Origin of the sequence: Lactiplantibacillus pingfangensis, assembly GCF_005404945.1 — a bacterium.
GTDB classification, from domain to species: Bacteria; Bacillota; Bacilli; order Lactobacillales; family Lactobacillaceae; genus Lactiplantibacillus; species Lactiplantibacillus pingfangensis.
Genome location: NZ_BJDG01000006.1, coordinates 57,672 through 115,342, shown reverse-complemented (window position 1 = coordinate 115,342; position 57,671 = coordinate 57,672). Strand labels below are relative to the sequence as shown.

Sequence of the window (57,671 nt, the reverse complement as noted above, 5' to 3'; positions counted from 1 at the left end):
GAATTGATAACGTTTTCCACCGGCCGTATGATTAAGCTGTAAATTTTAAGGGAGATGACAAGTATGGCAGAAGAACCATGGGACTTACGTCGTGTGCTTGACGAGCTCAAGGATGATCCGAAGAACTATCATGAAACCGATGTTCCCGTTGATCCTAACGCTGAACTTTCTGGTGTTTATCGTTATATCGGTGCTGGTGGTACCGTTGAGCGACCAACTAAAGAAGGTCCCGCGATGATGTTTAATAATGTGAAAGGTTTTCCTGATACCCGCGTCTTAATCGGCTTAATGGCCAGTCGACGCCGAGTTGGTAAGATGTTTCATCACGATTATCAAACGCTTGGTCAATTTTTAAACGAGTCCGTTTCTAATCCAATCGCACCGGTGACGATAAAAGAAGCCGACGCACCAACACACGAAGTTGTTCACAAGGCAACTGACGCCGATTTTGATATTCGCAAGTTGGTTGCGGCACCGACCAATACACCGCAAGATGCCGGGCCATATATTACCGTTGGGGTAGTCTTCGGCTCTAATATGGATAAATCGAAGAGCGATGTCACGATTCACCGGATGGTCTTGGAAGACAAGGATAGATTAGGCATTTACATCATGCCTGGTGGTCGTCATATTGGCGCGTTTGCGGAAGAATATGAAAAAGCCAACAAGCCAATGCCTATCACAATTAATATTGGGTTAGACCCGGCCGTCACAATTGGCGCAACCTTTGAGCCACCGACCACGCCATTCGGCTATAACGAATTAGGCGTTGCTGGCGCGATTCGGAAACAAGCCGTGCAATTAGTCGATGGCTTGACGGTTGATGAAAAAGCCATTGCGCGTTCTGAATACACCTTGGAAGGCTACATCATGCCTAACGAGCGAATTCAAGAAGACATCAATACGCATACTGGTAAAGCAATGCCCGAATTTCCTGGTTATGATGGTGATGCTAATCCGGCCTTACAAGTGATTAAAGTAACCGCAGTTACGCATCGTAAAAATGCGATCATGCAATCGGTGATTGGACCGTCTGAAGAACACGTCAGCATGGCCGGAATTCCGACTGAAGCAAGTATCTTACAACTGGTTGACCGCGCCATTCCTGGTAAAGTGAAAAACGTCTACAATCCGCCAGCTGGTGGTGGGAAGTTAATGACCATCATGCAAATTCACAAGGAAAATGAAGCCGATGAAGGGATTCAACGCCAAGCTGCGTTATTAGCTTTCTCAGCATTCAAGGAATTGAAGACCGTTATCTTAGTTGATGAAGATGTTGATATCTTTGATATGAATGATGTAATTTGGACGATGAATACGCGTTTCCAAGCCGATCAAGACTTAATGGTCTTATCCGGCATGCGTAATCATCCGTTAGATCCATCAGAACGGCCAGAGTACGATCCCAAATCAATTCGTTTCCGCGGAATGAGCTCGAAGTTAGTCATTGATGGCACCGTGCCATTTGATATGAAGGACCAATTCGAACGTGCCCAATTTATGAAGGTCGATGATTGGGAGAAGTATTTGAAGTAATCAGAGTGTGAACCAGCGCTGGTGAGCACGTTTCGACAATTAAGCTTAATCAGCCCCAATCCGTCAAACGGGACACTGATTCAGCCAAAGTTGTGAAAATAAAAATAAAAACGATTCATAGGATCCGCTAGTCCGACAAGGTCAAAAACTGCGCTGGGATAGCGGATTTTCTATGACTTAATTGAAAGGGGCAGTTTTTGCTCATGAATAAAAAGACGATTGGTTTTTTTAGCGGGATTGTCGTATTTGCACTCATCTATCTCATTCCAATTCCAGGTCTGTCTGCCAAAGGAAAGATGGATTTAGCCTTAAGTCTCATGACCGTCGTTTGGTGGGCCATGCAAATTGCCCAACCAGCTTTCGTCGGTGGGATTTATTTAATGTTACTAATAATTATGAACGTGGCAACACCCGTCCAAGTCTTTTCTTCCGCTTGGACAGGATCAATTATGTGGCTCGTGATTGGGGCCTATTTGATTGCCGGTGCCGTCAACGAATCTGGTTTGGGCCAGCGGATTGCATATGCCTTTATTATTAAATTTGTCCGAAGTTGGAAAGGGATCGTTATTTCGATCTTCGCGTTGACTTTTATCTTGGCGTTACTCATTCCACATCCATGGCCGCGAGCTTTCATGATTATGTCGGTGATTACCGTGGTCGCGGAAACGGCGCATATGCCTAAGCGCGATTTAGCTAAATTAGGTTTAGCGGTCTTTGCCGCATCATGTCCATTATCTGGGGTATTCTATACTGGCGATACGTCGCTAAATCCTTTAGCAGTCGCAGCTTCAGGGCAAACGGTCAACTTCGTGTCATATTTTGTCTATATGGGTGTGCCGATGATTATTGCGGCACTGTTGACGATGTTCTTGTTCTTATTTTTGTTCAAACCAACGCAAGAAGTGCATATTGACGTCGATGCTTTGAAAAAGCAACAAGCACAACTAGGTGGCATTACCGCTAAAGAAATTCGGACCATTATTTGGTTGATCATTGCGATCGGCTTGTGGTTAACGAGTGGGATTACTGGTTTGGATGTTGGTTGGTTGACTTTGATTGTGGCCTTGATGATGAGTTTACCAGTCGTGGGTGGCATTTTAACCGCCAAGTCCTGGGAAGGTGTGCCCGTTAATGTGCTCGTCTTCTTAACTTCCGCTATCGCCATCGGGAATGTTGGTAAAGTGACCGGCATGAACAGTTGGATTGCAAAAACGCTTATTCCAAATAATCTCCCAACAAATATCTACTTGTTGGCGATTGTCATTACGTTGTTTGCCATGATTATTCACATGTTTATGGGTTCAGTGATTGCAGTCATGGGAATTACGATTCCAGCATTTGTGGCCGCAACCGCGCACATGGGAATTAGCCCATTAGCCGTTTCGTTATTAGTTTTCTCAGTGACGAACTTACACTATATTTTGCCGTTCCATAACTTGGCAATTTTAGTTGGGAGTGACCCAGATACCGGTGGTGGCTACACGCAAAAAGATGTCATGCGTTTAGGGATTCCATTGACCGCTGTCGTATTTGTCGTCGCCATTGTTGAAATGTTCTGGTTCCATTTAGTTGGTTTAGCTTAACATGTTGGGGATTTTTTAAATCGCATTCACTAGTGTTTCTACTTGCCAAGCTGTCATGTTGACAACGGACATTTCTAAATCAGTGATTGTGGTGAGCGCTACGTCAGCCAGAATCGTTGTGCTATGTGGGACAGTCCCAGCCAAAGTACGGTCTGTGACTTCGATTCCAAGCCGATAACCCACGTCTTAGAATCGCCCAGTAAGATTAGGCGGCCAAGAACGCCGACCAATCATACTGTCACAGCACAATGATTCTAGCTGTCTTCGCTAAGCCCGATTAGCTGAAGGCTGGGACTGATAGCATCGGTCGTGATGGTGGCGTTAATCGGCTGTTCTTGCCGATTTTACGCCACGGACGGTCCGGGACACTTGTGTATTTTGCAAGGGTTTCGGGCGAAGTCCAAGACGACCTTGGCTTGGACTGGTCCCGCGACCGCATGTTATCAGTCCCAACCGGAAGCGGCAATCTTCAACTAATTTGTATAGCCGATTAGTGATACGGTGGGGTGTTTGCGAATTTTATGTTTTCAAACACTAATCATTAAGTCAAAGTAATTAAAAACAGCAACGCTGTCAGAAATTGGCAGGCATTGCTGTTTTGGCATTGGTCATTAAGTAATCAATTAAATTTGTCATGAGCTGGTTGCCGTCGCGTTGTGGATAAACAAAGTTCAGTTGACTCATAAATGGAATTGCAAACGAACGCATGACAAATTCATCGGTCATAAATGGCGCAACTGATTGTTTAAATAGGAAGGTCACATGATTAGTCCCAGGCAACATGCCCAAGAGGGTTTCGATGTGAGTACTTTCAAAGAAAACATGCGGTTTCAAACTTTGGCGGGCAAATAGGGCCATGATTGGTTCATAAACGCCAGAACCGGGTGGCAACGTCGCAATCTGGACATTCACGAGGTCTTGGACACGAATCACTGTTTGGCGCGTCAGTGGGTGATCGGCCGGTAAAATGATTTTTAGTTCATCTGAAAGTAAGGGCTGCTTTTGAAACTCAGTTGGCTGTAAGCCTTGGGTTTGCGTATCACGAATAATTGCGGCTTGAAATTCGCCAGCCAACAGGCGCTGTAAGACGCGGTTACCTTCGTCTTCAATTAATTGCAACCCAACATCTGATTGATTAGCGTCATAACTGGCGATTTTCTGGGCGATGTTATACTGACCAGAAATCGGAACTGAGCCAATTTTAAATTGATGTCGCGTGGTCGGCCGTTCAGGGGCAAGATCATGCATCATCGCCTCGTAATCACGAATCATCTTTAAAGCGTGATGGTAAAAGGTTTCGCCAGCGGGTGTAATTTGCAAATGCCGTTTATTATAAGTATCAATTAGTTTGATATTTAACTCGTTTTCAACCACCCGAATCCGTTTGGATAGTTCAGATTGTGACATATGGAGTTCGACTGCCGCGTTGGAAATGTGTCGCAATTCATAGACCATGATATAAGCTTGAATATCGTTAATCGTCAATTTTGTCACCGCTTTCTGTTGTTCGAAAGGCTTATCTTAAGTTTAACACGGCCGCTCAGATAAAGCGGTTAATCGTTGTCTTATTAACGAATTACTTAATAAAAAAATACTAAGAACTCGCTGCTTTCAGCCAAAATCACTTGCAAGTCTAAGACCTGAGAACGACAATATAACTGGCCTTTGAGGGAACGCTCACAAGTGCCAAATCAAGCTAATAAGGGGTTGAGTTCAATGATGATGACCGGGATTGTTTTCCTAGTTTTGTTGCTGGTAGGGATTTTATTAAGTGGGATTTTCTTCCGATATATGGATGCGAGTGCGGGCGTCTCGTTTGGCTCAATCAAGTTATCCGACTATCGGCTTGAATTCATTAATATTTTGCTGATGCTAGCAATTTTAGCATGGGCTTTAGTACTAATTCATTAATCTGATTATGAGTGAGCTGTCGTCAATTAACGGACGATGGCTTTTTTTTGCGCCTTTTCACGCGAAATACTTGCGTTAAGCCGGTGATAATCGCTATAGTGTTATTAACTTTGTAAAATAGGCGAATGGAGATGATCGGGGTGACCCAGTCAGCATATTGGAACCGGATTGCCGCGCAGGCCCAGGCGGAAGACCGGCCGTTTTTTAGTTTAGCACCGATGGAAGCTGTGACGGGTTCCGTTTTTCGACGCGTTGTGATGCGTGCAGCTGCACCAGATAATTTTTATACCGAATTCACGAATGCGTTAAGCATCACGCATCCTAAAGCAAAAGTCACAACGCGTGGACGGCTCTATATTGATCCGAGTGAAACGCCCAAGCCAATCGTGCAACTTTGGGGTAATTCTGGCGAAGATTTCGCGAAAGCGGCTAAAGAAGTTCAGCGACAAGGCTATGAAGCAATTGATATTAATATGGGCTGTCCGGACATGGCAGTCATCAAGAATCATAGTGGGAGTGACTTGATCCGCCATTTTGATACGGCAAAAGCGGTCATTGATGGTGCCCGTCAAGCGGACTTACCAGTTAGTGTGAAGACGCGGTTAGGTTTCGATCACTTGGAAGAGTATGAGACGTGGATCCCATTTTTGCTGAAACAACAAGTTCCCGTTTTGACCGTGCATGTGCGAACGCGCGCTGAAATGAGTAAGGTACCGGCGCACTATGACTTGATTGACCAGTTAGTCCAAATGCGTGACACGCTTGCACCTGACACGTTACTGCAAATAAACGGAGATATTCCAGACTATCAGGCTGGCATTAAGTTGGCGACTGAACATCCCGGTGTGGACGGCATCATGATTGGGCGTGGTATTTTTACGAATCCCTATGCGTTCGAAAAAGTGCCACAAGCGCACACGAGCCATGATTTATTGGAATTACTTCGTTATCAACTTGATCTATATGACCAATTTGTGGCAATGGGAATTCAAGGACACTTTGCACCATTACAACGTTTCTTTAAAATTTATGTTCGTGGCATGCGTGGCGCCGCGGAGATTCGCAATGCCTTGATGCAAACACAAACGACGGCCGAAGTGCGCACAATTATCGATCAGTTAGAAGCTGAAAATTAACGACAAAACGATCAGACTAGCAATAGGATGGTCGTTTTTATTTGCAAAAAAATACTGGAACAATAAGAAAAAGCGTTATTTTCGATTTGACTTGTTTTTAAAATTATGAAAGCGAAGCCAAAGGTACAAGCTTTATATATGATTTAGTTATAATCTGGATTGAAGATGCTGGTGCAGTGCGCTTTTTGGGTGCAAAAACGAGTGATAAATAACGTAATTCTTTCTGTTTTAGTTCTTTATTAAGATAAAAAAATATATTTTTTTAGTTCTGCGAAAATCCTGTAACCGCTTAACATCCGTTAGTCAGAAACTTAATGGTGCACAAATAAGACTTGAACAATTTAATTTGCCTAATGTATACTATAGCAGTTGAGTAATAACGATAAGCGAAAACAGGGGGAGTAAAGCGATGCAATTATCAGAAACTAAGCGTCATTATAAAATGTACAAGAGTGGTAAATCTTGGATAATAACGGGGATTACGGCGACGGCGTTACTCATGGGAACGCAGATTGAAGTGTTGGCAGCTAATGGGGATAGCCAAGATCAGATCATTGCGAGTGAAAATGTAACCGCTATTTTACCGATCGGGACGGCCGTGACGGAATCGGCTACTGATAGCTCAGTAGCTAATATTAAAAATGACAGCGCTAACAAGAGTGAGGACGATGAGCCGCAACTTGAGTCGAATGCAACTGAGAATAGTACGGCGCTGACTGTGGCTGAGGACCCGGAAAGCGGTAGCGATGCACCATTAAATGCGGGAAGTGCTGCACAATCAGTGGCAGAGACAAAGGATTCGACGGCGGCTATCGTTGAGAAACCAGCAGATGAGCAGTCCAGCGGTGATCAAGCAACGAACGAAGGTGAGTTACAAGCAAGTTCAACCTCAGCCAGCGAAACTGAGCTTACTGCGGTATCAGCGTCAAGTGAGGCCGATGCTGAAATTGCAGACCAAGTTACGACTAACCTCGCCCCGGCAACGGTGGCAGCGCGATCTTATCCGCAGGCAGATGTCGATATCAACACTTGGATGCCGGATAAGAATTTTCAATTAGTGACATTGTGGGTCATTAATGATGAATTAGGGCTAGGCTTAACGGATGTTAATCAGATTACACAGGCTATGATGGGTCAGCTAAAGAAGTACTTCATTACGACGAAGCATCAAGAAGAAGACCGGGAATTTTATTTTGCCGTCATGAATACGGTGAGTTTAAAAGGCTTTGAATATGCGACTAATGTTGAAAGGCTCTGGTTTACGCCGAACTTGGAAGCAAATGAGAAATGGCAAGATAAGTTCGTGGTTTATGGCAAGCTGAAAGATATTAGTGCGTTGAAGGGGCTCAATAACTTAACTGAACTTAATCTACAATTGAATGATATTGATGATATTACGGCGTTGGCGGGGCTGCATTTAACGATTTTCAGTTTGTCATATAATCATATTTCTGATTTTACGCCGTTGGAAAGTTCATTGACGACACTCGCAAAGTCGGGTACGATGGCCAATCAGAAGATTGTGTTGAAAGATACTGTGACTTTAAATATTGATCCTAACACTGGGAAATTAGTGACGTCCTCCTTTGCATTTGGTAAAGACAAGACGCACAATCTGGCCATTACACCGGTTGACGGTTCAGATGCGGCTGGCAGCAATTTGACTGAAACGACGATTGAATGGACTAATTTTAAACAAAGTGGCTATTTAAAATATCAATGGCATGATGAGTGGCTGGCCGCACACGGCTTTGATTGTAATGGCTTTGTCTGGATACCATTCTGCATCCAAAATGACGATAGTGGCACAATTCAAATTGAATTTGTGGATGAGCAAGGGAATCATCTGAGTTCAGACATTTATCTTAATCATGGGTTAGATACCACGTACGATGTTGGTACGGATGCTAAAGTGATTGAGCGGTTACAAGCGTTGAAGGGGAAACAACTTGGGATTAAAGAAATCAAAGGGTCCCCAAATTGGACGGCCAGTAAGGAGCTGGGGCATTTGACCTACGTCTTAGCACCAATTCGTCCCACGGTTGATTTTCAAGTCGTCGATGAGAATGGTCAGGCGATTCCTAATGTGACGCTGCCAAATCAGCAAGGTGACTTTGATGAGGAATGGCAGGCAACCTTACCGACGATTCCAGGATACGAGTTTGTTCGGGCGACTGAAAACGGGCAAGGTCTAACGGTGACGGACAATCAATTAAGCGGCAAGTTTGTCGGTGATCAAACGATTCAACTGACTTATCGTGTCAAATCACAAAACGCGACGATTCATTTCGAATATGAAGATGGGACTTCGGTCGGTGATGACGTGCAGTTGACCGGTAAGCACGGCGACCCAATCAAATTTCCAACGAAACCTGAGATTCCAGGTTATTTCGCGGATGACTTGCCAACCGCTTACTTTCAAGATGGGGATAACGACTACACGGTCGTTTACCGAAAAGCCGGCAAAGTCACGGTGCAATATGTCGATGAGACTGGCAACCAAGTTAGCCCGATAGAAGATCTCAGTGGCAAAGTGGGCACGGATTATCAGACCCAGCCCAAAGAAATTGCCGGGTATCACTTGGTGAAACAACCACAAAATCAGCATGGTCAGTTTTCTAAACAACCGACGACCGTTGTCTATCAGTATGTGAAGACAGTTGTTGTCGCTGAAGATGGGCGGCCCATCACGGTACAATATGTTGATGAAACTGGTCAGCCAGTCGCGTCCGCAGACCAGTTGACTGGTAAAATCGGCGACAAGTATTTGGTGACGGCCAAGGTCATTTCAGGTTATGACTTTGTTGAAGTTAGCGGTAATCAAGCTGGGACTTTTAGTGATCAGGCCAAGACAATCAAGTTTGTTTATCGGCAAGTTGCCGTCAAGCAAGGAACGGTGACCGTCCACTACGTTGATACGCATGGCCGCGAAATCGTGAAGGAAACTGTGTTGACTGGTGAAGTTGGTCATGGCTATCAAATTGAGGCGCTGTTGATTGACGGGTATCGGCTCAAACGGACTGTCGGACAGGCAAGTGGTCAATTTAATGAAGATGCGGTGGACTTGCACTTTATTTATGAGCCAATCGACTTGGGCACTGATTCAGGTCAAGGCCCGGACGTGGGTCAACAAGGCACTAGCAAGCCCGTCCTTACTATGCCCGGTTTGGACCAACCAGCAACCGATAAAACAGATGATGAAAATGAGGCCCAAGCTAAAGTGACCGGAGATCATGCTGGACAGTCTGTGAAACCGGTGACTCATCCAACGGTTGCGCCGGTTAGCACCGCCGAAACCACTAAGCTAGCATCGCTTAGTCACAAAAGCGATGCTACCGAATTACCACAAACTGGTGAGCAACGGTTGAGTTGGCCAGCCGTTCTTGGGACTTGTTTGTTGGGATTAGTGGCCTATGTTGCTGGTCGAAAACGCGTTTAATGCGCACAACTAAAAGCAGATCAATGCCATTTTGCACGGCATTGATCTGTTTTTAGGTTCAGAATTGGGTTATAAGCACTGTTAAAAGTTTTTAGTCAATCGTATAGTCGTTATCTAACAAAGTCACTGACTCGCGAGGCAGCCCAACAATCTGAAGGTGTTTTTCTTTGGTCACAAAGATGGCGCCATAGAGGTCAGCACGATCAATGCCCCAGCCCGCTTCTGGTTCACCGGCAAAAAATAATCGTGTCGTTTCAATCTCCCCATCAATGGAAGCTTTTGAAAAAATCGTGACACTCAATAGGTCATTTTGTCGCGGGTAGCCAGTCTTGGCATCCAAAATATGATGGTATGATTTGCCGTTAACTTCTAAGTGTCGTTCGTAAATACCACTAGTGACCGCAGAACAAGGGCCAATTTTGACACTGGCGATGGCATTGCCACGTGGTGAAAGTGGGTTTTGCACGCCAACGCGCCATTGATGGTCGTCATGTAACGGCGAGTCCCCGACCATCAGCAGATTACCACCAAGATTAATCATCCCGGCGCGCTGTCCGAACGCTTCCCAGTAATCTTGAATGCGATCAGCGATGTAGCCCTTCGCAATGCCACCAAGATCCAGTTCCATGCCAGGACGCTTCAAATAAACGCTCAAATTTTGGTCATCGCAAGCCACTTGTTCAGGGTCGACTAATAATAGGCGCTCATCAATTTCCGCTTGGGTTGGGACTTGGGCATCGCTAAAGCCAATGCGCCATAGTTTTACTAATGGGCCAATTAGCGCGTTGAAGCCGAAGTGTTGCTGGCTCAGGACGATGGCCTGTTTAACGAGGGTATAAGTTGCGGCACTGACTTGAATGGGAGCGATTCCCGCAGCATGGTTGATAGCCATGACCTCAGAATTGGTTCGATTGACCGTCAGCCGGTCTTCATACTGGTCAATTAAGTCGCAAGCTTGGTTTAAATAAGCGTCACTGTCACTGCCAAATAAGGTCAGATCAATGTCGGTCCCTAAGCCATAATGTGACGCATGTCGCCGTTGGGTTGCCAAGTCAGCCGTCGCTGCTTGACCGTTGAAATTTAGTGTTGTCATTAATATCAGTCCTAAGTTAAATTAAAATGCCGGCGAGATGGTCGACTTCGTGCTGGATAATTTGGGCAATAAAGCCGTCAAACGATTGTCGTTGTGGTTTGAAGTTGCGATCTAAATAGGTCACGGTAATCCGCTGATAACGTTGGGTTGGTCGTTCACCAGTTAAAGAGAGACAACCTTCATTAGTTTGGTAGGGATTTTGATGAGCGACAATTTTAGGATTAAGCATCGGGACGGCAATCGGGCCCATTTGAACGACGATAATTTGTTGGTTAACCCCAATCATATTGGCGGCTATGCCAACACAATTGTCGGCATTGGCTTGTAACGTGTCGAGCAAGTCGGTCACCGTGCCGGCGTCTCGATTAGTTGCGGGAAGCGCCACTTGACTCAGAATTGCAGGATCGTGGACCACAGGTTTAATCATGAAAATTCCTCCAGTAGGATTGCTTGATAGGCTTATTATAGCGACCGTTAGTTGCTAGACGCAAGTGTCTTGGTGGTCAGTTTTGGGTTCCGACGATTTAAATGTTAGTTAACCGTCCATTCAAGAATGTCCCTGTTGGTCGCGAATCTGCGGTCATTCGATAAAATAGGGTCAGGTAGCGGTTTAACCATGGTTAATTTAGGTTTATCATAAGTGTGAATTTTTATTTTAATAAAATAAATTTGTTTTTGCTTTCTTTTCGTCGCGTGGGCAGTTAAAATATGGTTGTAGAAATAAGTTCGAATAAATTTTGATTGTTTGTTCGTTCTAATAATTGTAAGCGCCAACATAAGCAATGGGGAGGGTGTAAAAAAATGGCAGCAAAGTTAGTTCAAACAACTGTGACCGCGCCGGTTGCTGGGGAGTTATTGCCGCTTAGTGCAATTCATGATCCAGTTTTTTCAAAAGGATTAATGGGTAAAGGCTTCGGCATTGAACCAAGCGACGGTAAAATCGTTGCCCCGGTGAGTGGTGAAGTGACGATGATTGCGACGACTAAGCACGCAATTGGCTTGAAGACCATCAACGGGATGGAAGTCCTCTTACATTTGGGGATTGATACTGTCGAGTTGGGTGGCAAGCCGTATCAATTACGCGTTAAGATGGGAACCAAGGTCATCGCAGGTCAGGATTTGGCCAGCATGGATTTGGCCGAAATCAAAAAGGCCGGTAAACCGGCCACCGTCATGACGGTGATTACGAATAGTGCCGCTAACAACTATCAACTTTTTTTAAATGAGCTTGATCAATTGGTTGCGGCAGGCGACTCGGTTGCGATGGTGACCGGGGATGGTGTCGCCGCTACCGTGTCTTCGGCTAAGCCAAGTGTAAAAGTTGGTGACGGCAAGTATGATCAACTTGCCAATGACATCATTGAAAATGTGGGTGGGCCAGAAAACGTCAATAGTTTAATTCATTGTATTACCCGTTTACGTTTTTATTTGAAGGACGAAAGTATTGCGAAGACGTCAGTCATCAGTGACTTAGATGGCGTGATTGATGTCACCAAAGGGAGCGGCCAGTATCAAGTCGTGATTGGTCCCGCCGTTAACGATGTCTATGATGCGGTGATTGCGCAACTTGGCCCCCAGTTCAGTGATGATGCGGCGACTAAAAAAGCGGTTGCTGAAACTAGTGCCGCAGCTAATAAGCAACATTACGGCGTTTGGGGCACGATTCAACATGGGTTTAGCGGGATTATCGGCGTCATGACCGCTTCCATGATCCCAGTCATCGGAATTTTAGCTGGTTCTGGGATTCTAAAAGGGATTCTGGCGGCTTTAACTGGTTTTAAGGTATTAAGTGCGACTAGCGGCACTTATATGGTACTCAATGCCATCGGAGATGCCACGTTCTACTTCTTACCAGTGATACTAGGGTTCACCGCCGCCAAAAAACTTGGTTCTGATCCGATTGTAATGGCGATTGTCGGTGGGATACTCATTTATCCGCAAATTATTACGGCGGCTGGCAAAGCGGCAACAGCGCAAATTTCCTTCTTTGGCATTCCAACCCATCTCGTCTCATACTCGGCCTCTGTTTTTCCAATTATCGTCGCAGCCTGGCTCGGGGCTTATGTTGAAAAATTCTTGAAAAAAGTGGTGCCGCTGTATCTACGAAGCGTCTTTATTCCAATCTTAGAAGCATTGATTTTGAGTGTGATCGTCTTAGTTGGTGTTGGTCCCGTTATCACAATGATCAGTAAAGGCTTGGCCGATGGAATCGTTGCGATTTACAACTTTAGTCCCGCATTGTCTGGTTTTGTTATCGGCGGGCTGTATCAAACGATGGTCATCTTCGGGTTGCATTGGGGACTCATTCCAATCGTTATCAACGACATTGCCACCAATGGTCATAGTTATTTAAATGCCATCTTATCGATCACGATGGTTGCACAAGGTGGGGCGGTCTTAGCGGTCTTCCTCAAATCTAAAGATAAGAAACTTAAAGAAATTTCGTTAGCAGCTGCGGTTTCGGCCTTTTGTGGGGTCACGGAACCCGCACTATACGGGGTCAACTTGAAGTATAAACGGGTCTTCATCTGGGCCAGTATTGGGAGTGCCTTTGGTGGGTTAATCACTGGGTTATTGCGAGTTAACAACTACGCGTTATCCGGGTCATTAATTGGGTTCCCAGCGTTCATTACACCAGGTGTCGGAATTGGCAGCAACTTTTATGGTTATCTGATTTCACACTATGGGACCTTGCTCATTTCCACTGTCTTAGTCTTCTTATTTGGTTTCTCGGATAAAATGTTAGGTCAAAAGAAAGCCAAAGCGAAGGCAAACAAGCTTGAAACTGTGACAGAATAAGTCAAGATTGCCACTTTCGGTTGGGACTGATAACATGCGGTCGTGGGACTGGACCAAGCCAAGCACGTCTTGGTCCTCGCCCGGAACCCTTGCCAAAACCACAAGTGTCCCGGACCGTCCGTGGTGTAAAATCGGCAAAAACGGCCGATTAACGCCACCAGCACGACCGATGAGATCAGTCCCAACCTACAGCTAACGGAGTTGCTCACCATGAGTCAAGTTTAGGAGCGACTGTTTGCTGATATGGTTCTGTTCACGTTTCTTTTGAGACTTGCAACCTTGAGTTAGAACTTTCTTAATATGAAGAATCAGCGTTTAAATCTGACGCTGATTCTTTTTGTTGGAACCTGATTGACCCTGTCACTAGTTATTCTGCGTTAAGATAAACTTATGTTGAAAGGATGATGGTTGAATGTCAGTATTTAGTGAAGCCGAAAAAATTCAAATTTTTGCCGATTTAGTTAAAATCAAATCGGTTAATGATCATGAAATTGAAGTCGCTCAATATTTGCAGCGATTGTTCGCGGATCACGGGATTAAGGCAACGTTGATGCCACTAAGCGCGACACGGAGTAATCTGGTGGCCGAAATTGGAACAAACGGGCCAGTTTTAGGGATTTCTGGACACATGGATGTTGTGACGCCGGGGGATCTTGAGCAGTGGGACACTGACCCATTTGTCCTGACAGAGAAAGCGGGCAAGTTGTATGGTCGTGGTGCAACCGATATGAAGTCTGGCTTAGCGGCAATGGCAATTGCGATGATTGAAATCAAGGCTGCCAAGACGCTGACCCATGGCCGGATTCGATTGATGGCAACCGTGGCTGAAGAAATTGGCGAGACTGGGTCGCAACAGTTTCATACCGCTGGGACCATGAAAGACGTCGACGCTTTGCTGATCGGTGAGCCGTCGGGGTATAACATTGCGTTTGCACATAAGGGGTCGATTGATGTTCGCATTAAGTCGACTGGGAAGGCCGCGCACAGTTCAATGCCAGAACAGGGCTATAATGCGCTTGATCCACTGATTGAATTACTCAATCAAGCTAACCATGATTTTCGTGAAAGTGACCGGCACAATGCCTTACTTGGTGATTTAGTGTTTAACGCCACAATTTTACAAGGTGGCAATCAGGTCAATTCGATTCCCGCTCAGGCGAAAACTGAAATGAATATTCGGTCAATTCCTGAATATGATAATGTGGCTGCGATTGAAACGCTACAAAAGCTCGTTGATGAACAGAATGCGAAAGGCGCTAAGCTAGACATGTCAGTCTTCATGTCACAAAATCCAGTGCAGTCGCCCAAGGACACTAAGTTAAGTAATCTGGCAGCTAAGATTGGCGAAAGCTTTGCCGGACAACCAATTCCGAAGGTAGCTATTCCAGCGGTGACGGATGCCTCGAATTTGTTGAAAGGGAAGCCGAGTGATTTTCCATTTATCATGTTTGGTCCCGGTAATGACACCCCGCATCAGGTCAATGAAAGTATTGATAAGCAGATGTATCTTGACTTCATTAACTTATATGAAGAATTGTTTGTTGATTATTTGAAATAAACGAAACACATGATTGATAGTTTAGCCAAATTAAAAGGACAACGTTTAGTGCAACTTGCACTAAGTGTTGTCCTTTAATGGTCTTCTGTAGATTAATAATCTGGTTTTAATGGCGTCCCTGAAGTGAGGGAAGCGCCCTTTAAGGCAGCTGCGGTAGTCGTTGGCATATCACTGTGTTTAGGACTCCAGCCGGTGTCTTTGTTGAGTTGAGTCGTTTGTTGACTTGTTTTCAACGTCATGTCATTGGCATCATTCAAAGTTAAGGTCGCCGTACCCAAGTCTAGTTGGGTAATTGTGGCGCGACTATTGTTGACTAATTTTAAGTTGAAGTTGCCTTTAATTGTTGCGTGTCCCGATTGAAATAAGGCTAACTGTTGATTAGCATTTAAATATAAAACTAATTGTTCAGACTGACTGACCCAACGGCCCAAATAGTCGGTCGAATGGACCTTACTAACAGCGGTCACGGTCGGGGCTGCCGAACTAATTTGCTGGTTGGCACTGTCATCCCCGGTGGCCGTTGACTGGCACCCGGCTAATCCAATACTCAGGATTAGTACCAAGCCCAAGACGCCCCGTATTTTTTTCATCTAATCTCTCCTCCGACGAGTCTGGGACAAAACCCCAGACTCGTTTGTAACTCCGAATATTTATCCTCGAAACGTGGAACAAGAGGCACGGATGCAACAGAGCTACGGAAACCGAACGATTGCAAGCCCCAATCATCCGGTTTCCTAGGCTATGCTCGGTAGCAACCCGCCTTTTGTCCCACGCTTGCTCTCTCAGAGTTCTATTATAGATGACCATTATCATAATCGAAACCAAAACGCGTCTCTTTAGCAATAAATTTAATTTTAGGATTGATAATTTAAGACCAAATTAATTATTAACGTTTACGAGTGTATTGTTTGAAAATCAATTTTGAACGATTGGTTACGACTAAAGTCATCGTGAAAATTTTAATGAAACCGCGGGTAGTTGGCCCGTATCAGGGTCGTTCAAGACCTATATTAATTATTCCAAATCTATCAATCAAATGATATAAAACAAATTTTTTGATGAGTTATATTGATGGCAAACCGCGCGAATTATGCTTTTTGCTTGAGAAGCAGTCAATAACACCATATAGGCAGTTCCTCAAAAATGAGCTACTATATATAGTATCGAAAACGGATGAGTAGCACAATTGGTTGTGCCGCTGTACCTTTTGTGCCAAAGTGACGGAAAAGTGAGGATGCACATGTTAACAACAAACACAACGGAAATTTTAGATCAATTGCGACCATTGCCAGTCATCAAGCGTGGTGGGACACAGACGAAATTTCATCCATATAAACTTAATTTTGTTTTAGATCAACTTGGGTTAGATGAGGCGGCTCAAACGGCAGTCAAGCGGGCGCTAGTTGAACATTATCAACAAACGACCGTGATTGAAACACGTGAATTGCGGCCAGCATTGCGCCAAATTTTAATTGATTTGGCTGAAACTGACGCCGCGGATCGGTATCAAGCTTATTTTGTCGCGGAACAAGGCCGATTTTCAGCCGCAACCAATGTTCGTGAACGAATTGAAAAGTTATTCAATAAGGACGCGAGTGTGGTTCACGAAAATGCTAATAAGGATAGTAACGTTTTTAATACCCAGCGGGATCTTGAAGCTGGGGCGGCGAGTCGGGCCATTGGCTTAAAAATGTTGCCTGATTTAGTGGCGAAAGCGCATTTGCGCGGTGATATTCATTGGCATGACTTGGACTATTCACCGGTCACCCCAGAAACCAATTGTTGCCTCATTGATTTTGATGGCATGTTTAAGAACGGTTATAAAATTGGGAACGCCGAAGTGGCTTCACCACGGTCAATTCAGACCGCCACGGCACAAATGGCGCAAATTATCGCGAATGTCGCTTCATTGCAGTATGGCGGTTGCTCCGCTAATCGGGTGGACCAATTATTGGCACCATATGCTGAGATTAATTATCAAAAACATTTGGCAGATGCTGAAAAGTGGGTCGCAGCCGATAAACGTAAGGCTTACGCCAAGACTAAGACAAAAAAAGATATTTATGATGCCATGCAAGCGTTGGAATATGAAATCAATACCTTGTATTCATCTCAAGGTCAAACACCATTTACGACGGTTAACTTTGGCTTAGGAACGAGTTGGATTGAACGTGAAATCCAGCGGGCAATTTTACAGATTCGCATAAAAGGCTTAGGTAAAGAACGACGGACAGCGATTTTTCCAAAGTTAATTTTCACGATCAAACGTGGTCTAAACTTAGCGCCAGATGATCCCAATTATGATATTAAAGAATTAGCCATCGACTGCTCAACCAAGCGGATGTACCCGGATCTTTTAATGTACGATAAAATCAAGGCACTCACGGGTAGTTTTAAAACGCCGATGGGTTGTCGTTCCTTCTTACAAGGCTGGCGTGACGATAATGGCGTTGAAGTCAATTCTGGCCGCATGAATTTGGGGGTTGTGACTGTCAATTTACCGCGGATCGCTTTGTCGGCCCACGGCGATCGCAAGCTATTCTGGGAAATTTTCGAGGAACGGATGGCGACTTGTCACCAAGCACTTGCTTACCGCATTGAACGAACTAAGGAAGCACAACCAGAAAATGCGCCCTTGCTTTATATGTATGGCGCCTTTGGCAAACGACTACCAGCTGGTGGCAATGTTGACGAGTTGTTCAAAAATCAGCGGGCGACGATTTCACTTGGCTATATTGGGATTTACGAAGTCTGCACGACGTTCTTTGGTCCAAACTGGGAACATGATGCTGAAGCACTTGATTTCGCTGAAACGGTTGTTAAGACGTTGCGGGATAAGTGTGCGGCGTGGGCAGCCGAGAGTGGCTACCATTATAGCCTCTATTCCACACCAGCTGAATCGTTGACTGATACGTTCTGTCGCGACGATATTGAAAAATTTGGTCGGATTCCAGATATTACTGACAAAGAATATTATACGAACAGTTTCCACTTTGATGTCCGGAAACATCCAACACCATTTGAAAAATTAACGATGGAAGAACGTTTTCCACAGTATGCATCGGGTGGGTTTATCCACTACTGTGAATATCCAAACTTAACCCAGAATCCCAAGGCCTTGGAAGCAGTTTGGGACTGGGCCTACGATCATGTCGGTTATTTAGGGACAAATACGGCCATCGACCAATGTTTCAAGTGTGGCTTCAAAGGTGAATTTAAGGCAACCGCGCGTGGCTTTGTTTGTCCACAATGTGGCAACCACGATCCGAAATATTGCGATGTTGTTAAACGGACCTGTGGTTATTTAGGAAATCCACAACAACGGCCGATGGTCCATGGCCGCCATGTGGAAATTGCGTCACGTCAAAAAAATATGTCTCCGGAGATGATTAAAAATGCCGCGCGCTATGAAAGGACCAAACAATCCGATGCCCAAAGAATGGCTGGCAGAGGACTTAAGTGAACAATACGTCGCTGACTACAAGGCGTTTAACTTTGTTGATGGGGAAGGCGTCCGCTGCAGTCTATATCTCAGTGGCTGCCCGTTTCATTGCCCTGGCTGCTACAATGTCGCCGCTCAGAATTTCCATTATGGGCAGCCCTATACGCAAGATTTAGAAGATCAGATTATGACCGATTTGAGTCAGGATTACGTGCAAGGCCTGACGTTGCTTGGTGGTGAACCATTTTTGAATACCCAAGTTGCGATTCGGATTTGTGAACGAATCAGAGCAGAATTTGGTCATACTAAGGATATCTGGTCTTGGTCAGGGTATAGCTGGGATGAATTACAACAGGATTCTGATGACAAGTTGAAATTATTATCACTAATTGATATTTTAGTGGATGGCCGCTTTTTGGAAGAACAGAAAGATTTGACGCTGCAATTTCGTGGGAGCGCCAATCAACGGATTATTGATGTGCCTAAATCACTCGCAACTGGTGAAGTCGTGATTTGGGATAAATTGAAACGTTAAGTCAGCTTAGACCAACCGCAGCGCGTGGCAATTAACGCCATGTGCTGTTTTTTTCGCCGAAAATTAGGTCATAAGGGAGTTTTGGAACATGTTAAACACAATTAAAATTTGGCAGAATCGTTACTTTCATTTTTGGGATTGCTTGAACATCCTACGTGCCGGTATTCTGGGCGCAAATGATGGGATTATCTCGGTTTCTGGGATCGTTCTAGGCGCTGTCGGCGCTGATTTGAGTAATACGACACTATTTATCAGTGGGATTTCTGGAATGATCGCGGGGGCCTGTTCGATGGCTGGTGGCGAATACGTCTCTGTCAGCGCTCAAAAAGAGGTGCAATTGAGTAAGCTAAACCAAGTAGCCACGGTCGATGCGACCCGACTTCGTGAAATTGATTTGTTGAACCCCATTCATGCGGCTGGAACGTCATTTGTGTCATTCATGCTGGGGGCGTTGATCCCGTTATTGGCGATTAGTTTGTCCACCCCAGCTTGGCGGCTCATCAATACAATTTTGGCGATGGTCGTTGCCTTGAGTTTGAATGCCACCGTCAGCGCCAAAAGGGCGACGGCTTCGTTACCAAAAGTTATTTTTAGAAATGTCATGGTCGGGATTGCAACGGCCCTGATCACCTATTTGGTAGGCTTGTTATTGGGCGGTCAAGTGGCGGCTTAAACGCGCAATTGCCGAGACAAATTGAAAGGACGCCAGCTTGAGCTGGGGCTGCTGAAAAAGTAGTTCGGTTTTAGGAAGTGCACCTAAATGTTCTGTAAACATTTAGATAGCGCTTTCTTTTTGATATAATTAGGCATCGAGGTGATTGAGATGCTTCAAAAACAAACAACATTGGGTCTCAGCAAGTATGCGGAGCTTTATGATATTTTAATTCCGGCAGACAATGAACTACGGAAACTAACCGAGCTCGTTGACTTTTCGTTTATCTATGATGAATTATCTGACAAATATTCAATTGATATGGGGAGAACCGCTGTCGACCCGATTCAAATGTTTAAGTATCTCTATCTGAAAGTACGATATAACCTTTCTGATCGTGATTTGGTTGTCCGAGCGAAGACGGATTTAGCAATGAAATTCTTCCTAGGACTTAACCCTGAAGACGACGTTATTCATCCCAGCTTATTAGCCAAGTTTCGCCGGCAACGGCTTAAAGACGTCAATTTGCTTAAAAAGTTGATCGGCAAAACGGTCGAAATCGCGATCAAAAATGATGTCTTAGCACCTGATACAATTATTGTCGACGCGACTCATACAGTGGCTAGATACAATCAAAAATCACCAGTCGAAACACTTCGGCAAGCAAGTAAAATATTGAGAAAACATCTTTATGGTGTTAATCCTAAAATCAAGGAACAATTGCCGGTAAAGAATACTTCCAACGATCTATTAAATGAACAACAATACGTTACAAAATTGATTGACGAGGTCAAAGCCAAGCCTCAATTATTCCCTCAAAACGGTATTTTCGAGGCTTTGAATAATCTTGAAGAAATTCAAGGTGACGTAAAGTCATATGAACGTTATTCCGCAGATCACGATGCCAAAACTGGTCACAAAAGCAAAGATACCTCATTTTTTGGTTACAAGACTCACTTAAGCATGACAGAAAATCAGATTATCACCGCCGCCGTGGTCACTAGTGGTGAAAAAGGTGATGGTCAATATTTACCAAGATTGATTGAAGATTCAGTTGAAAACGGCATGACGGTCACCGAAGTCATCGGTGATCACGCGTATTCCGGCAAGAAAAATTTAAAATATACCGCCAAAAATAAGATAAAACTAGTTTCACGCCTAACACCAGTAATCACCAATGGTCAACGTAAGGCCGAGGATAAATGGGATTATAATAAAGATGCCGGTATGTTTGTCTGTCCAGCAGGTCATATGGCGATTCGCAAAGCCAGGACTGGTAAAAAAGACCAAGGAACGAATCAATGTATGACGTACTTCTTTGATGTGGAACAGTGTCAGCATTGCCCACTACGAGAAGGATGTTATAAAGCGGGAGCGAAATCTAAAAGTTACAATGTATCAATCAAATCAAATGAACATAAGGCACAAATGGCCTTCGAAGCGACTGACTATTTCAATGAACGAGTCAAAACTCGTTACAAGATAGAGGCTAAGAACGCCGAATTAAAACACGAACATGGGTATGATCGATCGTAGCTATTCGAACGATATTCAGGCCATGACGCTCCAAGGGGCAATTACGCTCTTTTGTGTGAATATGAAACGGATACGGAAATTGATCGATGAAAAAGATAAAAAATAATGAAGAAGACAAGTAAATAGCTAAAAAATAGTGTCCCAACCGGAATAAATCGCCGGTTGGGACACTATTTATTTTTCGAGATTTGGAAGATTAGCTAAAAGGCCACTTTGTCAGCAGCCTCGCTTGAGCCAGCGTCCTTTTTGCGTTCTCGTTTAAAATGTAGGCTTTCCGTTAAAGGCATTATGCCAATTGTCGGGCCTTCTGTTTTTGTTGTGATCGTTGAAAATAGTGAACGGTTGCCATCACAATGCCACCAATTAAAATTCCGAGGGCATTAGCTAAAACGTCGTTAATATCACTGCTACGGTTGATCAAAAATTGATGTGACAAGATGTATTGTCCGGTTTCAATGCTACTCCCCACAATCAAGCCGACAAAACCAACTCCGAGGATGGGAAGCTTGGGTAATACGGCTTTCATGAGCAAACCGAGGGGTACGGTTAAAATGACATTCTCTAAAAAGCCTAAATTGAAGAAGGCCAAACGCGTGAGGTTAACGCGTCCAATTCCAGCCGGCATGAGATAGGGAGCCGTGCCATCAATGGAAATGGGGGTGAAAAGAATGGTTGCTAGGCCCGCACAGTAAACGAGAATAAGACTAGCGAACCAGCGGTGTTTGCCACCGAATAGGACAATGGCTAGGGCGCTAAAACCAGCCACTAGCATAATAAATAGTAAAGGTTCCCAACGCATATAACCACCTCCGTGAAAAGTTGAGTCATTAATAATTAAGTAACTGGTTATTAGATTACAACATAAAGCGGGATTGTGGTTGGTTTGAGCAAGAGCTTTAACCTTTCTTGGTCACCTTAGTAAAAGGATAAGAATTAAACCATCTTAAACGGCAGACCAAACAGCGCCGACACGTAAAATTGTGTCGGCGTTGTTTGGGTTGTGATTTAGAAAAATAGGTGTGTCATTTCAGTCATAACGATGAAGTGTTTAGTCTTTGGCAGCCTGTTGGGCAATGTAGCGTTGGTTGCCGCGGCGTAGTTCGATCACGGTCCAAGTTAAGAGGGCGAGAATTGCACCAATCAAAATCCAGGCGATGGTATCGGCGATGCCGAGTTGGCCCTTGCTAGGATTATTGCCAAAGAAGCCTTCTACTTGTGATGGCAGTCCAATCAAGTTTAAACCGGTAAGACCAATCACAGATAACCAACCGAGTCCCTTGATCCAGAGGGTGTTTTTGAAGCGTTTGCCCATTTCAGCGGCACTGTCGGTCATCATCAATAGCGGGAGCATCGAGAATGGCAGCGCAAAGGCTAAGAAGACTTGGGAGTTATTCATCAAATCATTCAAGGCCTCATGTTCCGCAATGGCGGATTTACTGCTCGTTAACATGACGCAGATTAGCACGGGAATCACGGATAAGAGTCGGGTGACTAACCGCCGCAGCCACAGTGGCATACGCATATGAACGAACCCTTCCATAATGACTTGGCCGGTTAACGTTCCAGTAATCGTTGAATTTTGTCCAGAAGCGAGCAGGGCGACTGCGAATAATGCCGACAGCACGCCGGAGCGGGCAACATCAATTAATAAGCCATTGCTCAGTGTTGATGTATTTGAGAGTGCTTGGTATAGTCCGAAGAATGACGGATCTTTGACGGCACCGGTCTTGAAAACCGCCACGCCCATAATGAGCAGGAGGGCGTTAACGAAGAAAGCCGCGGTCAGTTGGATGTTGGAATCTAAGCTAGCGAATTTAACGGTGCGTGCCACGTCATCGGAATCACTATGGTCAATTTTCCGTGTTTGCGAAATCGCAGAGTGTAGATACAAATTGTGTGGCATGACGGTGGCACCGATAATACCTAACGCACCGCTCATTGGGGTCATGCCGGCAACGGTCTTGCTATTTGAAAAGGTTTCGCCAGTTGGCACCAACCCCGCGAAGACTTGTCCCCAGTTCGGATTTGAGAGTGCCACTTGATAAACGAAAACTAGCAAGATGACTAAAATTAAGCAGACGACGATGGCTTCGATTTTACGGAAGCCAATTTTGGTTAACAATAACAGTAATAGCACGTCAAAGACGGTAATGAAGACCGCGATGACTAATGGGATATGAAATAATAAATATAACGCAATTGCGGCGCCGATGACTTCTGCAATATCGGTCGCCATGATGGCAAATTCAGTCAAAATCCATAGCACGATGCCCAGCGATTTGCCGGTGCGTGCACGAATGGCTTGCGCCAAATCCATCTGTGTCACGATGCCAAGTTTGGCCGCCATGTATTGTAATAGCATCGCGATCAAACTTGACATCAAGATGACAGACATTAACAAATATTGAAAATTTTGGCCACCAGTAATTGACGTTGACCAATTCCCGGGATCCATGTAACCCACGGCAACCAAGGCACCCGGCCCTGAATAGGCGAATAAAGTGCGCCAGAAGCCGATATTCTTTGGCACATCAATTTTGCCGTTGATTTCCTCAAGTGACGGCCCATTGGCATATTCAATCAATTTGTGTTGCCGTTTCAATTTTCCCACGATGTCGACCACCTTTCTAGCTCTAAAAACAGCTTCATTGTACGCTGTGATTAGGAGAAATAATATAATTTTTTAGGGATACCTTAAAAACAGATCGTTTTTTGAGGTCAGTTGTGTTCAGGGGGATAACTTACACCATTACGCGCTTTGTTTGAGCATCGTTTGTTAATTTTTTTTATGAACCAATGATAATGAGTGCAAATCTTATCGAATCAGTAAAATAATCAGGATATTTTGTGTAAAATATGATAAAGTCGATGTTGTAAAAGGCAACAGTCAACGTGTTTAACTAATGGGTGCGGGAAAGTCATGTCAAACGATTTGTGAAGAAGTTCTCAAGGCGCTTGCAAGCACCCTGAGAACGGACCTGGGTTCAAGGAACTAAGGGAGTGTGCACCATGACAAATACGACGAGTAAGTTAATTCCAGTCGTGGCAACTGTCGCCGGTCAAAAGACTGGTTTGACAGCATTTGGCGACACGGCTTTTTTGTGTAGGAAACACCAAGTTGTTGCTAAAAGGACGGTACTCACCTTAAACTTGGTAGCCAATCATCGGATTGCGGCGATGGGGCCACCACCAGTTGATCTCAACTGAGTTGACCCACGTATTTGGGTGACCAATATGATGTCATGAGATCAATGAAGCGCTTGGAAGATAGCGATATCAACCAGTTAAGCTAATCAGCCAACTGGGAATCGAACGGGGTGTCTCGATTGACCCAGTTAGTGGTCGATGCAGTTGATGATTGGATAAGGTGGCTGAGGGTTTTGCGTTAGTAATAGCGCAGGTTTGGGGCAAGAGTGGGACAAAAGGCGGGTTGCTACCGAGCATAGCCTAGGAAACCGGATGATTGGGGCTTGCAATCGTTTGGTTCCCTAGACTAAGCGGAGGTCGCAGCCTCTTGTTCCACGTTTCGAGGATAACTATTTGGAGCGACAAAAGAGTCTGGAGGGCTGTCCCAGACTCGGTCATGTTTTGTGAGCAAAACGAGTGGCTAAACCATCATTCGGCTTTAACCGAATCTCAAGTTAGAGGGCTTAATGTGGCAGCATTAAGCGGATGTCATTAGTCAGGTCGTTCAGTGATTGCGGTCAAAAGGTTAGGTCACCAACCAAATGGTCTCGAAAACCGGGGTTAACGAGATCAGCCGAGAGGCACTAGTTACATTAGACGAGCCGACTTGGGGACGGGGAGTCTTGGTCACAACTGGTGATTTTTCGGTTAACCATGGCTGCGGAGAGCGAAAATTGAAAGCGGATTACTTGCTTTTATTTGGCAGTTCAGTTTACTATTAGCATAAATTGAAGAGGAGTGATTCGTGATGAGTGAAGCAACTTTTAACCAAGCCGAATTGGCAAAATTTGATGGTCAGAATGGTCAACCAGCTTATGTCGCTGTTGATGGGGTCGTTTACGATGTGACTGGGGTTGACGCATGGGCTGGCGGTAAGCACCATGGCAATTTAGCTGGCCAAGAATTAACGACAATTATTGACACGCGTTCGCCACACGGACGCAGCGTTTTGAAGAAGTTGCCAGTTGTTGGGAAATACGTGGAATAACCTCACTGTGGGTCTCCCGCCAAAACTAACACAATAATTCACTGATGGATCAGGGCGCAAACAGGTTCTGATCTTTTATTTTGGTCTGAAATGTAAGCGCTCAATAATTTGTCATGCAATTGTTACTTACGACGTGAGGATTTGGCGTGCTATAGTGAACACTCGAAACTAAAACTAGGAGTGTGTTTAGATCATGCCACGTAATTTAAAAGAAGAAGTTGTGTTCACGGCGATTATGGCCGGTCTGATGGTATTTGTCATGACTGCGTACAATGTCGCGATGGCGCAAGGCTTCAGCAATGGCTTAGTCCTTGCAATTTTAAGCGGGTATCCTCTTGGTTTAGTTGTAGCAATCATTTTAGATCTGTTGGTCGTTGGGCCAATTGCAAAAGGATTAGCTTTCAAATATATCATTAATGATTACATGCGGAAAAACATGGTTTTAATTGGGATTACCATCTCAGTTTTAATGGTGCTTGGCATGGTAACTTGCATGTCCCTATTTGGGATTGCGGTGGAAGGTAAGTTGGCCGGGGCACACGTTTTAGCCACCTATGGTCATACTTGGATTTTTAACTTGATTGTTGCGCTACCATTACAGCTCATCATCGTAGGCCCAATCGCTCGCGGGGTGTTAGGTAAGATGCAACAAGCTACTGCTAAACAAGATGAACCTTCAGCAGTTGAAGACAAAGAATAAGATAAACTGGTTAGTCATGACTTGCAATGCTGAAAGTCGGTGCTAGCCAGTTTTTTTATTTGGCTACTCGCAAATTATTTTCACCTTGTGATTGATCGTTTTCATATCGTTAATACCGTCATTGTTGGCTTTAATCGAACCCGAATCCGCTAGAAGAAACGACTAACAAACTCAAAGTGCTCAAACGCGTCACTTATAATTTTGGTTGCTTTGTAAACTTCAGATCCAAATTAGTGGTAATTCCGCTTCAGCAGGCAGAAATTGCTGTGCTATGGTGGGACAGTCGCAGCCATAGTGCGGTCTGCGACTTCGATTCAAAGCCGATAACCCACGTCTTTAAATCGACCTGTAAGATTAGGCGGCCAAGACCCGCCGGCCAATCTTACCGACACAGCACAACGATTTCTGCCTGCTTCCACTAAACCTAACCTAAAAACAGTTAAATTAGCTGGAAGCGGTCATGGCAACTAGTCTTCATGACCTAATCATTGACATGGCGGCAATGATTAGGAATTTTGATCTTTCAACCTTTAGTTCATTTGATAGTTAGTGTACAGAAAGCGCCCAGCCATCGGGCGGCTGGACGCTAATGAGAGTTGATTGCAATTTTACCGAATTACCAGTAGTCGCGGAGAAACCTGGCTTGTTCAAACTCGAAAAGCTAATAACTACGGCGTCTAAAGGTCGTTCAAATCAACAACGGTATAGGAACGGGCGTCATAAAGATTACGACTAGTTGAGTATTCGATATTCTTACCATTCGTCAACCAGACAATTTGTTCAACTTCCAAAATTGGCGTGTTTTCGCCAGCCTGCAAGTATTTCACATCATCGGCATCCGGTAAATTAGCATGAATTTTACGATACGCGCCACCGAATTGGAGCTTTAAGATGCGATGAATATAATCATAAATTGATTTTTCGAGAATTTCAGTCGATAAATCAGGTACGAGTTTAATCGGCATATAGGTGTGTTCTAAAATGAAAGGCTGATCATCCAATAGTCGTAATCGTAAGATATCATAGACTGGTTCATTGGCTTCAATGCCTAGTTTGGCTTGAATAGCCTCAGTCGGAAATTCGATCTTGAACTTAATCACTTTACTGGTGACGTGGTTGGCGCCCTGTTGATTATATAGACCGTCAAAGGCGTTGGCAGGAGCATCTTGTCGACTATTGATTAGTGTGTTACCTAAGACATAAGTTCCTAGTCCCGATTTTTTGTAAATTAAGCCTTCGCGGGCAATCCCGTCGAGGGCTTTTTTGATGGTAATTTTGCTGACACCAAACTCTTCAGCAAATTCACTTTGTTTCGGTAATAACATTTTCGGCGGATAAGCGTGCGTGAAAATGCGTTGCTTAATCGTATCAGCCACTTGTTGATATTTTTTTTTCGTCATAGGCTTCTTCACATTCATTCGTTAAATTCAGTTAGGTCAGCGTTAGGCTAACGGTTGTGCTGTCACTTCTCTAAAAGTATAACATATGCGAAAGTAATCACCAGATTTACACAAAAGATATGTTTTTTAACAAAAAGACTTGTTTTTAAAAATAAAAAGCTTAAACTTACTAATTGAGAAAACGTTTTCTAAAACTTGTTGATGGAGGTCACAATGGCAGCAACACGAAAAATGCCCCAAACATTCTTTTGGGGAAATTCAGTTTCTAGCATGCAAACTGAAGGTGCGTGGAATATTGATGGTAAAGGGCCATCCGTTTATGATGTCCGCCCGGCAACGGCGACCAGTTCGGATTGGCATGACGCAATTGATGAGTATCACCGCTATGACGAGGATTTAGATCTGATGCAGGCCATGCACATGAATATGTATCGCATTCAGGTTTCATGGTCGCGGGTCATTCCGGACGGTGATGGCGCAGTCAATGCGCAAGGGTTAGCATTTTACGATCGACTGGTTGATGCGATGCTCAAACGGGGCATTACACCGATGATTTGTTTGTATCACTTTGATATGCCGTTGGCGCTTGCTCAAAATGAAAACGGCTTCATGTCGCGTCACACCGTTGAGGCATTTGTTCGGTTTGGCAAATTAGTCATTGATCATTTTGCGGATCGGGTGCCTTATTGGATTACGTTTAACGAACATAATTTATATTTTACGGATGAAGTTTTTAATATTTCAGGTTATGAGACCGGCGAAAAGTCGTTGAATGATCTGTACACGATTTTTCATCACACAATGCTGGCGCATGCGCAATTAGACGCTTATGTTCATGCTAATTATGCACAGCTGAAAATTGGTGGCATGGTGGCGGCGACGCCCGTTTATCCGGCGACGTCCAAACCGAATGATGTGTTAGCAGCGCAACAGCTTGATCAATTTTTATATCAAAATTTGAATGAAGCTTTTGTGCAAGGTCATTACGATCATCAAGTCTTAACTTATGTCGCGCAACACGGCATTGACTATGATCACCAAGCTGGCGATGATGAAATTTTGGCCCAGATGCATGCGGATTTCTTAGCATTTAGCTATTATCAAACGCTGACGATCAATGCCGACAAGTTGCCAGCCAACGCCGCCCCGAATGACTATTTAAATTATGGTGGTGAAGCCAACCGCTACTTAGCAACGAGTGAATGGGGTTGGGGCATTGATTCGATTGGTTTTCGGCGGTTGATTACTGATTTATATAATCGGTATCAAGTTCCAGTTTTCCCCATTGAAAATGGGATTGGTTGTCGTGAACAGTGGGATGGTGAGCATCCGATTCAAGATGATTTACGAATTAAGTATCATGCGGATCACATTAAAGCGATGAAGGATGCGATGTTTATTGATGGCGCCAAGGTGTTAGGGTACCTTGGCTGGGGATTGATCGATATTCCAAGTTCGCATGCGGATGTCGAAAAGCGTTATGGGGTGGTTTACGTTAATCGGAGTAATCATGACTTGAAGGATTTGCGACGCGTCCCTAAGCAATCGTTTTACTGGCTTAAGGCCGTTTTAGCTAAAAATGGAGATGAATTGTAATGGAAAATACGAAGCAACATGGTTTTAGCGAGTTCGTTAATAACAAGCTGATGCCACCAATTATGAAGTTCGTGAACACAAAAGCAATTAAAGCCTTACAAGATGGGATGATTTATTCACTGCCATTTATCATTATTGGGTCGGTTTTCTTAATTTTATCAAATATTCCAATTCCAGCAGTCGCGGCTTGGTTAACGGCTACCGGTTGGTCAGCGTTCTTTACGCAAGCCTATACGGCAACTTTCGGAGTCTTATCAATTTGGGCGGTCATTGGGATGGCCTATGTGTATGTTCGCAATGAAGGCTATGAAGCTTTACCAGCCGGATTGACGTCATTAGCAACCTTCTTACTAATTCAAATGATGCAAATTGATAACCCCTTAAAAGGGATTATGAGTTCCGGACTAACGAATAGTGCTGGTAATATTGCGATGACGGGTAAAGCGGTCACTGCTAATATCGACAAATTACCATCAGCGCTACAAGCATTTGTCACGTCACCAGTCACTGGGGTCTTCAACATCACTTGGCTTGGTGGTCAAGGGATGGTTGGCGCCATCATTGTTGGGCTCTTAGTTGGTTGGTCATATTCTGCCATGATTCGTAAAGGCTGGAAGATCACCTTGCCTGAACAAGTGCCAGCCAGTGTGGCTAAGCAATTTACTGCGATGATTCCTGCTGGGATTATTATTACCGTCGCAATGTTTGTCTTCGCAATTTTCAAACACTTTAATACTGATTTATTGCAATATGTTTATAACTTATTGGAATTACCAATGCAAGGCTTATCAGATTCATTAGGTGGCGCAATCGTTATTGGGTTCGCCGTTTCCTTCTTCTGGTTCTTTGGGGTCCATGGTGGCTTAATCGTCGGGACCATTGCCGGGGTCTTCTTAATGCCAAACACGGCGGCCAACGCTGCGTTATACCATGCTGGTAGATTATCGTTAGCAAATGGCGCGCACATTGTAACCAACGAATTTTATAACAACTTTATCAACTTGACTGGTTCTGGGATTACGATTGGCCTGGTGGTGTTTGCTCTCTTTGCGGCAAAATCAGCGCAAGTTAAGACGTTAGGAAAAATTGAATTAGTTCCTGCGATCTTCAATATTAATGAACCATTCTTGTTTGGATTGCCATTAGTTATGAACCCATTGTTGGCCATTCCATTCTTCTTGACACCAGTAGTTATCGCGATTTCAACCTACTTGGTTATTTACTTTGGCATTGTGCCACCGTTAAATGGGGTTGCCGCACCATGGACGACACCCGCGATTATCTCAGGATTCTTAATCGGTGGCTGGAAGATGGCGATTTGGCAAGCTTGCACATTGCTGATTTCAACTGGGATCTATTTCCCATTTGCCAAGAAGTATGATGCTTACTTATTAAAACAAGAAAATGCTAAAGAAGCCGCCGAAGCTGCTGGTGAAACGGCCGACGCGCAATAAACTGAATTGAGAAAGGAATTTTAATCATGGAAACCAAAACAATTATGTTGGCATGTTCTGCCGGAATGTCAACGTCACTATTAGTGTCAAAAATGCAGGCCGCCGCAAAAAAGACGGGGGTCGATTACAAAATCTTTGCTACGGCGGCTTCCGATGTGCCGAACCAACTGACCTCAGCGGCAAAGCCCGATGTCTTGATGCTCGGCCCACAAATTGCCTACATGAAAGCTGATATGCAAAAACAAGCGGATCAGGCGGGCATTCCAATGGCGATTATCAACATGCAAGACTACGGCATGATGAATGGTGCTGGTGTCTTGAGTGCCGCCGAAAAGTTAATGAAATCTAAGTAAGAAGGGAATACGATGGCATTAAAACCAGTAGCAACTTATGATCAAGATGGACATCATTTTGATGTTCAAATTGATGAGGAAAGTAAAGTGCATGTCGCCGTGGATGGTGCTCAGCCATCAAAGGGCTATTATCTGGGAGGCGAAGTGCGCTTTCCCAAGGGCATCACGATTGATGGGCAGTTCAAGATGAGTTTAGCGTTAGCTTGTGACACGGAATTACAAGCGGCCTTGGCTGCCAATTAGGGTTGCTGACCTAATTTGTATGATTATTCGCGAAAGGGCATCCGTTGGGGTGTCCTTTTGGTTATGAGTGAAGGTTTAAAGGTCAAAATCGCTAGTAACTACTGCCATGTCAATGATTAAGGCATGAAGATTAGTTGACATGACCGCTTCCAGTCGCCACTGATAGCATTCGGCCGTGGGACCGGGTCAAGCCTGAGGAACGTCTAACGTCTCGACCCTCGCACAAATCGCAAGTGTCCCGGACAGTCCGCGGTGTAACGTCGGCAAGAAACATGCCGACCCAACACCACCCTCACGACCGATACTATCAGCGGTGACTTCCAGCTAATTTAATTATTTTAGGCTAGTTTTAGCGGAAGCAGGCAGAATTGTTGTGCTGTGTCGGTAAGATTGGTCAGTGGGTTTTGACCGCCTAATCTTACAGGGCGATCCAAAGACGTGGATTATCGGCTTTAAATCGAAGTCGCAGACCGTACTATGGCTGCGGCTATCCCATATAACACAGCGATTTTGCATGTCGGAGCAGGATCACCACTAATTTGGCAGTGCCTGTTGTCTATATGACAATATTTACGAGTCCTTTTGTTCTTTCAACCTTCAGTGAAAGCGTCAAAAGTACGATAGCTATCACAACTTGAGAAAGTTTGAGCGATTTTTTATTTGGCTACTCGCAAATTATTTTCACCTTGGAAACTGACTGAAACTAATCACAGTCGCGTGATGAATTTGGTTAGGTAATTTCTTTTAGGTTGAAAGGGGTAAATTACGTCTGAATTAATGATACAATTTCAATTAAGAAAGCGGTGTCAGTGAGTGGTACTGCTTAAAGAGAACAGCATGGAGGAATGAGCAATGCAACCTTTAGGATTAGTGGATATTGGTGGGACAACGATTAAGTTTGCGATTTGGGACGGCCAAAATTTGCAAGCACATCACGCAGTTGCCACACCGAAAACGTTGGCGGAATTTTTTGACTTGTTAACAACAGAAGTTGAAACGATGAAGACGAAAGCACCCATTGTCGGCGTCGGCATCAGTTCACCGGGGGCGGTCGATAAGCGGACCGGGATTGTTGGTGGCGCGAGTGCCGTGCCATACATTCATCATTTTGAAATTCAACAGGCGTTAGCGGAAAAGTTTGGGCTACCAGTCAGCATGGAAAATGATGCAAATTGTGCCGCATTAGCGGAATTAGACAGTGGGGCGGGGATTGGCACGGATAGTTTGGCCTTTCTCGTCGTCGGGACTGGTGTTGGTGGCGCGTTGATCGTTAATCATCGCATCTGGCATGGCGCCCACTTATTTGGTGGTGAGTTCGGCTACATCATGGCAACAGCTACTAACACCGTGAGTGAGTTAGGAACTGTGCCGAATGCCTTGCGTCGTTATCAGGCAGCTAATCCAGAGGCGGCACCAATCGACGGTAAACGGTTATTCGAATTGGCGGCAGCTGGTGAAGTTACCGCAGCTCGAGAGGTGCAGACAATTTATCGGACCTTAGCGACCGCGATTTATAATATTCAATACAGTTTTGATCCTGAAAAGATCGTCATTGGTGGTGGGGTTTCTAATAATCCGGCGCTCATTCCAGGAATCGAGGCAGAAATTGACAAGATTCGGCAACAAGTCAAGATTGCGTCAATCAAGCCGGTAATTGTCTCTTGTGTTTATACGGATGAAGCTAATTTACGTGGCGCAGCAGTTGATTTTTCGCAAACTTATCCTGAGCTAGTTTAGGTCAGTTCAACCAAATGGAGGGTGCTATGACAACTTTTTCCAAAGATTTTATCTGGGGAGCCGCGACATCCGGTCCTCAAACAGAAGGTAATTTCCATAAGCAACATCAAAATGTGTTCGATTATTGGTTTGAAACCGAACCGACTGCATTTGACAATGGCGTGGGTCCAGATACCGCTTCGGATTTTTATCATGATTATGACGCCGATTTGGCGCTGATGTCGCAAGCTGGGATCAAAGCCTTGCGGACCTCGATTCAATGGACACGCCTGATCGATGACTTTGAGACGGCGAGTTTGAATGCGGATGGCGTGGCTTATTATAATCATGTGATTGATGCGATGCTCGCACACCATATAACGCCGTATATCAACTTGCATCACTTTGATTTGCCAGTTGAGCTGTATGATCGTTACGGCGGTTGGACCTCGAAGCACGTGGTTGACCTCTTTGTAAAATTTGCGGGCCAATGTTTCAAGTTGTTCGGCGATCGCGTTGATAATTGGTTCACCTTTAATGAACCTAAAGTTGTCGTTGACGGCCAATATTTGTATGGCTGGCATTATCCACAGATTGTGGATGGTCCCAAGGCAGTACAAGTCGCCTACAATATGAATCTGGCATCAGCGAAAGTGATTGCCAAGTTTAGAGACGTTTGTCCACAACCAGAAAAAAAGATTGGGATTATTTTAAATCTTACCCCAGCCTATCCAGCGACCGATGATCCTGCCGATGTGGCGGCTGCGGATTTTGCCGAGGCCTGGTCGAATGAAATGTATTTACAGCCAGCCGTTCTGGGGCATTTTCCAGCAAAACTGGTGGCAAGGTTAACGGCAGATGGCGTGTTATGGGATGCGACCTCAGAAGAGCTTGCATTGATTGCTGAAAATACCGTTGATTATCTCGGCGTGAACTATTATCAGCCATTGCGCGTGCAACGACCGGATATTTCGCCAAAAAGCTTGCAGCCGTGGATGCCGGATATTTATTTCAAGGAATATCAGATGCCTGGTCGGATTATGAATGTCGATCGTGGTTGGGAAATTTACCCTGAAGCAATGACCGATATTGCCAATAACATGCGTGAAAACTATGGCAACATTCCGTGGTTTATTTCCGAGAACGGGATGGGCGTAGCCGGTGAAGAACGTTTCATGGATGCAGATGGGATCGTGCAAGATGACTACCGGATTGATTTCATGAAGGCTCACTTGCAAGCGTTGAAGCAAGGAATTGACGCTGGTTCGAACTGTATCGGGTATTTTGTCTGGACGGCGATTGACTGCTGGTCCTGGAATCATGCTTACCACAATCGGTATGGGTTGATTCGTGATGATATTCATACGCAGGAGAAGACACTGAAGAAGTCGGCGGCGTGGTTTAAACAGTTGAGTGAAAGTAGTTTGTTTGAAGATTAGTTAGTTGGTGTCAGTCGCTGTTGCGGCTGGCACTTTTTTGGCGTTTTAGTCAAAACCTTAACAGTTGACAGCCCCGCACACACATGTTAGTTTGAAGTTATTAAATCTTAGAGGAGTCGCCTATGTCGGCCGTTCAATAATCATCATATTTTAGACCTAAAAATAACTGGAATCATTCAGTTTTATTTAGTGTACTCAAATGCTGGTTGAACGCACGACTAGGGCAATCGTCCCAGTTTGTTTCGCGTGCAGCCGTGGTGCTGGACGCTTTTTTGTTCACCAGCTGACGGATCGACTCACGAAGGGATTTAATTAAATTGACAATTAATTTAGCAGATTACGGGTTAACGCCCAATTTTAAACAAGCAGCAAGCACTTTTAACAATCAACAACTTGCGCGAATCACTGCGCAACATCGCAACTTATATCAAATTATGACAACTAACGGCGAACAAGCGGCAACGTTGTCCGGTAAATTCATGTATGAAAATATTGAGTCAACGCGTTTCCCAGCGGTTGGTGACTGGGTCATGGTGACGATGACGACTGATAATGCGGTGATTAACCAAGTTTTACCACGGCAGAGTGTTTTAGCCCGTGAAACAGTCGGTAATCGTAGTGATGGCCAGCTGATTGCTGCCAACATTGATACCATTTTCATTTGTATGTCACTGAACGCTGACTTCAATGTGCGGCGTATTGAGCGCTATTTGACCATGGCTTGGGATAGCAACGCCATGCCAGTGATTGTGTTAACCAAGGCTGATTTATGTGAAGACTTGCCGGCCAAACTTGCGGCATTGGCAACTGTTAGTTTAGGCGTCACTATCATCACCTGCTCGGCTAAAACCGGTGCTGGGTATGATGACGTGGCGCAATACGTGACAACCGGCAAGACTGTGGCCTTTGTTGGCTCATCGGGTGTTGGTAAATCAACTTTGATCAATCGGCTGATGGGGAGCGACGTCCTCGCGACGAAAACAATTCGCGCAGACGATGATAAAGGTCGCCACGCCACCACCTCACGACAATTATTATTGTTACCACAAGGTGGGCTAGTCATTGATACACCGGGCATGCGGGAACTACAACTCTATACCGGTGATGTCGACCGCACCTTTGCAGATATTGCCGAATTAGCGACGCAATGCAAGTTTAGCAATTGCACACACCAGGGCGAACCCGGTTGTGCAGTTCAGGCGGCGTTGCAATCTGGAAAATTGGCTGCCGACCGCTTGGAGAGTTATCGCAAGCTTCAGCGGGAATTGGCTTATGATGGGTTAAACGCCCGTGAGCGGGAGCACGAAAAAATTAATCGGATGTTTGGCAGTAAAAATAGCATGAAGCAAGTGGTCCGTCAGGCGAAAGCTAAGAATCGACGGCGTTAAAAAAATATTGCAAACAAGCCCCACGGAAGCGTAACTTTCCGTGGGGCTTGTTTTAGTATGGTCGAGAATTATAGGGATTCGATTGGCAAATGCATGCCTTTCCAACCTTCGAGGGCACAAGATAATTCATAAGCTTTAAAACCGGCGCCTAATAAGGCTAACAGAGCGACTTTACCGAGGGTAGTTCCGGCAGTCCAATCGTAGACGACATAAGTTTTAGTTGCATCGAGTTCACCTAAACGTTGGGGTAAGTCTTTGGCTGGCATGGCGATGGCACCTTTAATTTGATCCTTTTTAATTGCCGCCGGGGCGTTGCGGACGTCCAAGATGACATAGTCAGAATCTGGTTGTTGTTGTCCAGCCAAGACAGTGTTGTGATCAATATAAAAGCTTAGATAAGTTTTTAAAAAGTCGATTTTAGTATTTTCCATGATTAGTTGCTCTTTTCTGAGTTAAGTTTTTTAGTACCAATATTGATTTTGTGCAATAAGTTAGAAAGAGTCACGATTTCAGTTGCGGATAGCGGCGCCATAATCGTTTTAACCGCCGAAAAGTTATGCGGTAAGAAAGCGGTCAGGACTTGTTCCCCAGCGGGGGCTAACTGGATCAGCACGGAGCGTTTGTCTTGAACGGAATTGGTTTTAATTACCCAGTCATTAGCCGTCAGGCGCTTCAAAATTTTGCTGACAGTCGCACGCGTGGCACCAAGTTTATCCGCAATGACTGCCGGCGTTAGGCTGTGATCATCAGCACGCAGCAGGAACATCAAAATAATAAAACGCGTTTCGGTAAGCCCGTATTCAGCCAAGGTTGCATCGTAAGCTTTTTGCATCTCTCGATAGGTCCATTGGAGATCTAAAAATAATTTAACGGCATCCAGATCAACATCTGCATACTCGCTGATGGTCTGATTGAGTCGACCGTCATTGGGACGATCGTTAAACTTAAATTCAACCATGGCGTCAATCCTTTCTAAAAATGATTAGCTAGCTAACTACTTTTAAAACAATAGCGCGTTTCGTGATAAAAATCAACTAAAGCTGCTTAATTAGTGAGAATTAGGATGAATGCTTATTTTGTTGCCTAATGAAATACAGTTGAAACTTGAATTATGGTCAATATTAGTAATTGATCATAATCAAGTTATTTGCGGTCAAGTAGTCTAATTAGTAAAAGGCTTGAATTATTGAAACAGCAACGTTTTTAGCCCCTTTCAAATTTATTATTTAATACAAATAAATTCATTAATGAGTGTTGATTATTAACATCAAAAGCGTGAAAATAGAAGTGAATTAAAGCAATTTTAAGAAATAACTAAATTTTTAGGGGGATATTATGGAAAGTAAACAAACGAATTTTAAGATGTACAAGATTGGCCGTCGCTGGGCCTTTGCTTGTGCCGTATTGTTAACTTTGGGGAGTTCCGCAGTTGTCGCTCGGGCGGATGACGCTGCCCCCGCACCGGCTACGGGAACTAGTGCCAGTGAGCAGACGGCCACCGGTGATGATTTAACTAGTCAGACACCGGTTTTGCCTGCTGGATCACAAGCGAAGTCGTCAACTCAAGGAACACAAGCACAGACGGGGGACACTCAAGGCTCAGGGGAGAACGTCAAGGCGCCGACTACCACGCCAGCGCCAACTAGTGATCAGAATAACGGGTCGGGGACTACTGAACAGCCTAATAATCAACCAGCTAGCGGTGAAGCACAATTGACCGCTGACTCGGCAGCTAAAGCTGATACGCCTGCCAATGATAAGACAACGCCACAACCTGCAGCCACGACTAATGAATCGACCGATGCCGGTGCTGCTAGTCAAAAAGTTGTGCCCGAAGCGCTATCATTAGATTCAGCCAATACTGCGGTGACGGCCACGGCCAATGAAGCGGTTAAAGATGGTGGTTACGTTGAAGATGATTACCCTGACTTACATAATTTGCTCGGCATTTCATCCCAATTCCATATTTTTGCACGTGAAGCCGATCTTGGCACGCATACGAATGGGAACGTCGCTGTGGGTAACCTAATTGGTAACGTTAACTTTGGGACCAATATTATTGAAGAATTGTTAGATAAAGATATTTCGTATATTCAAAATGTGACCAATATCGCTAGCAGTTCATTTGTTTCGGCCGGTGATACGCGGATTAACAAAGTAATTTTTGGTGAGAACGTTGAAATTGATGTTAGCAATCCTAATCGGCCTAAAGTTAATGGTATCGATATTGACCATTTATTAGCAGAGGAAGTTTATCAAGATAAGAATGGTAATGTCTACATTGACTTTGATAAAGAATTTGCCAAGCTAGAACAACTCAGTGCTAGTTTAAGTGAGCAAAAACCAGTTGCGAGCTATACGGCTAGTGATTTTCCAGATATGAACAATCGGGTCATTGATGTTAGCGACATGCAGCCGGACGAAAATGGCCGAATTGTGATTAACTTGTCTGCCGATGTTTTGGCCGGCAATACGCCATTGACGATTAAAGGATTGTCATCAGATAAAGATGGGAATACGATTATCATCAATGTTGATACTGAAGGCGCAACCGATTACGATGTTAATTCAGCGATTAAGATTATTTATGATGATGGTTCTGAACGGAATAGTCATGAAACTGAATACTTCGGTGATAATCATCTGCTCTGGAATTTCTATGATTCGACTGCAGCTGACAAATTAGTCACTGGTAATGTTGACTTTAATGCCGTTTTCCAAGGCAGTGTCCTAGCACCCGCAGCTGAAGTCACCGCTAACCACAATTTAGATGGCAATATTATTGCTGATAAGGTGAACGTTAAAGGTGAAACCCATCGTTGGGATTTACAAGATAACGTTGATAATGAAAAAGATCCCGAAACGCCTGAACCAGATGAGGAAGATTTGGATAAGCCGGTGGCACCAATCATTGATGTCGAATTACCAGCTGTCGAAACGCCCGGAAAACCTGGTATTGACGCTGAATTGCCGTCAATTGACGAGGAAGACGACGAGGATGGCGTTGAAGAACCTAATGTTGGCGAACCCGATGTTGATGAAACTAGTGAGGAAGAACTAGAAGCTGACTTCGAGGAAACCTTGGATGAACCAGCGAGTGAACAAATTGAGGACGATCAAACCTTGTTGGCTGAGATTGATCGTGCAATCGAAAAAGCACAAGCTGAAGGCAATACAGCCTTAGTTAAGCAATTAGAAGCATTGAAAGCACGCGTTGAGGCCGCCTTAAAAGTAGCTGAAGGTCAAAGCTTGCCACAAACGGGTGAGCAATCCCAGTCAGTTGCTAGTCTACTAGGCTTGGTCTTGGCCGGTAACTTAGCACTCTTCGGCTTGGGGAGTCGTCGACGGAAACACCAAAATTAAATTAAACCGTAAAAAGCGATTGGTCTTAATCATTGACCAATCGCTTTTTTAGCCCCCATGTAAAGTGACTCCTTGACCCCCATGATACTTAAACGAGACTCGTTCTTAATAGATAGTCGTTACAATGTACCACCTTTACGATTATTAGTATAGTGACGATTAGAACGATCGGCAAGTATTATTAGGCTGATTTTTTGATTTATCTGATGAAAAGCGAAATAAGTTCGATCGTCAAACTTATTAAATCAGTTTAGCGTGAGCCGGTTAAGTAAAGTATCCGAATAATCTAAACCAATCGTCGGTTTATTTGATTGAAAATACTGGCAAAAAGTGAGAGCAGTGCTGGGTTTTTTTATTAGCTAAATTATCAAAAATCCCTAAATAAGACCGATTTTATGCCAGCGATATTGCTGGGCATCATAAAAAGATTGATGGAAACGAGCAAATACTAAGTAAAATTTACTAACGGAATTTGGGACAGTTAGCCGGAAAAATCGGCGATGTGCTGAGAATGTGAATTGTGGTTAAAAAAGTCAGGTGTTAAACCTAAGGTGCAATTTCAAATTGCAGGATTAAGAAAGGGGCACCTTGCATATGCGATTGAAACAGCTTCAAAAATCTCAGAACAGTCACAGTCATTATAAACTGTATAAAAGTGGTAAGAGATGGCTTGTATCACTAGTATTAGCTTTCGGTGGTCTTTTAATTGGCAGTCAATCCTTGGCAAATCCGGCTAATGCGGCGAGCGCTGCCGGGACAACTGATCCTTTGGTGGCACCTGTCAGCACGTCGTCGGCACATGCTGATTCAGTAATTCTTGGCACGGCGACGACTAGTGCAGCACCAGCAGCAACCGTTACAAGTGATGCTGGAACCGTGATTTCGGCAGTGACGACTTCTGCGCCAGCCAGCACAGCGACTGGGTCAAGTACGCCTGCAACTGGCTTAACAGCACCTGCATCTACAGCGACAAGTGTCGCGGCAATCACATCAACGGCACCAAAGTCAACGACAACTAGTGCTATTGCATCAACGACACCAACTTCAACGACAACTAGTGTAGCAAAAAGTACTGCAGCCTCAACGGCAACCAGTGCTGCGACATCATTAGCTTCGGCTGCATCGACCGCGCCAGCTTCAACTGCACCGACGTCAACAGCAAGCTCAACGGCAACTAGTGCCGCAAAAAATACTGCAACCTTGAGTGCAACAAGTGCTACGACGTCATCATCATCGGCTGCATCGACCGCACCAGCTTCAACTGCACCGACGTCAACAGCAAGCTCAACGGTAACTAGTGCCGCAAAAAGTACTGCAACCTCAAGCGCAACCAGTGCTGCGACATCGTCGGCTTCGGCCGCCTCAACCGCGTCAACCAGTATGGTGACGAGTGCTACAGCATCGACTGCGCCAGTCTCAACGGCAACTAGTGCCGCAAAAACGGGAACTTCTGCGGCAACAAGTGTTGCGACATCATCGGCTTCGACCGCCTCAACCGCGCCAACCAGCACGGCGACAAGCGTCACAGCTTCGACTGCCTCAACCGCGCCAACATCGACGGCAACTAGTGCGCCAAAAAGTACAGCAACGTCAGCGGTAACAAGCACTGCAGCTTCAGCCGCCTCAACCGCACCAACGTCTACAGCAACGAGTACAACTGCAGCGACCTCAACCGTAGCAAAAAGTACTGCAACTTCTACGGCAACAAGTGCTGCGACATCATCTGCCTCAACCGCGCCAACCAGCACAGTGACGAGCGCCACAGCATCGACTGCGCCAGTCTCAACGGCAACTTCTGCGACAACAAGTACCGTGACATCATCGGCTGCATCGTCATCGTCAACTAGTGTCGCAAAAAGTACTGCAACTTCAGCCGCAACAAGCACGGCGACATCGGCAGCTTCGACTGCTGCCTCAACGGCAACTAGTGCAGCCAAAAGCACGGCAACCAGTGCTGCGACATCATCGGCTTCAGCCGCGCCAACAAGCACTGCAACGAGCACTACAGCTTCGACGGCCCCAACATCAACGGCAACTAGTGCGGCAACGAGCACAGTAACCTCAGCATCAACGAGTGCTGCGACCTCATCTGCGTCAACCGCAACTTCAACGGCTGGCAGTGCGGCGACTAACCCAGTAACGGTGCATCGAGTTGTGATTAAAATTGTAAAATTCGTTCGACGCGTGTTGTCATTCTTCCAGCAGATTATCAATTGGTTCTTCCGACCAATTGTACAGTTCTTTACACCAAAACAGGCGACACATCACGTGATTGCTAAGACGACTAGTCGGCCACATTATACGTTTCAAAGGCGTAGTTTTTGGCGGCCATTCTGGTGGTTTTAATGAGTTTTAGTTGAGTAAAGTCGCCGACAAGTAACTACCGAAAGCTGCTTGGCGGCGTTTTTCAGGTTAGAAAAAAGGACGGGTTTTAAGATGCGATTAAAACAATTACAACAAATGCATCCAGTACAGACCCATTATCGGTTATATAAATCCGGTAAAAACTGGTGTGCAGCCTTAGTTACTTTAGTTGGTGGGAGTTGCTTAGGAGCGGCACTATTAGTTCAGCCGATAACTGCGAACGCCGCCACAACGCCAGCACTAACAACGACTGCAAGTACCACAACCACCGCAACCACGAGTATTGGGGCGGCATCGGCTGAGTCAGCTAGTATGCCCGCTTCGGCCGTAGCAACGAGCGTAGCTGTGTCCAGTGCAGTTAGCGCGACCTCAACGGCGGCCAGTGCGGCGACGACATCCGCGAGTTCTGTACCGGATTTGACTAACAGTACCATGCCAGCCTCAACTGCAGCAACTAGTCTGGCGATGAGTTCAACACCAGTGTCAACTGCGAGTTCGGCTGTTAGCTTGACTAGCAACAATACAAGCCAGCAGACTAGTGCTAGCGCTGTTTCAAGTGGCGGTACGCTGGTCAGCAGTGCGGCAACGACTTCGACTGACTCAACTAGTTCAAACGTGGTACCAGATACGACGATTGTGACGTTTGGCGATGCGGGGATTGCCAGCGCAGTACAAACGGCACTGGGGACTACTGGACCAATTACCGTGGGCGAGTTACGAAATTATCAGCAACCGGTACTCAGTATTGGGACTGATAATAACATTTTGACCGTTACCGGTAGTTTAAGCGGGATGCAGTATTTGCAATATTTGCCAGCTAAAACCACCGTTCAGTTAGTCACCAAGTATTTGAGCCCAGACATTGATTTGACTCCCTTAATTCCAGTTCACTTTTCGGAAATTGGCATAATGATACAAAATATGGCAGCGGTTAATCTGGCGCCATTGTTAAAGACCGATCCAAGTCAGATTAATGAGATCCAATTGATTAGTTCCATTATTGCCGATAATTCTGATTATCAGAAGAATGCTGAGGGCTTAACCAATGCACAATTGGCGGAATTGGGGCCATGGTTGACGGCGATTGATGAGAACGACATGAATAAGTCCTTTAATTTTAACGAAGGGTCGCTCACCGACTTTTCACCGTTAAGTGGATTTACCAAAATGGCCTACATTGTGGCGGTTGGTCAACGCGTCAATGTCGCACAACCTGTCAATTTGGTTACTGGTCAACCAGCAGTATTTGCGCCAATGCCAATCATTGGGCTTCAGGGAGAGTCACTGACGAGTAAATATGAAGTGACTTGGAATGGTACCAATCCAGCACCGGCTGGACCGAGTCAGACACCATTAACCAAATTGGCGGATGGCCGTTTTGAAATTCCAACCGCCTACCAAGCGGTGCCTAATGCTGACTGGTTCACTTATGGGTTTCATGGATTGGTCAATTTTAACGGCAATCGTGCGGACTTTATTCAGGCCAAATATCCGAATAATATTACGTTAAGATATGACAGCATGATTTATCAGCTGGCAAATTGGCAAGCGGCACCTCAAGTTTATATTCGTTATATTAATCCGACAACGAAGCAAGTCATTCAGCCCTATACCATTAATCCTGGTACAACGATTGGATCCACTTACGATTTTACAAAGTTGACGCAATTAGCAAATTACCGCTTTTTGCCAGCAACCAGTAGTTCACCCACGGGAACCTACACCCAAGATCCGCAATATCTCACATTTAATTTTGCGAAAGTTCCTGTTTCAGCAGGCGGGCTGACGGTGAACTATGTTGATCCAGCTGGTCAAGAAATTGCGCCAAGTACGACGTTAACAGGGCAAGTGGGGGATATTTATTCAAGCACACCAATTGCAGTGAAAAATTATGTCTATCGACAATTGGCGTCAACTAGTTTGGCAGCTAGTGGCACATTGCCGTTGAAAGCCGGTGAAATTATTTATCAATATGCACCAATCAGCTTGCAACGAACCATTACTTATTTAGATACCACGACACAACGGGTTTTGGCGAGTGCAACGATAACCGGAAATTACCAGAGTACGGTGAGTGACCCGACGTTGGTCGCAATTAAACATTATCAGACAGCTGGCTATGACTTGGTAAGTAACGATTTTCCGGCTACAACGTCACCATTTGCCACACCGGCGTTGACTAGGACTTACACAGTGAAATTAGCCCATCGACTGGTGACACTACAGCCAACTGCAAAATTGCCGGCTAACGTCTCATTGACGCGGGTAATTGCACAGACAATTAGCTTCAAAACGGCGACTGGCCAAGTTTTAGCGCCAAGCATTAAACAGCAAGTTAGTTTTGAACGTACAGCAGTTATCGATCAGGTGACTGGCGTGATTCAATATTCGCCTTGGCGTGCGACCGTGGCGCCCGAGTTAGCGGCAGTGACTGTTCCGCAGTTGGCTAATTATCGCGCTAATTTGGCCCGAATTGCGCCGATTGAAGTTAACGCCGCTAGTCCAGATGTTAACGAAACGGTCATTTATCAGCCTAAGTCTGGTACAGTCGCCGTGCATTATCAATTGGCTGGCACGAACCAGTCTTTAGCAACAACTAAGTTATTGACTGGCAATGCTGATCACCCATTTACGGCGACAGCGCCAATCATTGCTGGTTATCAGTTAGCCGCTAATCAATCAGCAATGATTACTGGCGATTATCCAGCTGGAACTGAAATGATTCATTTCGATTATGTCCGAGTTCCAGAGCAGTTAATGACGTCAAAAGCTGTTGCCAAACAGGCAGTGGCTCGGCCAACAATCAAGCCACTAGTCACTAGAGCAACATCGGTGACTAGTTTGGTTGCGCAACACGATCAGGCTGGCAAGCACCAATTACCACAAACTAGTGAGCGGCGGTCAGGGTCAATTTGGGGAATTTTAGGATTAACACTAATTGGGTTGATTGGTGGCTTGCGTCACCGTAAAGGTCAATAGCGTGTTTTTATTAGCATCAGTTTTGAAAAAAAAGGAGTGTTTAGGATGCGTTTTAAACAATTACAGCGATCCGAAACTGTTCGGACGCATTACCGGCTGTATAAGTCCGGCAAGAAATGGTGTACGGCAATGGTTGTTTTGATTGGCAGTAGTGCGTTGGGGGCCGCTTTACTTGTTAAACCGGTCACCGCAAGTGCTGCGACGACACCAACAACTGCCGTAGCACCGACAAGTGCTGCCGGCACGACAGCTGGCTCAGCTGCACTTTCTGATAGTTCGACCACAACTAAGTCGACGGCGACAACAGCTTCAGCTGCCACAAGTTCAGAAAGCACAACAAGTACTAGCTCGGCACAAAGCTCAATGCCCGCTAGTGCCGCGACGAGTACGATAGCAAGTTCAACAGTAACGAGTACGGTCTCTGAAGCAACAAGTGCGTCGTCAACTGCCAGCTCGATGGCGACGAATAGTAGTGCGACAAGCTCAGCAAGCACGAGTGCAACTTCGACGGCCATGGGTACTGCCTCAACAGCAACGAGCACGACTTCTGAAGTAAAAAGTGCGGCTTCAACCGCCAGTTCAACAGTAACGAGTACAGCCTCTGAAGCAACAAGTACAGCTTCAACTGCTGGTTCAATGGTGATGAGCAACAGCGCTACTTCAACGAGTACGTTGACAGCAACTTCAACCAGTACTAGTGCAGCTTCGGCAGCAACAAGCACGGCATCAACAGCTGATTCAACTAGCACTAGCGCAACTTCCACTGCCGCTAGTACAGATTCAACCGCCAGTTCAACCAGTACAAGTGCGGCTTCGGTAGCTACAAGCGCGGCATCAACAGCTGGTTCAACTAGCACTAGCGCAACTTCCACTGCCGCTAGTACAGATTCAACTGCTAGCTCAACAAGCACTGGTGCAACTTCCACTGCCACGAGTACGGCGTCAACCGCCAGTTCAACCAGCACTAGTGCAACTTCAGCAGCCACAAGCGTTGCGTCAACTGCCAGCTCAACCAGTACAAGTGCGGCTTCAACGGCCACAAGCGTTGCGTCAACAGCTAGTTCAACCAGCACCAGTGCAGCGTCAACAGCCGATTCGATGGTGATGAGTGATGGCGCGACTTCAACAGGTACATCGGCTGCAACCTCAACAGGTACTAGTGTAGCTTCGGCGGCCACAAGCGCAGCATCAACCACCGGATCAACTAGTACCAGTGCGGCTTCAACAGCTACGAGCACAGCGTCAACTGCCAGCTCGACAAGTACCAGTACTGCATCGACAGCCAAAAGCACAGCGTCAACCGCCGGATCAACTAGTACCAGTGCGGCTTCCACAGCAACGAGTACGGCCACTTCAGCTAGCTCAACGGCCTCAACTGGGCAAACTTCCGCGGTAGTTGCAGGCGGGATTACGGTTGAGTACCTCGATCCTGACGGCGAACCGATTGTGCCAGCTAAGCAAGTTAACGGTGATGTGGGTGATAGTTATACAGAGACGCCACCGACGATCGGCAATTATGTCTTTAAGCAGGTTGGCACTGATAGTTTAGCGACTAGCGGGACGTTGCCACTTGATAAAGGCACGATTACTTATGAGTATTCCCCAGTGACAGTGACTCGGGTGATCAATTATCTTGATGCGATGACTAATAAGAATATTGGGAGTACCACTGTAACAATTCCGTATGAGGGTACGATTCCTGACCCAACCGCATTGGCGATTAGTGGTTATGAAGCGAAAGGGTATCAATTAGTCAGCAATGGTTATCCAACTGATGGCTCGACTTATCGTTCGGCGGCACCAATTTTATCTTATCGGGTACTATTTACCCATCAGTTAGTCACGCTCAAACCTGGTGACACTTTGCCAACTGGGGTGACGTTGACACACAATGTCACGCAAACCATTGCCTTTAAGTATGCGGATGGCCAGCAAGCTGCGCCAAGCGTCACGCGCCAAGTGGCCTTTCAACGAAATGCGATTCGGGATGCCGTTACCGGTGAAACGAAATACACGAGTTGGCAACCAGTTAGCGCTAGTGGCTTTGACGCGCTGGATGCGCCAACTATTGCCGATTACGAACCTGACACCGCACAAGTGCCGGCAACAAGCGTTACGGCCGACAGTCCTGATTTGACGCAAACGGTGACTTATCAGCCTCAGACGGGGACTGTTGACGTTGACTATTATTTGGCACAGACGACGAAAGCCTTGCAGCCGGCAACTGAGTTAACCGGCGCGGTTGATAGCCCATATGATGTGACTGCCCCAACGATTGCTGGCTATCATTTGGTCTCCAATGACTCGGCAACGGGGGCGTACGCGAATGCGGCAACGACGGTGGCCTTCTATTATGCACCCGATGCAGCCACGTCAACGGCAACACCGACGATGTCTACTAGTCGGCCAAGCAGCACGGTTAGCGCGTCAGCCAAACCAGTGACGATGACTTATCGGTCACATCCGGTTCACTCACAAGTTCATTTAGCAGCGGTCAATCAGCCACGGTTATCGCCACGCGGCTCACAGACGAACGTGGCGTTATCGCCGTCAACTACTGCGGCAAAGTTACCGCAGACCAGTGAACAACGGCCAACAGATATTTGGGGCTTATTAGCCTTAACGATGATCGGATTAGTTGGTGCCGTCCGGTTACGGCGTGAACACTGAGGGGTGTTTAGTCTAAAAAAACGCCTAATTAATCGGCGCGGCAAATTCAGTCAGCTTTAAGTTTTAATGACAAAAATAGTCGCTGAACACCTAGCTGTTCAACGACTATTTTTAGTTTACTCCTAGTGACCACATCTAATTCTTTGGCACCGAGCGATAGAACCGTCAGCATTTTATTCCGGCGGTACAAAGGCTAACCCCCATTAGCTTTTATAAGTATCATTATAAACTAAACTATTAAATAGTCAATATTTATTCGAATATATAATTGATAGTGATGTGAAACAATATCACGTATTTATCACAAAATATTTCAAAAACGCCCAAAATTAGGCCAGAACACCAAAAAAGTCCGGCCATCATTTGACGGCCGGACTAATTTCAGTTGGTAAGGTTTAGTTACGAATGAGTTGTGTAAAGACAAGTTCATTCGGAATGAAGTGAGATTCGGTATATTCGAATTGGCGACCAGAATCATTAAACGCAATGCTGATCATATTCCCAACACAGTTGTTGATTCCCAAAGCAAGGTTATCAGTGTCAACGGATTTAACGGAATCAACCCGTAATAACCGTTTAACGACGGCAATCTTAACCTTAAGTTCTTTTTGAATATAATTATAAATCGAGGCCTTGGCAATCGCTGGCGTGATTCCGGGAATCAGTTGGGCATTGAAATAGTTAATATCAATGACCGCCCGCGTCCCGTTGATGGAACGAACCCGTTGAATCGCATAAACTGGAATGCCGACTTCAAATGCAGTTTGTTGGCTGAGCGCCTGATCGACGATAATTTGCTCAAAACTGACTAAATCGGTTTCATAATCAAAGGGGCGATCTGGATTGGTTGTTCGAATGCCAGATAATTCGCCTAAGTTTAAATTAAATTGTTGTGTTTGTGGGGTGTGTTCCAGTAAAACAACGCCACGGCCTTTAACGCTGTAGACGAGGCCTTCCTCTGCTAACTTTTTAATTGCCTTGCGAACGGCATAACGACTACTGTCAAATTCAGTAATTAAATCATCTTCAATGGGGAGGCGCATTTTGATACTGTACGTCCCTTTTAGAATGCGTTCTTTTAAAGCTTGGTAAATCGTTTCAAAACTACTATTCGTCATAGTTGTCACCTTCATACGCTTAATTGTTAGCCTCATTATAACAAAATTTAGATAATTTGTGAAAAATATCCGAACAAATTAAATTATTTATTCGAACAAAATTGACAGATGGGAGTGCTCATCCGTATAATGAAAGCGTAAACAACAATCGTGCAGGTCAGTTCGGGGGATATACAAACTTAAGTTAAGATGGGGGATTATGAAGATGCAAGTAGAACAACAAACATTAGTCACGCAAGAACATCCATTTAAAGTGACGGCTTATTGGCTAGATCAAGTTTCAGATTTTGGGGAAACGGTCGATTATCCGGTCATTATTATTTGTCCCGGTGGTGGGTTTACTTATCATTCTGGTCGTGAGGAAGCACCCATTGCGATGCGATTTGTCGCGGAGGGGATGCATGCGGTCGTTTTAAACTATCAGTTGGAAACAGCGACAAGTAAAGTTTATCCGTGGGCATTGCAACAGCTTGGTCAAACGATTGACTGGGTCACAAAGCAAGCCAGCGCACATCATATTGATCCAGATCGAATCATTTTGGCCGGCTTTTCTGCTGGTGGGCATGTGGTCGCGGACTATAACGGGATTGCGACTGATCCGGCATTGCGTGCCAAGTACCAGCTTAATCAATTTGTGGGGCAACATGCCGCAGTCATTTTAGGCTATCCAGTGATTGATTTGGATGCTGGTTTTCCAACTACGGTGGCTGAGCGTGATAAGATTACGACTGATCCAACGCTATTTGCTGCCCAAAAATTGTTGAACGCGCAAAGCAAGCCAGCATTTGTCTGGCAGACGGTGACCGATGAGTTAGTGCCACCGATCAATACGATGATGTACGTCCAGACGCTAATGCAATTAGGTCTTGAGACAGAGTACCATTTATTTGGCTCCGGCATTCACGGGTTGGCATTAGCCAATCACGTGACGAAGAAGCCACATAAAACGAAGTATCTCAATGACCAAGCCGCGCATTGGCTCCCACTGGCAGTTCGTTGGTTACAGTTGCAAGGTTACTTGCACGATGAAAATTAGTCTAACCCCCAAGCCCGCGCATGTTGCGGGCTTTTTTTGATTGTCTTCTAAAGGTTGAAAAATCAAAATCGCTAATAATTACTGTCATGTCAATGATTAAGGTATGAAGATTAGTTGATAGTGCCGCTTCCAGTCGCCACTGATAACATGCGGCCGTGGGACCGGGCCAAGCCAGGGACGTCTTGGCCCTCGCCTGGAATCCTTGCAAAAATCGCAAGTATCCCAGACCGTCCGTGGCGTAACGCCGGCAAGAAACATGCCGACCCAACGCCACGGTCACGACCGATGCTATCAGCGGCGACTTCCAGCTATCTTAACTGTTCTTAGGTTGGGTTTAGCGGAGTTAGGCAGAATCGCGACTAATTTGGAAGTGCCAGTTGCCTATATGACAGTGTTTACGAGCTCTTTTGTCCTTTCAACCTCCAGATTGTCATTGGGATAACCGGATTAACTGGCATTTTCAACTTTTAGGTTGAGTCTTAAAACGGGCAACGTAAGACTGATAAAATTAGTGACCGTCTTTGATTTCGACTAAATTAACCAACTCTCAGTTTCAGACGTCGCTGACATTCAGTAAATATCTGCGGTATAATTTTAAGTACAAAAGTCTGAAACTAGTGGCGGGTTTTCAACGACTGAAATAAGGCGTTTTTTTAGCAATTTTCAGGTCGAAATCACGTCCTATCATAAAAAAAGAGGCGGTAACCATGGCAACAAATCAGCATTTAGTGATCATTTCGTTAGATGCACTGGGGTTTCGCGATTTGCGCGAACATCAAAGCGAGTTACCTGTATTGAACAACTTGATGACGGGTGGCAGTTGGGTCAAAGCGGTCACCGGTATTTATCCGACATTGACTTACCCATCGCATACGACTATCATCACCGGCCAATATCCAAATGTCCATGGCATTATTAATAACACGAAGTTACAACCAAAGCGGCGCTCACCAGATTGGTATTGGTATCAAAAAGATATCAAAGTGCCGACCTTGTATGATTTGGCGCATCAGCAAAAAATGACCACGGCGGCCTTTTTATGGCCAGTCACTGCGGGAAGCAAGATTACATCTAATTTGGCTGAAATTTTTCCGAATCGCATTTGGACGAATCAGGTGCTGGTCTCGATTAAGGCCAGTTCGCCCTTATTCTTATTAAAAATGAATCATAAGTATGGTCATTTGCGCAACGGAATTAAGCAACCGCAATTAGATGAGTTTATCACGGCCTGTGCGGTTGATACCTTAACCCACAAGAAGCCTAATTTAACGATGATTCACTTGGTTGACATGGATAGTATGCGCCATCGCTATGGGGTGCGTTCGAAGGAAGCCATGGCGGCATTACATCGTTTGGATCAACATGTTGGTCAGCTGATTGCCGCAACGAAGCGCGCTGGTACGTTTGCTGACACAAACTTTGTCGTTCTCGGGGATCACTATCAAATTAATGTGACCAAGATGATTCACTTGAATACCTTGTTTGCCCAAAAAGGCTGGCTGACGGCTCGTCCTGACCAAACGTTTGAAGATGATTGGTCAGTAATGGCGAAAACTGCGGATGGCTCAACTTATATTTACACCCGCAATTTCAATGAGATGGCGGAATTGAAAGACTTGATTGCCGGTGTTGAAGGCGTTGAAACGATCATTACTGGTGAACAGGCCGGAAAACGGGGCGCAGATGCCAATTGCGCGTTGATGGTTGAAGCACAGGCTGGCTATTACTTTACAGATGAAAGTCGCCGGCCGGTAGTGGTTGAACCTGTTCACCCCGCAACCTTGGGTCAGCCAGATCGGTATCATGGGGTGCACGGTTACGATCCAACCAAGCCTGATTATCAAACAACCTTGTTATTTAATGGTCCCGCGGTCAAAGCCGGTGTCCAGATTGATGCGGCTAATTTAGTTGATGAAGCGCCAACTTTTGCGCGGTTATTAGGGTTACACTTCGACGGCCCAATGCCTGGAAAATGTTTAGATGGCATTTTTAAGGAGGACCGCGAATGAAGTTCAACAAATCACAGTGGGGTTGGATCTTCTATGACTGGGCGAACTCTGGCTATGGCATTATCGTCACGACCGCGGTTTTGCCCGTTTATTTCAAGGCGATTGCGCAAAGCAACGGGGTCGCTGCGGCGAATGCGACGGCTTACTGGGGGTATGCGAACAGTCTGGGAACCTTGCTCGTTTCGATTTTAGCACCAGTGCTTGGCGCCTTGGCAGATTATCCTAAGGCTAAAAAACGATTACTGAATATTTTTTCGGTCGTTGGGATGTTGATGACGTTAGGGTTAAGCCTGGCGCCAACGAACGCTTGGAAATTATTGCTCGGTATTTATATTTTGTCGATTATCGGGTATTCGGGTGGTAATCTCTTTTATGATAGCTTTTTGACGGATGTGGCGCCGAATGACCAGATGGATCGCATTTCGTCTTATGGTTATGGGTTCGGCTATCTGGGAGGCGTGCTCGCCTTTATTTTATTCCTAGTGTTGCAACTGACGAGTGGTTTTGGTCAGTTATCGAGTTATGGCGTTGCGCGTTGGAGTTTTGTGTTAGCGGCTGCTTGGTGGATTATCTTTTATATTCCGTTACTGAAAAATGTTCATCAAGTCTATGCGCTAAAGCCGAATGCGCATCCAGTGACCGATAGCTTCAAACGGGTTTGGTCCACATTGAAACATCTTAAAAACTATCGAGCGGCCGCTTGGTTTTTAGTGGCATACTTTTTCTATATTGATGGTGTCGACACCATCTTTACGATGGCGACTTCGATTGGGATGGATATGGGAATTACAACTACGACGCTGATGATTGTCTTATTAGTTGTGCAACTGGTGGCCTTTCCGTTTTCCATTTTGTACGGCTGGATTGCCCGAAAAACGTCAACGCGGACGGGGATTCTAATTGGGATTGTGATCTATTTAGGGATTTGCTTATACGCTTTGAAATTAGAATCAGTGACTGATTTCTGGGTTCTGGCGGTCTTGGTCGGAACGAGTCAGGGTGGCATTCAAGCGCTGAGCCGGTCGTACTTTGGGCGTTTGATTCCAAAGCAATCAGGAAGCGAATTCTTTGGCTTTTATAATATTTTAGGCAAATTCTCCGCGGTCATGGGCCCCGTTTTAGTCGGCATTGTGACGCAGATGACTGGTAAATCAACGATTGGTGCGGCATCATTGAGTGTCCTATTCCTGATAGGATTAGTGATTTTTCTAGCGTTACCACATTTGAGTAAAGCTTAGATATGAGTGCAGTTGTCGCAGATTTAGCGATAGTAGAATATTGTTACTACCAGTTTTAACAGAGTGCTGTTATTGAAATTAACCGGGTCTAATACCCAGAATTATGACGCAAATTACGTCTGATTCTGGGTATTTTTGTGTTGTGACTGCTGATTAGCTCGGTGGGCAGGTAACTGGTCGAGACTTTTTAGCTGACTGATTATTCAAAATAATGCCCATTTTTAGCCGTGAGGGGGGGTCGTTTGAGGCTCAGCCGTGGCATTTGACTTAGTGTGGTGGTTTGTCCGCGGTTAGTCAAAAACCAGCTTTTGAGACCGATTTTTGGCTCAAAAATGGTTCATGGCGTTCCAGCCTCAAACGAGGCCCCCGGTAAGGCGGAAACCAACCCACTTGATGATGAACTTAGAGAAAGCCGTGAAAGGTAGGACACATCCCGACGATTTTCGTCCCTTGTTTTTAACGCTGGAACCGGATACAATGATAATTATAAAAACGTTTTTATTTAGGATGAGTTATTTGAAAAAAGCAACAATAAAAGATGTTGCGCAATTGGCGAAGGTCTCGATTTCAACGGTCTCGAATGCGTTAAATGGGGTCAATGTTGTTAAACCACAAACCAAGGCGCGGATATTAAGCGCGGCCCATCAATTGAATTATTCGCCCAACTTGATGGGGAAACAGTTACGTTCAGGGCAAACGAATATGATTGGGGTTTTCACGGACAGTGTTGCCGGACCCTATTTTTACCAATTAATTGAAACCATTTCGCAGGCAGCGGCAGCTAAAAATTATGGGCTTAGTGTGACTTTAGCTAATAACCACACGGCGTTGATGAATAGTTTGCTGGGAAATACTTGTGATGGGGCGATTATTTTTGACCATCGGGTGGACGATCGTGACTTGGAACATTTAGCTGGTCAAGAAATTCCAGCTGTCATGTTGGATCGGCCGGTCTCTGGTGACCATCTCAGTAGTATTGTGTTTGATTCATTTAATGAGAGTTATTTGGCTACCCAGTACTTGTTGCAATTGGGACATCAGCGCATCGGTTATCTGGCCGGGTACGATAACAATCGGGATAACCACGAGCGTTTTACTGGGTTTCAACGGGCGATTCTGTCGGCTGGTTTAAGTTTGGAAGATATGGTTGTCCTGAAGGGCTTATTTGAAGAGCAGGCCGCCTATGACGCGGTGAAAACTTATTTGGCAACCGAAACGGCGCAACCCGTGACTGCCTTTCTAGCCGGCAATGACTTGAGTGCGATCGGTGCCATTAAGGCCATTCAAGCCGCTGGTCATCAGGTTCCCAAGGATTACAGTGTGATTGGGTTTGATGATATTGAAATTGCCAGTTATTTTGACCCAACGCTGACGACGATTCGTAACCCGATTGCGAAACAGGGCCAACTGGCGGTGACGGAACTGATTCGGTTGTTAACGACGAAACAGTGGGGACAGCAACAAGTCTTGCCGGGTGACTTAAAGATTAGAGCGTCAACTGGGAAGCGCTAGTCGGGTGTCATGACTAGTAAGAAGTGTAGCAATAAATAAAAACGATTTTAAGATGGAGGAAATCAGTGAAATGACAACTTATATGAGCTTTGATGTTGGTGGGACGACCATCAAATATGCGTACGTTGATGAACAGGGGAAAGTCACTGAAAAGCAGGCGTTTCCCACGGTGGATAATGCCGAAAAACTAATTAGTCAGATGGTTGCAGTCGTCAAAAACTACGCCGCTAAAAAAACAATCGCCGGGATTGGCATTTCGGCGCCCGGCATTGTGCGGCATGATGGCTTCATGGTGACTGGTGGGGCGATTCAGGCGTTTAACGGCTATCCATTAGCGGCAACAATTGCGACACAAACTGGCCTGCCAGTTGCCGTTGAAAATGATGCGAATGCCGCGGCGATTGCGGAACAGTGGCAAGGTAACGCGGTCGGGTGTCAGAACTATTTGACGGTTGTTTTAGGAACAGGTGTCGGCGGTGGCATCGTCATTAACGGCGACGTCTATCGTGGCAGTCATGGGATGGCTGGCGAATTCGGCTGGAACGTGACGCACGATGTTGATCCGACCCATGAACTAGAAAGCTTTTCGTTAAATCAACACGCCGCAGTTGTAAGCGGTTTAGTTAATCGGTACAATCAAAGCAAACAACAGGTCTCGGCAGATGCAACGCCGGTAACCGATGCGCGGGAGATCTTTGCGGCGGCTAAAGCTGGCGAGTCGATTGCACAAGTAGAAGTGGCCGGGTTTGTCCAAGATGTGGCGATTATGTTGTTGAATTTGTTTGCGAATTTTGATCCAGAACTCATTTTAGTGGGTGGCGGCATTAGTGCTAATGATGATTTTATCAACTTGTTACAAGCCAAGTTGGCTGAAATGATTGCGCGTCACGAAAGTTTAAATCGAATTAAGAACATTGCGTTAGGACGAGTCAAACCAGCCAAGTTGCGTAATGATGCCGGCTTGATTGGGGCGACCTATCAAATTAAGAAGCGTTTAGAAAGTGAGGCTAAGCATGAGTAAATTACCAAAAGGCTTTTTATGGGGTGGGGCAGTTGCCGCCCATCAATTAGAAGGTGGCAGCGATGCGGCTGGCAAGGGAGTCTCAATCGCCGATGTCATGACTGCCGGTGCCAATGGCGTTGATCGTGAAATTACTGACGGGGTGATTCTGGGAAAAAACTATCCGAATCATGACGCCATTGATTTTTACCATCGCTATCATGAGGATGTTGCGCTGTTTGCAGAGATGGGGTTGAAATGTTTCCGAACATCGATTGCATGGACGAGAATTTTCCCAAATGGTGATGAAACCACGCCCAATGAAGCGGGACTCGCTTTTTATGATGACCTGTTTGATGATTTATTAGCTCATGGCATTGAACCGGTGGTAACACTTTCACATTTCGAAATGCCGTATCACCTTGTCAAGGCTTATGGCGGTTGGCGTGATCGGCGCGTGATTGATTTCTTTGTTCACTTTGCCACGACGGTGTTTGAACGCTATCAACATAAAGTTAAGTACTGGATGACATTTAATGAAATCAATAATCAAAACGGGCTGAATAAGTGGGCCTTGTTTACAAACTCTGGCGTCTTGTTGAAAGCTGACGAAGATCCAGAAAAAGTGCTCTATCAAGTCGGTCATTACGAGCTGGTGGCGAGTGCGAAAGCCGTCCAGATTGGGCATGCGATTAATCCCGACATGCAGATTGGTTGTATGATGGCAGTTTGGCCAACTTATGCTGCATCGTCAGATCCACGTGATGTGCTGAAAGCTGAACGTTTTGCCCAAGCCAATTACTGGTTCTCAGATGTTCACGTTTGGGGTCACTATCCAAATTGGCTCAAGCGTTATCAGGCTAAGCAAGGGTTTAATTTAGATATTACCGCCGAAGACTTGCAGACGTTGGCGGCGGGGACGGTTGATTATATCGGGCTGTCTTATTATGCGTCCGGCGTCATCAAGGCCGCGGAAAATGAACCAGCCAACTTTATGACGCGGAATGAGGCGCTCAACGTCGAGAATCCGAATCTGCAGGCGACTGAATGGGGTTGGCCCATCGATCCAGTGGGTCTCCGCTATAGCTTGAATTGGCTGACCGACCGCTATCATTTGCCACTATTTATTGTGGAAAACGGGATGGGCGCGCCGGATAAAGTCGAGGCGGATGGCAGTATTCACGATCCGTATCGGGTTGATTATTTGAAACGGCACATTGAACAACTGGAACTCGCAGTTGATGAAGATGGTGTCGATTTGATGGGCTACACGCCTTGGGGTGTCATTGATCTAGTTTCGGCCGGTACCGGTCAAATGGAAAAACGGTATGGTTTCATTTATGTTGATAAGGATGATCAAGGTCAAGGAACACTGGACCGTTCGAAGAAGGATTCCTTCTATTGGTATCAACAAGTGATTGCCACGAATGGAGAAAAATTATAATCAAGTTAACAGCTGTCGCTTCCGGTTGGTTCCAACGGCCAATAAATTAAATAGAAGCGCCAATCAATTGCCAGTTTTCGCTGACAGATTGATTGGCGCTTTTGTGTTCAGTCTAAGTTCTAATTAGTGAAACTCATCGTCTGCAATTTGGGTGAGTAAATCGCGTGACGGGATGAAGAAGAGTTGACCGGACAAGATAGTTGAAAAAGTGAGTAGAAAGTCGTTTTGGTCCAGCATGTTTTGTAGCATGCCCTTAGTAACGGTCCAATGTCGGGCGTAGCCGATAAAGTAAGTCCCGGTATTGCCGGCGGCGGGATTAGAAAATGGGACGTTCATGCGTACGATCTTTTGTTCAACGCCATCAATTTCAAATTTGGACGCAACGTTGTGCGCATTTTTGAACTTATCTTCGTCCGCAAGTTCAAAATCACTGAATTTTTCGCGGCCAACGGCTTTTTCTTGGTCTTGTGTGTGCAGGTGATTCCAAACCGGCATGTCATGTTGCCATTTCTGTGCAAATGCATAAGAACCATTTTCAAATTTCGGGTCCTCATCGCCAACTAAGGCGTAATCAGCGGCATCTTCAACGGCTGGTGCTTCGGTACCGTCAATAAAGCCGATGATTGCCCGGCCTTCAAAATAGCGAAAGCCTTTAGTTTCATCCAACACAGTGGTAATGCGATCCAAGACGCGCCGAAATTGGGTTTGGCATTCATAGACGACCGCTTCATTACTGGCACGGATGTGGAAGAATAGGTCACCGGCCGAGGCCGGCATCGTATATTTTGGCCCGGCAAGTGTCGTGTAAGTGGTCAGTTCTTTCGGCTTGGGGGCATCGGGAAAAAGGTAGTTCCAGGCAGAATTGCTGAGACCGATGCTTACTTTGAGTTGTGACCCAGTTTCTGGTTTGGCATCGCGGATACGCAATGATCGAATAATGGCTTGCGAACGATCCGCAAATTCTTGAAAGACAGCTTGGGCTTGTTGTTGATCATCGCGATTCAATTTGAGTACGGTGAATTGAACGTGTTCGCCGACATCTTTCCAGACGTCTTGAGCATGGCTTGCTGTGATTGGCATGATATTTCCTCCATTACGATTAATACTGTTAGCGTAACGGCTAGGTGAAGCAGCGTCAAACAAAGTGATGAGTTATTAAAAAGATCGTTGCTGTTAAGTTAACAACCGAACGTTCGTCAGTCATTATAGGCAATAAAAATTTTGCCTAGTGCCGATTTGGGGTCTGATGACTAAA

The 57,671-nt window shown here is 45.3% G+C and carries 43 protein-coding genes and 2 pseudogenes; 32 read left to right on the top strand and 13 right to left on the bottom strand.

Translation table 11 applies throughout. The annotated features are described in order from the left end of the window. Nucleotides 1–63: 63 nt before the first annotated feature. Entirely contained in the window at nt 64–1,536 is a 1,473-nt protein-coding gene (locus FFM74_RS04265; protein WP_137625391.1) for a UbiD family decarboxylase, read from the top strand. A 203-nt stretch (nt 1,537–1,739) separates the two neighbouring features. After that, nucleotides 1,740–3,119: an SLC13 family permease gene (locus tag FFM74_RS04260; RefSeq protein WP_137625390.1), complete on the top strand. Its 1,380-nt coding sequence runs from the start codon at nt 1,740–1,742 to the stop codon at nt 3,117–3,119. A gap of 15 nt (nt 3,120–3,134) precedes the next feature. Here FFM74_RS04260 and FFM74_RS13630 read toward each other — a convergent pair whose 3' ends face one another. Further along, nucleotides 3,135–3,302: a hypothetical protein gene (locus FFM74_RS13630; protein WP_171000650.1), complete on the bottom strand. Its 168-nt coding sequence runs from the start codon at nt 3,300–3,302 to the stop codon at nt 3,135–3,137. Between the two features lie 129 nt (nt 3,303–3,431). On the opposite strand from FFM74_RS13630, the gene FFM74_RS13745 reads away from it, so the two are divergent. Next, complete coding sequence (locus FFM74_RS13745; protein ID WP_223877155.1) at nt 3,432–3,596, top strand: hypothetical protein; 165 nt, start codon at nt 3,432–3,434, stop codon at nt 3,594–3,596. A gap of 96 nt (nt 3,597–3,692) precedes the next feature. Here FFM74_RS13745 and FFM74_RS04255 read toward each other — a convergent pair whose 3' ends face one another. Then, entirely contained in the window at nt 3,693–4,613 is a 921-nt protein-coding gene (locus tag FFM74_RS04255) for a LysR family transcriptional regulator (protein WP_223877154.1), read from the bottom strand. A 222-nt stretch (nt 4,614–4,835) separates the two neighbouring features. Here FFM74_RS04255 and FFM74_RS04250 point away from each other — a divergent pair, with 222 nt between their 5' ends. The 3 genes from FFM74_RS04250 (at nt 4,836) to FFM74_RS04240 (ending at nt 9,605) form a co-directional block, all read left to right on the top strand. Further along, entirely contained in the window at nt 4,836–5,030 is a 195-nt protein-coding gene (locus FFM74_RS04250; protein WP_137625388.1) for a hypothetical protein, read from the top strand. A 140-nt stretch (nt 5,031–5,170) separates the two neighbouring features. Next, entirely contained in the window at nt 5,171–6,166 is a 996-nt protein-coding gene (locus FFM74_RS04245; protein WP_137625387.1) for a tRNA dihydrouridine synthase, read from the top strand. A gap of 409 nt (nt 6,167–6,575) precedes the next feature. Further along, on the top strand, nt 6,576–9,605 hold the full coding sequence (locus tag FFM74_RS04240; RefSeq protein ID WP_137625386.1) for a MucBP domain-containing protein: 3,030 nt from the start codon (nt 6,576–6,578) through the stop codon (nt 9,603–9,605). A 91-nt stretch (nt 9,606–9,696) separates the two neighbouring features. Here FFM74_RS04240 and FFM74_RS04235 read toward each other — a convergent pair whose 3' ends face one another. Both FFM74_RS04235 and FFM74_RS04230 read right to left on the bottom strand, forming a co-directional pair. Beyond that, nucleotides 9,697–10,698 carry an FAD:protein FMN transferase gene (locus tag FFM74_RS04235; RefSeq protein WP_137625385.1) on the bottom strand — a complete coding sequence of 334 codons (1,002 nt, stop codon included), beginning with the start codon at nt 10,696–10,698 and terminating at the stop codon, nt 9,697–9,699. Nucleotides 10,699–10,714: 16 nt separating this feature from the next. Further along, the gene (locus FFM74_RS04230) at nt 10,715–11,125 is read right to left on the bottom strand and encodes a peptide deformylase (RefSeq protein WP_137625384.1); all 411 of its coding nucleotides are present in this window, start codon (nt 11,123–11,125) and stop codon (nt 10,715–10,717) included. 374 nt (nt 11,126–11,499) lie between these two features. Between FFM74_RS04230 and FFM74_RS04225 the strand changes: the two genes are divergently transcribed. Continuing rightward, nucleotides 11,500–13,497: a PTS sugar transporter subunit IIABC gene (locus FFM74_RS04225; protein ID WP_137625383.1), complete on the top strand. Its 1,998-nt coding sequence runs from the start codon at nt 11,500–11,502 to the stop codon at nt 13,495–13,497. A 412-nt stretch (nt 13,498–13,909) separates the two neighbouring features. Then, nucleotides 13,910–15,055 (top strand): ArgE/DapE family deacylase, encoded by a 1,146-nt coding sequence (locus FFM74_RS04220; RefSeq protein WP_137625382.1) that lies wholly within the window; start codon nt 13,910–13,912, stop codon nt 15,053–15,055. 92 nt (nt 15,056–15,147) lie between these two features. Here FFM74_RS04220 and FFM74_RS04215 read toward each other — a convergent pair whose 3' ends face one another. Next, on the bottom strand, nt 15,148–15,645 hold the full coding sequence (locus FFM74_RS04215) for a hypothetical protein (RefSeq protein WP_137625381.1): 498 nt from the start codon (nt 15,643–15,645) through the stop codon (nt 15,148–15,150). Between the two features lie 650 nt (nt 15,646–16,295). On the opposite strand from FFM74_RS04215, the gene nrdD reads away from it, so the two are divergent. The 4 genes and pseudogenes from nrdD (at nt 16,296) to FFM74_RS04195 (ending at nt 21,326) form a co-directional block, all read left to right on the top strand. Further along, entirely contained in the window at nt 16,296–18,518 is a 2,223-nt protein-coding gene (gene nrdD, locus FFM74_RS04210) for an anaerobic ribonucleoside-triphosphate reductase (RefSeq protein WP_137625380.1), read from the top strand. Then, nucleotides 18,451–19,032 carry an anaerobic ribonucleoside-triphosphate reductase activating protein gene (nrdG, locus tag FFM74_RS04205; protein WP_137625379.1) on the top strand — a complete coding sequence of 194 codons (582 nt, stop codon included), beginning with the start codon at nt 18,451–18,453 and terminating at the stop codon, nt 19,030–19,032. The genes nrdD and nrdG overlap by 68 nt, the downstream gene beginning before the upstream one ends. Before the next feature lie 88 nt (nt 19,033–19,120). Then, nucleotides 19,121–19,705, top strand: coding sequence for a VIT1/CCC1 transporter family protein (locus FFM74_RS04200; protein ID WP_137625378.1), 585 nt, complete (start codon nt 19,121–19,123; stop codon nt 19,703–19,705). A 150-nt stretch (nt 19,706–19,855) separates the two neighbouring features. After that, a pseudogene (locus FFM74_RS04195) lies at nt 19,856–21,326 on the top strand (IS1182 family transposase). A 180-nt stretch (nt 21,327–21,506) separates the two neighbouring features. Here FFM74_RS04195 and FFM74_RS04190 read toward each other — a convergent pair. Both FFM74_RS04190 and FFM74_RS04185 read right to left on the bottom strand, forming a co-directional pair. Continuing rightward, a complete protein-coding gene (locus tag FFM74_RS04190; RefSeq protein ID WP_137625377.1) occupies nt 21,507–22,019 on the bottom strand; it encodes a VanZ family protein in 513 nt (170 codons plus the stop codon). Nucleotides 22,020–22,268: 249 nt separating this feature from the next. Continuing rightward, on the bottom strand, nt 22,269–23,822 hold the full coding sequence (locus FFM74_RS04185) for an Nramp family divalent metal transporter (protein WP_171000652.1): 1,554 nt from the start codon (nt 23,820–23,822) through the stop codon (nt 22,269–22,271). Between the two features lie 407 nt (nt 23,823–24,229). On the opposite strand from FFM74_RS04185, the gene FFM74_RS04180 reads away from it, so the two are divergent. From FFM74_RS04180 to FFM74_RS04170, 3 genes are all read left to right on the top strand, one after another. After that, entirely contained in the window at nt 24,230–24,427 is a 198-nt protein-coding gene (locus FFM74_RS04180; protein ID WP_137625375.1) for a hypothetical protein, read from the top strand. Between the two features lie 727 nt (nt 24,428–25,154). Continuing rightward, nucleotides 25,155–25,394, top strand: a complete 240-nt coding sequence (locus tag FFM74_RS04175; protein WP_137625374.1) for a cytochrome b5 domain-containing protein — start codon at nt 25,155–25,157, stop codon at nt 25,392–25,394. A 193-nt stretch (nt 25,395–25,587) separates the two neighbouring features. Beyond that, nucleotides 25,588–26,094, top strand: coding sequence for a DUF2798 domain-containing protein (locus tag FFM74_RS04170; protein WP_137625373.1), 507 nt, complete (start codon nt 25,588–25,590; stop codon nt 26,092–26,094). Between the two features lie 677 nt (nt 26,095–26,771). On the opposite strand, the gene FFM74_RS04165 is transcribed toward FFM74_RS04170, so the two are convergent. After that, complete coding sequence (locus FFM74_RS04165; RefSeq protein ID WP_137625372.1) at nt 26,772–27,494, bottom strand: GntR family transcriptional regulator; 723 nt, start codon at nt 27,492–27,494, stop codon at nt 26,772–26,774. A gap of 213 nt (nt 27,495–27,707) precedes the next feature. Between FFM74_RS04165 and FFM74_RS04160 the strand changes: the two genes are divergently transcribed. From FFM74_RS04160 to rsgA, 7 genes are all read left to right on the top strand, one after another. Beyond that, a complete protein-coding gene (locus tag FFM74_RS04160; protein WP_137625371.1) occupies nt 27,708–29,090 on the top strand; it encodes a glycoside hydrolase family 1 protein in 1,383 nt (460 codons plus the stop codon). After that, on the top strand, nt 29,090–30,544 hold the full coding sequence (locus FFM74_RS04155) for a PTS sugar transporter subunit IIC (RefSeq protein ID WP_137625370.1): 1,455 nt from the start codon (nt 29,090–29,092) through the stop codon (nt 30,542–30,544). Before FFM74_RS04160 ends, FFM74_RS04155 begins: the two co-directional genes overlap by 1 nt. A gap of 26 nt (nt 30,545–30,570) precedes the next feature. Beyond that, the gene (locus tag FFM74_RS04150) at nt 30,571–30,897 is read left to right on the top strand and encodes a PTS sugar transporter subunit IIB (RefSeq protein ID WP_137625369.1); all 327 of its coding nucleotides are present in this window, start codon (nt 30,571–30,573) and stop codon (nt 30,895–30,897) included. A 12-nt stretch (nt 30,898–30,909) separates the two neighbouring features. Next, nucleotides 30,910–31,140 (top strand): hypothetical protein, encoded by a 231-nt coding sequence (locus FFM74_RS04145; protein ID WP_137625368.1) that lies wholly within the window; start codon nt 30,910–30,912, stop codon nt 31,138–31,140. Between the two features lie 852 nt (nt 31,141–31,992). Beyond that, nucleotides 31,993–32,877 carry an ROK family protein gene (locus tag FFM74_RS04140; protein ID WP_137625367.1) on the top strand — a complete coding sequence of 295 codons (885 nt, stop codon included), beginning with the start codon at nt 31,993–31,995 and terminating at the stop codon, nt 32,875–32,877. Nucleotides 32,878–32,903: 26 nt separating this feature from the next. After that, nucleotides 32,904–34,295 (top strand): glycoside hydrolase family 1 protein, encoded by a 1,392-nt coding sequence (locus tag FFM74_RS04135; RefSeq protein ID WP_137625366.1) that lies wholly within the window; start codon nt 32,904–32,906, stop codon nt 34,293–34,295. A 317-nt stretch (nt 34,296–34,612) separates the two neighbouring features. Continuing rightward, nucleotides 34,613–35,683, top strand: a complete 1,071-nt coding sequence (rsgA, locus tag FFM74_RS04130; RefSeq protein WP_137625365.1) for a ribosome small subunit-dependent GTPase A — start codon at nt 34,613–34,615, stop codon at nt 35,681–35,683. 68 nt (nt 35,684–35,751) lie between these two features. Here the strand turns inward: rsgA and FFM74_RS04125 are convergent, their stop codons facing one another. Both FFM74_RS04125 and FFM74_RS04120 read right to left on the bottom strand, forming a co-directional pair. Then, nucleotides 35,752–36,114, bottom strand: coding sequence for a rhodanese-like domain-containing protein (locus FFM74_RS04125; RefSeq protein ID WP_137625364.1), 363 nt, complete (start codon nt 36,112–36,114; stop codon nt 35,752–35,754). A gap of 2 nt (nt 36,115–36,116) precedes the next feature. After that, the gene (locus tag FFM74_RS04120) at nt 36,117–36,641 is read right to left on the bottom strand and encodes a MarR family winged helix-turn-helix transcriptional regulator (RefSeq protein ID WP_137625363.1); all 525 of its coding nucleotides are present in this window, start codon (nt 36,639–36,641) and stop codon (nt 36,117–36,119) included. 377 nt (nt 36,642–37,018) lie between these two features. Here FFM74_RS04120 and FFM74_RS04115 point away from each other — a divergent pair, with 377 nt between their 5' ends. Continuing rightward, a complete protein-coding gene (locus FFM74_RS04115; RefSeq protein WP_137625362.1) occupies nt 37,019–39,046 on the top strand; it encodes a collagen-binding domain-containing protein in 2,028 nt (675 codons plus the stop codon). A 594-nt stretch (nt 39,047–39,640) separates the two neighbouring features. Next, a pseudogene (locus tag FFM74_RS13870) lies at nt 39,641–39,739 on the top strand (KxYKxGKxW signal peptide domain-containing protein); the annotation flags it as partial. A 20-nt stretch (nt 39,740–39,759) separates the two neighbouring features. On the opposite strand, the gene FFM74_RS13735 reads toward FFM74_RS13870, so the two are convergent. Beyond that, a complete protein-coding gene (locus FFM74_RS13735) occupies nt 39,760–41,259 on the bottom strand; it encodes a hypothetical protein (protein ID WP_223877158.1) in 1,500 nt (499 codons plus the stop codon). 223 nt (nt 41,260–41,482) lie between these two features. Here FFM74_RS13735 and FFM74_RS04105 point away from each other — a divergent pair, with 223 nt between their 5' ends. Continuing rightward, complete coding sequence (locus FFM74_RS04105) at nt 41,483–44,389, top strand: mucin-binding protein (protein ID WP_137625360.1); 2,907 nt, start codon at nt 41,483–41,485, stop codon at nt 44,387–44,389. A gap of 45 nt (nt 44,390–44,434) precedes the next feature. Then, nucleotides 44,435–47,059 (top strand): mucin-binding protein, encoded by a 2,625-nt coding sequence (locus FFM74_RS04100; protein WP_137625359.1) that lies wholly within the window; start codon nt 44,435–44,437, stop codon nt 47,057–47,059. 395 nt (nt 47,060–47,454) lie between these two features. On the opposite strand, the gene FFM74_RS04095 is transcribed toward FFM74_RS04100, so the two are convergent. Beyond that, the gene (locus tag FFM74_RS04095; RefSeq protein WP_137625358.1) at nt 47,455–48,177 is read right to left on the bottom strand and encodes a UTRA domain-containing protein; all 723 of its coding nucleotides are present in this window, start codon (nt 48,175–48,177) and stop codon (nt 47,455–47,457) included. Nucleotides 48,178–48,382: 205 nt separating this feature from the next. Between FFM74_RS04095 and FFM74_RS04090 the strand changes: the two genes are divergently transcribed. The 6 genes from FFM74_RS04090 to FFM74_RS04065 all read left to right on the top strand — a co-directional run bounded on the left by FFM74_RS04090 (nt 48,383) and on the right by FFM74_RS04065 (nt 56,416). Beyond that, entirely contained in the window at nt 48,383–49,213 is an 831-nt protein-coding gene (locus tag FFM74_RS04090; RefSeq protein WP_137625357.1) for an alpha/beta hydrolase, read from the top strand. A 707-nt stretch (nt 49,214–49,920) separates the two neighbouring features. Continuing rightward, nucleotides 49,921–51,222: an alkaline phosphatase family protein gene (locus FFM74_RS04085; RefSeq protein WP_137625356.1), complete on the top strand. Its 1,302-nt coding sequence runs from the start codon at nt 49,921–49,923 to the stop codon at nt 51,220–51,222. Further along, entirely contained in the window at nt 51,219–52,460 is a 1,242-nt protein-coding gene (locus tag FFM74_RS04080; RefSeq protein WP_137625355.1) for an MFS transporter, read from the top strand. The genes FFM74_RS04085 and FFM74_RS04080 overlap by 4 nt, the downstream gene beginning before the upstream one ends. Nucleotides 52,461–52,976: 516 nt before the next feature. After that, entirely contained in the window at nt 52,977–53,972 is a 996-nt protein-coding gene (locus FFM74_RS04075; protein WP_171000649.1) for a LacI family DNA-binding transcriptional regulator, read from the top strand. Nucleotides 53,973–54,042: 70 nt separating this feature from the next. Next, nucleotides 54,043–54,993, top strand: a complete 951-nt coding sequence (locus FFM74_RS04070; RefSeq protein ID WP_137625353.1) for an ROK family protein — start codon at nt 54,043–54,045, stop codon at nt 54,991–54,993. After that, nucleotides 54,986–56,416, top strand: a complete 1,431-nt coding sequence (locus tag FFM74_RS04065) for a 6-phospho-beta-glucosidase (RefSeq protein ID WP_137625352.1) — start codon at nt 54,986–54,988, stop codon at nt 56,414–56,416. Before FFM74_RS04070 ends, FFM74_RS04065 begins: the two co-directional genes overlap by 8 nt. A gap of 123 nt (nt 56,417–56,539) precedes the next feature. Here the strand turns inward: FFM74_RS04065 and FFM74_RS04060 are convergent, their stop codons facing one another. Then, on the bottom strand, nt 56,540–57,496 hold the full coding sequence (locus FFM74_RS04060; protein WP_137625351.1) for a Dyp-type peroxidase: 957 nt from the start codon (nt 57,494–57,496) through the stop codon (nt 56,540–56,542). Nucleotides 57,497–57,671 lie beyond the last annotated feature (175 nt).

Bases quoted from the DNA above. Each gene is read 5' to 3' on its own strand.
- FFM74_RS04265 (WP_137625391.1), top strand. From the start codon at position 64: ATGGCAGAAGAACCATGGGACTTACGTCGTGTGCTTGACGAGCTCAAG.
- FFM74_RS04260 (WP_137625390.1), top strand. From the start codon at position 1,740: ATGAATAAAAAGACGATTGGTTTTTTTAGCGGGATTGTCGTATTTGCA.
- FFM74_RS13745 (WP_223877155.1), top strand. From the start codon at position 3,432: ATGGTGGCGTTAATCGGCTGTTCTTGCCGATTTTACGCCACGGACGGT.
- FFM74_RS04250 (WP_137625388.1), top strand. From the start codon at position 4,836: ATGATGATGACCGGGATTGTTTTCCTAGTTTTGTTGCTGGTAGGGATT.
- FFM74_RS04240 (WP_137625386.1), top strand. From the start codon at position 6,576: ATGCAATTATCAGAAACTAAGCGTCATTATAAAATGTACAAGAGTGGT.
- FFM74_RS04235 (WP_137625385.1), bottom strand. From the start codon at position 10,698: ATGACAACACTAAATTTCAACGGTCAAGCAGCGACGGCTGACTTGGCA.
- FFM74_RS04230 (WP_137625384.1), bottom strand. From the start codon at position 11,125: ATGATTAAACCTGTGGTCCACGATCCTGCAATTCTGAGTCAAGTGGCG.
- FFM74_RS04225 (WP_137625383.1), top strand. From the start codon at position 11,500: ATGGCAGCAAAGTTAGTTCAAACAACTGTGACCGCGCCGGTTGCTGGG.
- FFM74_RS04220 (WP_137625382.1), top strand. From the start codon at position 13,910: ATGTCAGTATTTAGTGAAGCCGAAAAAATTCAAATTTTTGCCGATTTA.
- FFM74_RS04215 (WP_137625381.1), bottom strand. From the start codon at position 15,645: ATGAAAAAAATACGGGGCGTCTTGGGCTTGGTACTAATCCTGAGTATT.
- nrdD (WP_137625380.1), top strand. From the start codon at position 16,296: ATGTTAACAACAAACACAACGGAAATTTTAGATCAATTGCGACCATTG.
- nrdG (WP_137625379.1), top strand. From the start codon at position 18,451: ATGCCGCGCGCTATGAAAGGACCAAACAATCCGATGCCCAAAGAATGG.
- FFM74_RS04200 (WP_137625378.1), top strand. From the start codon at position 19,121: ATGTTAAACACAATTAAAATTTGGCAGAATCGTTACTTTCATTTTTGG.
- FFM74_RS04190 (WP_137625377.1), bottom strand. From the start codon at position 22,019: ATGCGTTGGGAACCTTTACTATTTATTATGCTAGTGGCTGGTTTTAGC.
- FFM74_RS04180 (WP_137625375.1), top strand. From the start codon at position 24,230: ATGACAAATACGACGAGTAAGTTAATTCCAGTCGTGGCAACTGTCGCC.
- FFM74_RS04175 (WP_137625374.1), top strand. From the start codon at position 25,155: ATGAGTGAAGCAACTTTTAACCAAGCCGAATTGGCAAAATTTGATGGT.
- FFM74_RS04170 (WP_137625373.1), top strand. From the start codon at position 25,588: ATGCCACGTAATTTAAAAGAAGAAGTTGTGTTCACGGCGATTATGGCC.
- FFM74_RS04165 (WP_137625372.1), bottom strand. From the start codon at position 27,494: ATGACGAAAAAAAAATATCAACAAGTGGCTGATACGATTAAGCAACGC.
- FFM74_RS04160 (WP_137625371.1), top strand. From the start codon at position 27,708: ATGGCAGCAACACGAAAAATGCCCCAAACATTCTTTTGGGGAAATTCA.
- FFM74_RS04155 (WP_137625370.1), top strand. From the start codon at position 29,090: ATGGAAAATACGAAGCAACATGGTTTTAGCGAGTTCGTTAATAACAAG.
- FFM74_RS04150 (WP_137625369.1), top strand. From the start codon at position 30,571: ATGGAAACCAAAACAATTATGTTGGCATGTTCTGCCGGAATGTCAACG.
- FFM74_RS04145 (WP_137625368.1), top strand. From the start codon at position 30,910: ATGGCATTAAAACCAGTAGCAACTTATGATCAAGATGGACATCATTTT.
- FFM74_RS04140 (WP_137625367.1), top strand. From the start codon at position 31,993: ATGCAACCTTTAGGATTAGTGGATATTGGTGGGACAACGATTAAGTTT.
- FFM74_RS04135 (WP_137625366.1), top strand. From the start codon at position 32,904: ATGACAACTTTTTCCAAAGATTTTATCTGGGGAGCCGCGACATCCGGT.
- FFM74_RS04125 (WP_137625364.1), bottom strand. From the start codon at position 36,114: ATGGAAAATACTAAAATCGACTTTTTAAAAACTTATCTAAGCTTTTAT.
- FFM74_RS04120 (WP_137625363.1), bottom strand. From the start codon at position 36,641: ATGGTTGAATTTAAGTTTAACGATCGTCCCAATGACGGTCGACTCAAT.
- FFM74_RS04115 (WP_137625362.1), top strand. From the start codon at position 37,019: ATGGAAAGTAAACAAACGAATTTTAAGATGTACAAGATTGGCCGTCGC.
- FFM74_RS04105 (WP_137625360.1), top strand. From the start codon at position 41,483: ATGCGATTAAAACAATTACAACAAATGCATCCAGTACAGACCCATTAT.
- FFM74_RS04100 (WP_137625359.1), top strand. From the start codon at position 44,435: ATGCGTTTTAAACAATTACAGCGATCCGAAACTGTTCGGACGCATTAC.
- FFM74_RS04095 (WP_137625358.1), bottom strand. From the start codon at position 48,177: ATGACGAATAGTAGTTTTGAAACGATTTACCAAGCTTTAAAAGAACGC.
- FFM74_RS04090 (WP_137625357.1), top strand. From the start codon at position 48,383: ATGCAAGTAGAACAACAAACATTAGTCACGCAAGAACATCCATTTAAA.
- FFM74_RS04085 (WP_137625356.1), top strand. From the start codon at position 49,921: ATGGCAACAAATCAGCATTTAGTGATCATTTCGTTAGATGCACTGGGG.
- FFM74_RS04080 (WP_137625355.1), top strand. From the start codon at position 51,219: ATGAAGTTCAACAAATCACAGTGGGGTTGGATCTTCTATGACTGGGCG.
- FFM74_RS04070 (WP_137625353.1), top strand. From the start codon at position 54,043: ATGACAACTTATATGAGCTTTGATGTTGGTGGGACGACCATCAAATAT.
- FFM74_RS04065 (WP_137625352.1), top strand. From the start codon at position 54,986: ATGAGTAAATTACCAAAAGGCTTTTTATGGGGTGGGGCAGTTGCCGCC.
- FFM74_RS04060 (WP_137625351.1), bottom strand. From the start codon at position 57,496: ATGCCAATCACAGCAAGCCATGCTCAAGACGTCTGGAAAGATGTCGGC.